This window comes from Burkholderia sp. AU19243 (assembly GCF_018148075.1).
GTDB lineage: Bacteria > Pseudomonadota > Gammaproteobacteria > Burkholderiales > Burkholderiaceae > Burkholderia > Burkholderia latens_A.
Genome location: NZ_JAGSTV010000001.1, coordinates 226,662 through 283,285, shown reverse-complemented (window position 1 = coordinate 283,285; position 56,624 = coordinate 226,662). Strand labels below are relative to the sequence as shown.

Below are 56,624 nucleotides of genomic sequence, written 5' to 3'. Positions count from 1 at the left end.
ACGGATGGCTGCCGACGCGACGGGCCGCGGGCCGGCCGCGCGCGCAGGTTCCGGCGCTCGCCTATCCGGCCGCCAAGAAGCGGTACAGATTGCGCAACATGCCTGCAGTTGCGCCCCAGATGAAGTAATGGCCGGTCGATGCGTCATTCGGATAAGGCATCGCAAAAAAACGACGCTCGCCGCCTTCCCAGCGGAACACGCGCACCTGGTGGTTCGCGGGGCTCATCAGGAATGCGAGCGGCACCTCGAAAATCTCGGCGACTTCGAACGTGTCGGCCTGAACGGTAAACGGTGGATGCACGAGCGCCACCACGGGCGTTACGCAGAAGCCGGTGCCCGTCAGATAGTCGGGCAGCGCACCGAGGACCTCCACCGGCTCTGCGGGCAATCCGATCTCCTCCTTCGCTTCGCGCAACGCGGTCGCGGTCGCGTCGCGATCGAACGGCTCCCGCCGCCCGCCGGGGAAACTGATCTGACCGGCATGGTCGTTCAGATGGTCCGCGCGCTGCGTCAGCAGCACGGTGAGGCCGCTCTCGCGCACGACGAGCGGAACGAGGACGGCGGCGCTGCGCGGATCGACGCCGTCCTGCAACCGCACCTCGGCAGGTTCAACGCTCCATTCGAGCGTGCGCGCGAAACGTTCGCGCAACCCGGGCGGCGTCATCAGCCGGGGATCGATGGACGGCAGGCCGGCGCCGGTGCCTTCGACCGGCAGCACTTCGGGGTCAATGATGGGGCGGCGATTCAATGGGGCTCTCGGATTCGTGTCGTATCGAGCATATTGTCGCGCCAGAATGAAAAAAGCACCCGGGAGGGTGCTTTTTCCTTACAGCTCTTACTCTTGGGAAGCTGCTGCGGCGCGATCCTTCGACACCAGCTTTTCCTTGATTCGAGCCGACTTGCCCGAACGCTCGCGGAGGTAGTACAGCTTCGCACGGCGCACATCACCGCGACGCTTCACGACGATGCTCGCCAGCAGCGGCGAGTAGGTCTGGAACGTACGCTCGACGCCTTCGCCCGACGAGATCTTGCGGACGATGAAGTTCGAGTTCAGGCCACGGTTGCGCTTTGCGATCACAACGCCTTCGTACGCCTGAACGCGCTTGCGGTTACCTTCAACCACGTTCACGTTCACGATCACCGTGTCGCCCGGGGCGAATTCGGGGATCGTCTTGCCGGCGAGCGCGCGCTCGATCTCTTCCTGCTCAAGTTTTGCGATCAGATTCATCACTGACTCCTAAAGCCATCTTGTCGGCGTTTGCGCCCGCCTGCTTCCAGGCCTGGCCCCGATAGAGGATGGATTCACATCAGGCACCGCGCACGCATGCACGGCACCGCCATTTCCCGCCCGCGACGCCGCCTCAGGAGGCGTCCTTCGCTTCGCGTGCGAGGTTCGCAAGCCACGCCTCGTCGGCACGACTCAGCAACTTCTCGCGGCGCGCCCGGACGATCAGGTCCGGCCGCTTCCGCAACGTATTTCTCAATGCTTCCTGGCGCCGCCACTTCTCGATCTCGGCATGATGCCCGCCGAGCAGCACGTCCGGCACGCGCACCCCTTCGTACTCCTCGGGGCGCGTGTAATGCGGACAATCCAGCAGCCCGTCTGCGAAGCTGTCCTGCACCGCCGACTGCGCATCGTTCAGCACGCCAGGCAGCAGCCGCACGACGGCATCCATCATCGCCATCGCCGGCAACTCGCCGCCGGACAGAACAAAATCGCCGAGGCTGATCTCCTCGTCGACGCAACGATCGAGCAGTCGCTGATCGATCGCCTCGTATCGGCCGCACAGCACGATGACGCCCGGCTCCTGCGCCATTCGCATCGCCCGCTCGTGCGTGAACGGCGCACCCTGCGGCGACATCATTACCACGCGGGTGCTCGCGATGCCCTGCTCCGCCTGCGCCGCCTTCGCAGCACCGATCGCGGCCTCGAGCGGCCTAGCCAGCATCACCATGCCCGGACCGCCGCCGTACGGCCGATCATCGACCGTGCGGTAGTTGTCCGTCGTGAAATCACGCGGATTCCAGGTACGCAACCCAAAGCGCTCCTGCTTCACAGCCCGGCTGGTGATACCCCAGTCGGTCAGTGCGCGGAACATTTCGGGAAAGAGCGTGACGACGTCGAACTGCACCGCGCTCTCCGTAACCTGGTTCATTAGTAATCGGCTTCCCAGTCGACGACGATGCGACGCGCCGCCTGATCCACCGTCTTGACGTAGACGCCGACGAACGGGATCAGCCGTTCGCTGGTGGCCGGCCGGCCGTCCTTGCCGACTGCCGGATACTCGACGCGCATGATCGAATGCACGCCGTTGTCGATCATCCCGCTCACCGTCCCAAGCGCCACCGATTGCTCGTTGACGACGTCGAGACCGATCAGGTCGACCCAATAGAATTCGTCCGCGGCCAATGCCGGGAAATCTTCCCGGCGCACGAACACGCGAAAGCCGCGCAAAGCGAGTGCGGCATCGCGGTCGCCGACACCCGCGGGTTGCGCGACGACCGTGTCGCCGTGCGTCTTCGACTGCAGGATGCGGGCGGACAACCGCTCCCCAGCCTTTTCCAGCCACCAGCGGCGCGCGTTGAGCAGTGCATCGCCGCCGCGGCCTGCGTCGGCATGCGTCGCCACCTTGACCCAGCCTTTCAGGCCATAGGCGTCGACTACCGCCCCGACCTCGACAGCATCGTCGGGCCAGGCTTGCACCGCTTCGAGACTGCCCTGCTCGGCAGCCATACCGGCGCCCGCGACAACGTCGCGCCCGACCGGCTTGCGGACGAATGCGCCAAATGACGCTCGCCCGCGCTTTGCGTTACCGGAATCGTGACCGGACATCAATGCTCCTTGCAGCCGGCACGACCGGCACACCGCGCCATGTTAGGCAGCCGGTTGCGCCTTTTGCGCTTCCTTCACGAGACGCTGGACGGTCGGCGACAGTTGTGCGCCAACGCCTTGCCAGTACGTCAGGCGATCCTGAGCGATACGCAGCGATTCGCCCTTCGTGGCGACCGGGTTGTAGAAGCCGACGCGCTCGATGAAGCGGCCGTCACGACGGTTACGCGAATCGGTAGCGACGATGTTGTAGAACGGGCGCTTCTTCGAGCCGCCGCGAGCCAGACGGATGATAACCATATGAAATCCTTCGGGAAAACCGGGTTCGAAACTACTGAAACGTGCGATTATAGCCGGAATCCAAAGCCACAACAAACACTTACGCGCAAAAATTCGGCGGACGTGCCATCCGCCGGACATACAATCGTCGTGTTCCCCAATGCTTCCCGCCGCCATGCCGCTATTTTGCGCCCCCCGCGCACGTCATGCGCAGCACCGCCTCGCGGGCGTGCTGGCGGCCATTGTCGCCTGCGGTGCGTCGGCTGCCGCTTGCGCCGCGCCACCGGTGGACGAGCTCGTCGTGCCGCCCGGTTTCCACGTCGACGTACTGACCGACGCCGTGCCGGCGGCCCGGGAGATGGCATGGTCGCCGCGCGGAATCTTGTATGTCGGCTCGCGCGAAGGCCGCGTCCACGCCCTTGCGATGCACGAGGGCCGGATCACAGCCCGCTACGTGATCGCAGCCGGGCTCGACATGCCGGTCGGCGTCGCCTATCGCGACGGCGCGCTTTATATTTCCGCCGTGTCGCGCATTCTGCGCATCGACCATGTCGACGACCGGCTCGCGAAACCGCCCGCCCCGGTAGTCGTGACGGACGCGCTTCCGACCGATCACCACCACGGCTGGAAATTCATCGCGTTCGGCCCCGACGGCAAGCTTTACGTGCCAGTCGGCGCGCCCTGCAACGTGTGCCTGCGCGACCGCGACCGCTACGCGATCATCGCCCGCATGAACGCCGATGGCAGCGGACGCGAGGTGTTCGCCCGCGGTGTGCGCAATACCGTCGGCTTCGCATGGCACCCCGACTCGGGAGAACTGTGGTTCACCGACAACGGCCGCGACCTGATGGGCGACGACGCGCCCGACGACAAGCTGAACCGCGCTCCGCGCGCGGGCCTGGACTTCGGCTTTCCCTACTGCCATGGCGGCGACCGGCCCGACCCGGAATTCGGGAGCCCCGACGTGTGCCGCCGCTATGTGCCGCCGGTGCTGAAACTCGGCGCACACGTTGCGGCACTGGGCATGCGGTTCTATACGGGGCCGATGTTTCCGGCGTCGTATCGGAACAACGTCTTCATTGCCGAGCACGGTTCGTGGAACCGCAGCACGAAGGTCGGCTACCGCGTGATGCGCGCGGCCGTGTCCGCGGACGGCAGTCACGCACGCGAGACGCCGTTCATCACGGGCTGGCTGCGCGCTGACGGCACTGTATGGGGACGGCCGGCCGACGTTCTGCCACTGCCGGACGGCTCGCTGCTCGTCAGCGACGACTACGCCGGGGCGATCTACCGCGTCACTTATGCGGCACCTTGACGCAGGCGACGGGTGACCCACGTGGACCGGGCATCGTAGAATGCGTGCCGGGCCAAGCGCCCGCGCCGGCCCGCCGCCGCCCATGCCAACGATAATCCGCCGCCACTCATGTCCAGCAGCACCGCATCGTCCCGCCGTTTCCGCTCCAAGACGCTCACCGCCGCGCTCGCGTTTCTGTTCGGTTCGCTCGGCGCGCATCGCTTCTACCTGTACGGCTTTCGCGACGTGTACGGCTGGGCGCACCTGCTCGCAACGATCGTCGGAATTCCCGGCTTTCTGCTGCTCGCGGCAACCCAGCGCACGGCCACGCTCGGCTGGTGGCTGGCTGTGCCCGGCGCGATCTCGCTGCTGGCCGCATTCCTCGCTGCGCTCGTCTACGGGCTGCGTCCCGACGAAAAATGGGATGCGCAATTCAATGCCGACACGGGCAAGCAGAGCCGCTCTGGCTGGACGGTGATCTTCATCGTAATCTTCTCGCTGTTGATCGGCGCGTTCTTGCTGATGACCGCGCTCGCGCTGTCGTTCCAGACGTACTTCGAATCGCAAGTCGAAGCGGCGAAGCAGATTTCGCAGTAAGCGCAGCCGCGCCGATCAGAACAGACTCAACTGCATGTCGTCGCGCGACTTCGCACCCGTTGAGCCCGCTACCGTGCGCCGTGCTGCCTCAGGGACCGCCGGCGCGCTGCGAAACCGCGACATATCCAGAATGCCGTTCCTGCGCTCGTTCAACCCGAGCCGCTTGACGGCCTGACGGAAACGCTGCCGCAACAGGTCGGCCCAGATCCCCTCGCCCTTCATCCGTTTCGAGAAATCCGAGTCGTAATCCTTCCCGCCGCGCATGTCGCGCACACGATTCATCACGCGCTCCGCGCGATCGGGAAAATGCGCGGCGAGCCAGTTCTTGAACAGCGGCGCGACTTCCCACGGCAGTCGCAGGACGATATAGCTCGCGTGCGTCGCACCGGCTTCCGCGCACGCCTCCAGCACACGCTCCATGTCCGGCTCGGTGACGAACGGGATCATCGGCGCAATGCTGACGCCGACCGGCACGCCCGCGTCGCGCAGCGCGCGGATCGTCCGCAGCCGGCGTGCGGGCGTCGCCGCACGCGGCTCGAGCGTGCGCGCGAGATCGGCGTCGAGTGTGGTGATCGTGACGGCCGCCATCACCTGCCCGCGCTCGGCCATCGGCGCAAGCAAATCGAGATCGCGCTCGATCAGCGAAGATTTGGTGATGGCGGCAAACGGCAGTTCGTGATCGTGCATGACCTGGATCACGCTGCGCGTGATGCGCAGATCGCGCTCGACCGGCTGGTATGCGTCGGTGTTGACGCCGAGCGCGATCGGCTCCGGCACGTAACGCTTGCGCGAAATCTCCCGCTCGAGCAGCTCGGCCGCGTTGACCTTCGCATAGATCCGGCTCTCGAAATCCAGACCGGGAGACAGGCCGAGATAGCTGTGCGTCGGACGCGCAAAGCAGTAGATGCAGCCGTGCTCGCAACCGCGATACGGATTCAGCGACACGCTGAACGGAATGTCGGGCGACTGGTTGTGCGTGAGGATGCTTTTCGCGCGCTCCTCGAATACCTGCGTACGCAGCGGGGCGGGCAGATCGGTATCGTCCGATTCGTGCGTCCAGCCGTCGTCCACCGCTTCGCGCAGCGCCGTTTCATAGCGCCCCTGCAGATTGTCGACCGCACCGCGCCCCTTGCGGGGCACGGGCGGCGCTATCGGAAATTCGTTGTCGGACAGATCGTCCATGCGCTCACCCGTTCGCCTGCACCCAATACTGTACATTTATACAGTATTGGGTGCAGTGTGCCAAGGGCGAGATAAAGGGTTCGACACGCGGCCAGGCAACGGGCCGAGGCAGTGGTCATTCGCCGACCGAAATCGTCAGCGTCTCCTTGATTTCCTCCATCACGACGTAGCTCTTGGACTGCACCGCACCGGGCAGTTGCAGCAGGATGTCGCCGAGCAGCTTGCGATAGTCTGCCATTTCGCCGATCCGCGCCTTGATCAGGTAGTCGAAATCGCCGGAGACGAGATGGCATTCGAGCACCTCGTCGATCTTCATCACTTCACGGCGGAACTGCTCGAACATGTTGCCGCCCTTGTGGCCGAGCGTGATCTCGACGAATACCAGCAGCGCCGCGCCGAGCTGCGCCGGATCCACGCGCGCGTGGTAGCCGGTGATGACGCCGTCGCGCTCCATGCGCCGCACCCGCTCGATGCACGGTGTAACGGTAAGCCCCACCTGTTCCGCGAGGTCCTTCATCGCCATCCGGCCGTCGTCCTGCAGCAGTTTGAGGATGCGCCGGTCGAGCTTGTCGAGCGAGCGTACTGGCTGGCGTTGCGTTCTCATTTCTTTATGCTGAAAACCTGAAAAATACGATAACAAAACCTGCACATTCGACAATAACATAGCGCAAAAAACTAGATCAGCTAGAGGTTACACGGAGCCGCAGGTGCGCCCGGCCTCGACCTGATTTCTTCGATCTGGAGCAGCTATGCGAGTCGTCATTCTGGGCAGCGGTGTGGTGGGCGTGGCAAGCGCGTATTACCTCGCGCGGGCCGGTCATGAAGTCACGGTGATCGACCGGGAAGCCGGCCCGGCGCTCGAGACGAGCTTTGCGAACGCGGGCCAGATCTCGCCGGGCTATGCTGCGCCGTGGGCCGCGCCCGGCGTGCCGTTGAAGGCCGTCAAGTGGATGTTCGAAAAGCACGCGCCGCTCGCGATCCGGCTCGACGGCACGCGCTTCCAGCTCCAGTGGATGTGGCAAATGCTGCGCAACTGCACGGCCGAGCGCTATGCGGTCAACAAGGGCCGCATGGTGCGCCTCGCCGAATACAGCCGCGACTGCCTGCAGGCGCTGCGCGCCGACACCGGCATCCAGTACGAAGGCCGTACGGGCGGCACGCTGCAGCTGTTCCGCACGCAGCAGCAGCTCGACGGTGCGGCAAAAGACATCGCCGTGCTGCAGGAAGCGAACGTGCCGTTCGAACTGCTGTCGCCGGCAGAGCTCAAGAATGCCGAACCGGCGCTCGCCGCCGTATCGCACAAGCTGACGGGCGGCCTGCGCCTGCCGGGCGATGAAACCGGCGACTGCCAGCTCTTCACGACGCGCCTTGCGGCGCTTGCCGAATCGCTCGGCGTGAAGTTCCGCTACAACACGCCGATCGATGCGCTCGCGATCGCCGGCGGCAAGATCGCCGGCGTGCAGTGCGGCAGCGAGACGGTGCGCGCGGATGCGTACGTCGTCGCGCTGGGTTCGTACTCGACGAACTTCATCGCGAACCTGATGAAGATCCCCGTGTATCCGCTGAAGGGGTATTCGATCACTGCGCCGATCGTGAACGAGGCGGCCGCACCCGTGTCGACGGTGCTCGACGAAACGTACAAGATCGCGATCACGCGTTTCGACCAGCGCATCCGTGTCGGCGGGATGGCCGAAATCGTCGGCTTCGACAAGAACCTGCGCGCGGCGCGGCGCGAAACGCTCGAAATGTGCGTGAACGACCTGTTCCCGGGCGGCGGCGACACGTCGAAGGCGACGTTCTGGACGGGCCTGCGCCCGATGACCCCGGATGGCACGCCGATCGTCGGCCGCACGCCGGTGTCGAACCTGTTCCTGAACACCGGCCACGGCACGCTCGGCTGGACGATGTCGTGCGGGTCGGGGCAGTTGCTCGCCGACCTGATCTCGGGCAAGAAGCCGGCGATCCAGGCCGATGACCTGTCGGTCCATCGCTATCTGAAGGACGTGGCCGGCCAGGCGCGCCCGGCATACGCGTAAATCGGAGCGAGCCGCTGCATCGACGACAAAGGCGCCGGACGGCGCCTTTGTTGTTTCGGAGAGCGCGGCTGCGAGTGTCGATTCGGCCCGAGACTGGCTTCCACGTGCGCTCGTCGCCCGCCGCGCGAATCGACGTCGTCGGCTCCCGTCCTGCCGCTGCGATGCGAGCCGCGCGACACGGTGCGATCGCAGACCTTCAGTGACGAAGGTCATCCGCCCCGCTTCGGCGACGACCCAACAAAAAAGGGGCGCTCATCGCGCCCCTTGTCGTGCCGTACGCCTAGCGCGTCGACGTCGCGCGATATCAGCCGAGTTCGTTCACGAGTTCCGGCACGAGCGAGAACAGATCGCCGACGAGACCGTAATCGGCCACGCTGAAGATCGGCGCTTCCGGATCCTTGTTGATCGCGACGATCACCTTCGAATCCTTCATCCCGGCCAGGTGCTGGATCGCCCCCGAAATGCCGACGGCGATGTACAGCTGCGGCGCGACGATCTTCCCGGTCTGGCCGACCTGGTAGTCGTTCGGCACGTAACCGGCATCCACTGCCGCACGGGATGCGCCGAGCGCTGCCGACAGCTTGTCCGCCAGCGGCTCCAGCACCTTCGTGTAGTTCTCGCCGCTACCCAGACCGCGGCCGCCCGACACGATGATGCTCGCGCTGGTCAGCTCCGGACGGTCGAGCTTCGTCACTTCACGGCTGACGAACTGCGACTTGCCTGCGTCGGCCGCCGCTTCGATCTTCTCGACCGACGCGCTGCCGCCTTCCGCCGCAACCGGATCGAAGCCCGTTGCGCGCACCGTGATGACCTTGATCGGGTCGCTGGACTGCACCGTCGCGATCGCGTTGCCCGCGTAGATCGGGCGCTCGAACGTATCGGCACTGTCGACCGCCGTGATATCCGAGATCTGCGCGACGTCCAGCTTCGCCGCGATGCGCGGCGCGACGTTCTTGCCGTAGGCCGTTGCCGGCGCGAGGATGTGCGAGTAGTCCTTCGCGATGTTCAGCGCGGTCGCCTCGACGTTTTCCGCGAGGCCTTCGGCCAGTTGCGGCGCGTCGGCCAGCAGCACCTTCGACACGCCTGCGATCTTCGCTGCCGCATCGGCCGCTGCTTGCGCGTTGTGGCCAGCGACCAGCACGTGGATGTCACCACCGATCTTCGTTGCCGCTGCGACCGTGTTCAGCGTCGCGGCCTTGATCGACGCGTTGTCGTGTTCTGCAATCACCAGAATCGTCATTTCTTTCCGCTCCCTCTTACAGCACCTTGGCTTCGGTCTTCAGCTTCTCGACCAGCGTCTTCACGTCCGGCACCTTCACTCCGGCCGCGCGCTTCGGCGGCTCAACCACCTTCAGCGTCGTCAGACGCGGCGCGACGTCCACGCCGAGGTCTTCCGGCTTCACCGTTTCCAGCGGCTTCTTCTTCGCCTTCATGATGTTCGGCAGCGTCACGTAGCGCGGCTCGTTCAGGCGCAGGTCGGTCGTCACGACTGCCGGCAGCGTCAGCGACAGCGTTTCCGCGCCACCGTCGACTTCGCGTGCAACCGTGGCCTTGCCGTCGGCGATCGTGACCTTCGACGCGAACGTCGCCTGCGGCAGGCCCGCCAGCGCGGCCAGCATCTGGCCGGTCTGGTTCGAATCGTCGTCGATCGCCTGCTTGCCGAGGATCACGAGCTGCGGCTGCTCCTTGTCGACGAGCGCCTTCAGGATCTTCGCGACGGCCAGCGGCTCGACGCCGTCGTTCGACTCGACGAGGATCGCACGATCCGCACCGATCGCGAGCGCCGTGCGCAGCGTTTCCTGCGCCTGGGCCACACCGACCGACACCGCAACCACTTCGGTCGCGACGCCGGCTTCCTTCAGGCGCACGGCTTCTTCAACGGCGATTTCGTCGAACGGGTTCATCGACATCTTCACGTTCGCGATGTCGACGCCCGTGTTGTCCGACTTCACGCGGACCTTCACGTTGTAATCGACCACTCTTTTCACTGGCACCAGGATTTTCATGCACACGCTCCAAAGTTACGAATACGACCAGAGGCCATTCTATAGCGAGGCCTTGTGACTGCGCGGCCAAGCGGACCCATCCCTCATGGCTACCGAGGATAGCGCTCCTCGATGGCGCGCCGGCAATAGCGAACGGTCGTTCTATTTTAAAAGAGAAAAAACCCGGACGCAAAGCCCGGGTTTTCGATCATCGACTCTAATCGCCGCCGGGCGCGCCCTGTACGTTGCGCTGCTTACCACGCGGCGATGACCGCGCCGCCGAATTTCTGTTCGATGAACTGCTTCACTTGCGCGGAATGGTAGGCCGCGATCAGTTTCGCGACCCACGGCTTGCCGCGGTCCGCGTCGCGAATTGCGAGAATGTTCGCGTACGGGCCGCTCGGGCCCTCGATCGCAATCGCGTCCTGCGTCGGTTTCAACCCCGCTTCCATCGCGTAATTGGTATTGATCGCCGCCGCGTCGACGTCGCCGAGCGAACGCGGGATCTGCGCCGCATCGAGTTCGACGATCTTCAGCTTGCGCGGATTGTCGACGACGTCGAGCGGCGTCGCCTTGAGGCCCGCGTCCGCACGCAGCTTCAGCAGCCCCTGCTTCTGCAGCAACAACAGCGCGCGGCCGCCATTGGTCGGATCGTTCGGCACGGCGACGCGCGCGCCCGGCTTCAACTCCGCGAGCGACCTCACGCGCTTCGAATAAATGCCCATCGGGAACGTGACGGTGTCGGCCACCTTGATCAGCTTGTAGCCGCGATCCTTTACCTGCGCCTGCAGATACGGATCGTGCTGGTAGCTGTTCGCGTCGAGATCGCCCGACGCGAGCGCAGCGTTTGGCTGCACGTAATCCGAGAATTCGACGACGCGAATGTCGAGGCCGCTCTGCGCCGCGACCTTCTTCACCACGTCCATGATCTGCGCGTGCGGGCCGCCCGTCACACCCACCTTGATGGTTTCGGCGTGCGCGTGCGCGCTCGCGAACAGTGCGGCTGCGCCCAGTGCGGCCGCGAATTTCAACATGAAACGTCGTTGCATCGTCTTCCCCGAACCGAATGAAGGCCGTTCTTACTTGTGGCTGAGCCGGCGCACCAGCCAGTCGCCGAACGATTGCACGATCTGCACGAACACGATCAGGATCGCGACGACCGTCCACATCACTTCAGGCAGATAGCGCTGGTACCCGTAGCGGATCCCGAGATCGCCGAGCCCGCCGCCGCCGATCGCACCGGCCATCGCCGAATAGCCGACGAGCGACACGAACGTGATCGTCAGGCCGGCGACGATGCCGGGCAGCGACTCGGGCAGCAGCACCTTGAATACGATCTGCGACGTCGTCGCGCCCATCGACTGCGCGGCTTCGATCAGCCCGCGGTCTACCTCGCGCAGCGCCGTCTCGACCAGGCGCGCGATGAACGGCGCGGCCGCGAGCGTGAGCGGCACGACCGCCGCGGCCGTGCCGATCGACGAGCCGGTAACGAGCCGCGTAAACGGAATGACCGCGACCAGCAGGATGATGAACGGCGTCGAACGCACCGCGTTCACGATGCCGCCGAGCACACGATTCACGCCGAGGTTCTGCAGCACGCCCTGGCGGTCGGTCAGATACAGCAGCACGCCGAGCGGCAGCCCGACGAGCGCACCGACCGCCCCCGAGATGCCGACCATGATCAGCGTCTCCCAGAACGACTGCACGAACATATCGAACATCTCACTCAACATACGAAAGCTCCTCCACCACCACGCCTTGCTCGCGCAGGAACGCGAGCGCCTGCCCGACCTTGCCCGGTTCGCCGCCCGCGAGCACCGCCAGCGAGCCGAACGCCTGCCCCTGGATCTCGTCGATCTGGCCGTGCAGGATGTTGAAATCGAGTTCGTACCGGCGGATCGTCTCCGACAGGATCGGCTGGTCGACGCCGGAGCCGGTGAACGCAAGCCGCAGCAGATGGCCGCTGCCGGCCTTCAATCGCTCGGCCACGCGCGCCTTCAGCGCCGGCGGCAACTCCTGCGCGATCACGTCGCCGATCAGCGCGCGCGTTACCTCGTGATGCGGCTGCAGGAACACGTCGATCACGCGGCCTTCCTCGACTACGCGGCCCGCGTCGAGCACCGCCACGCGGTCGCACACCTGCTTGATCACTTCCATCTGGTGCGTGATCAGCACGATCGTCAGGCCGAGTTCGCGGTTGATGCGCTTCAGCAAGTCCAGAATCGAGCGGGTCGTTTCGGGATCGAGCGCCGACGTCGCTTCGTCCGACAGCAGCACCTTCGGCTTGCTGGCGAGCGCGCGGGCGATGCCGACGCGCTGCTTTTGGCCGCCGCTGATCTGCGCCGGATAGCGATCCTTCTGCGCGGACAGCCCGACGAGTTCGAGCAGCGGCAGCACGGCCGCCTCGATGTCGGCCCGGCTTGCGCCGGCCAGTTCGAGCGGCAGCGCGACGTTGTCGAACACCGTGCGCGACGACAGCAGGTTGAAGTGCTGGAAGATCATGCCGATCTCGCGGCGGGCTTCGCGCAGCGCGCCGGCGGGCAGCAGCGTGAGATCGCGCCCGCCGACGACGACATTGCCTTCCGTCGGCCGCGTGAGCAGATTGATGGTGCGCACGAGCGTGCTCTTGCCGGCGCCGCTTCGGCCGATGATGCCGAACACTTCGCCTTGGGGAATCGTCAGGTTGACGTTGTGCAATGCGTCGACCCAGCCTGTCGGCCCGGGAAAACGCTGCGACAGATTGCGTAATTCGATCATGTAAACAAAACGGCGGCCGGCTGGCGAGCAGGCCCGCCAATCGGCCGCCGATGCATCGGGAATAGCCGGCGATTTTACCGCAAACCCCTCATTCCCCTTAATAATCGATTTCGATCTTTTCATAACCGGACGAAATTAGAGCGCTGCCGCTGCCCGCCGCCGGACGGCCGCGTCTATGATCCGGATCACGATATGAACGAAAAGGGGACACGCCCGATGACCGCGACGACCACGCAGCCTCCCAACACCGCGACCACCACGGGCGCATCGCCGCCGCCCGCGCCGCGAATGGGCCGCCTGCGCACCGCAGACGGACTCGAACTCGCGTCGTACCGCTGGCCGGCCGGCGACGGCACGCTGCCGCCCCGCGCGACGATCGCGCTGGTGCACGGCCTGGCCGAGCATGCGGGCCGTTATGCGGCGCTTGCAGCGAGACTGAACGCGGCCGGCATCGACGTGCTCGCGATCGATCTGCGCGGGCACGGCCAGTCGCCGGGCAAGCGCGCGTGGGTCGAGCGGTTCGACGATTACCTGAACGATGCCGATGCGCTCGTCGCCGAAGCCGCCCGCGGCAATACGCCGCTCTTCCTGATGGGGCACAGCATGGGCGGAGCCATTGCGGCGCTGTATGCGATCGAACGCGTGCCGGCCCGCGGCCATGCGCTGTCCGGTCTCGTGCTATCGAGCCCGGCGCTCGCGCCCGGGCACGACGTGCCGCGCTGGATGCTTGCGATGAGCCGCTTCATCAGCCGCGTGTGGCCGACCTTTCCCGCGATCAGGATCGACGCGGCGCTGCTTTCGCGCGATCCGGCCGTCGTCGCGGCCAATCGCGCCGATCCGCTCGTGCACCATGGCGCTGTACCAGCGCGCACCGGCGCCGAAATCCTGGATGCGATGGCGCGTATCGAGCGCGAGCGCGGCACGCTGCGCGTGCCGGTGCTCGTCTATCACGGCACCGACGACAAGCTGACCGAACCTGACGGCAGCCGCGCATTCGGCGCGCACGTCGGCTCGCCCGATCGCACGCTGACGCTATTCGAAGGTGGCTTCCACGAAACGATGAACGATCTCGAGCGCGATCGCGTGATCGACGCGTTGATCGCGTGGGTTCTCGCGCGCGTGCCGGCGCGCTGAGCGGGTGCCGCGCCGCGGCCGGTCAGATGCCGGCCAGCAAGCGCAGGTGCGCGACGACGCTGCGTCCGAGCGCGGACAGGTTGTAGCCGCCCTCGAGGCAGCTCACGATGCGGCCCTGCGCATGCCGGCGAGCGACGTCGACGATCTGCGCGGTCAACCATTCGAAATCGGCCTCCACGAGACCGAGGTTGCCGATGTCGTCCTCACGATGCGCGTCGAAGCCGGCCGACACGAACAGCATTTGCGGCTTGAACGCGTCGAGACGCGGCAGCCAGAACATGTCGACCGCCTCGCGGATCGCCATCCCGTTGCTGCGCGCGGGCATCGGCAGATTGACCATGTTCGGCGCCTGATGGTCGACGCCGGAAAATGGGTACAGCGGATGCTGGAAGAAGCTGCACATCAGCACGCGCTCGTCGTTCGCGAACGCCGCTTCGGTGCCGTTGCCGTGATGCACGTCGAAATCGACGATCGCGACGCGCTCGAGGCCGTGGACGTCGAGCGCATGCCGTGCCGCGATTGCAACGTTATTGAAGAAACAGAAGCCCATCGCCCGCGCCGGTTCCGCGTGATGGCCGGGCGGACGGACGCTGCAGAACGCATTCGCATAGCGGCCTTCGATCACCGCGTCGGTTGCCGCGATTGCGGCGCCGGACGCGCGCAGTGCAGCCCGCCACGTGTCGCGGTTCATCAGCGTATCGGGATCGATTTCGACGTAGCCGTCCACGGGCGTCATGCTGCGGATGTAGTCGATATGGGCCTGCGTATGCACGCGGCCTAGCGCGACCTCGCTCGCGAACGGCGCGGTTTCGTGCACGATCAGATCGTCGATGCGGCTCGCGATCAGCTGATCCTGGATCGCCGACAATCGGGCCGGACATTCCGGATGCCATTCCCCCATTTCGTGCAGCATGCAGTCGGGGTGCGTATAGAAGGCGGTTGCCATAAGCTGTCATCCGCGACGCAGCGTGCGCCGCAGGTCTCCATCAATGATGTCCATCGTCTGCCGCGAATTCCGCCGCTAACTTACCACATCGGTGCGCTGCCTCGCCCCGGCACGCAGGATGCGTCGGGTATACTGCGCCGAACCCCATCGCCCTGTCCGCCCGCTTCGACATGAATTCCAGCAAGCCCGCCGCCCTTCTCTCCATGCTGTTCCGCGTTCGTGTTCCGCTCGTTGCCGGTGCCGTCGCCGCGATGCTGGCCGCCGCACCGGCCGCCGCGCAGACGCCGTCTGCGAAGTCGTCCGGCACGCTCGTCGCGCAGGCGCAACCGCAGCAGCCGGCACCGCAAGGCCAGACCTTCGAAGAGGAAATCGTTCCGCAGCGTTACGCGAACAACGCGAAGGTCGATGCATTCATCGACGAGATGGCGAGCCGCAACGGCTTCGATTCCGCGAGCCTGCATGCGCTGTTCTCGCGCGTCAGCTACTCGGCCACAGCCGTGAAGCTCGTGAAGCCGGCGCCGACGCCTTCGGTGAAGAACTGGCGCGTCTATCGCTCGCGCTTCATCGAACCGATCCGCATCAACGCGGGCGTGAAATTCTGGAAGGAGAACCGGGCGACGCTGCAACGCGCATCTGCGCAATTCGGCGTGCCTCCGGAGGTAATCGTCGGCATCATCGGCGTCGAAACGATCTATGGCCGCTACATGGGCAACTTCCGCGTGCTGGATGCGCTGACGACGCTCACGTTCGACTACCCGGACACGCCGAATCGCGACAGCCGCCAGGCGACCTTCCGCAAGAACCTGGAGGATTTCCTGGTCTGGACCCGCGACAACCAGCTCGATCCGACCACCGTGCTTGGCTCATATACGGGCGCGATCGGCATCCCGCAGTTCCTGCCGAGCAGCATCCGCGAATATGCGGTCGACTACGACGGCGGCGGCCACGTCGATCTGCGCAGCAGTCCTGCCGATGCGATCGGCAGCGTCGCGAACTATCTGAAGCAACACGGCTGGGAAACCGATCGGCCGGTGGTGTGGCGCATCACGCCCGACACCGGCAGTCTCGGCATCGCGCAGGCCGCAGCCGACGGCCAGCCCGAGCCGCACTGGGCGCTGTCGCAATTGCTGCGCGCGGGCCTGACGCTCAACGAGCCGACAGTCAACATCACGACCGAAGCGAGTACGCCGGTCACCGTGGTCGACCTGCCGTCGCCGGCAAGCGCAACCGAGTACATGCTCGGCCTGAAGAACTTCTATGTGCTCACGCGCTACAACCGCAGCTTCTTCTACGCGCTCACGGTGTACCAACTCGGCGAAGCCGTGAAGGCCGAAATGGAAGCGCGCGGCGCGCTGCCGCTGCCTGCGGCCGACACGGAAGCGCCGGCGCAGTAAGCCCGGCCCCAAGCAAAGAAAAAGCGCTGCTGATGCAGCGCTTTTTTTATCGCGCCGCCCGGCCGACGCCGACCGGGCACCGCCTCGCGTTCATGCGGGGAACACGCCGGTCGACAGGTAGCGGTCGCCGCGATCGCAGATGATGAACACGATCGTTGCATTCTCGACCTGGCGCGCGATGCGCATCGCGACTTCGCACGCGCCGCCCGACGAGATGCCGGCGAAAATGCCTTCGACGGCCGCGAGCCGGCGCGCCATCGTTTCCGCCGCGGCCTGACTCACACCCTCGACGCGATCGACGCGGCTGCGATCGAAAATCGTCGGCATATAGGCTTCCGGCCACTTGCGAATGCCCGGAATACGGGAGCCTTCTTCCGGTTGCGCACCGACGATCTCGATCGCCGGGTTCTGCTCCTTCAGGTAGCGCGACGTGCCCATGATCGTGCCCGTCGTGCCCATCGCCGACACGAAGTGCGTGATGCGCCCTTCGGTATCGCGCCAGATCTCCGGCCCCGTCGTTTCGTAGTGCGCGATCGGGTTGTCGGGATTCCCGAACTGATCGAGGATCACTCCCTTGCCTTCGCGCTGCATCTGCTCCGCGAGGTCGCGCGCCAGTTCCATCCCGCCCTTCACCGGCGTCAGGATGATTTCGGCGCCGTAGGCCGCCATGCTCTGGCGGCGCTCGACCGACAAGTCCTCCGGCATGATCAGCACCATCTTGTAGCCGCGGATGGCCGCAGCCATCGCGAGCGCAATGCCCGTGTTGCCGCTCGTCGCTTCGATCAGCGTATCGCCCGGCTTGATGCGGCCGCGTGCCTCGGCCTTGCTGATCATCGACAGCGCCGGACGATCCTTCACGGAACCGGCCGGGTTGTTGCCCTCGAGCTTGGCGAGCAGCACGTTATTGCGTGCGCGAATCTCATCGTCCGGCAGGCGGACCAGTTGCACGAGCGGCGTGTTGCCGATCGTGTCTTCGATAGTTTTGTAAGCCATGGGGATACCGTGAGTGCGAGGGCGATCAATCGATTGATTGTAAACCAGCGCAGGCGCGCACGCGGGCAACCCCCATCGACACGATGGAATACCGGTGCCGCGCGATTCAAGATCGTGCCGGCGCAGCTTGCACGCAAAAAACCCGCGGCGTGCCGCGGGAAGCCGTCGCAACGACGGCGACTGAAGGAGCCTTTGCTGGAACCGTTGCGGGGCGGGCGTTACTTGTGCGCAGTGCGTGCCGGCGCCGGCGCGGATTTCGCGGCAGCGGACTTGCCGGCAGCAGGCACGGCGGCACCAGGAGCGGTAGACGAGATGGTCAAGCCCTCCTGCTGAAGGCGCTCGACCGTGTGGCCGCCCATGCCTTTCACGCGCGACGCGAGATCTTCTGCATTCCTGAACGGGCCGCGCGCGGAGCGCTCGTCGAGAATCGCCTTGGCCCGCGCGGGGCCGATGCCCTTGATGCCGACGAGCGCATCCTCGTTCGCGGTGTTGACGTCGACGGCCGCCCAGGCCGAAGCGATCGCGCCGAACATCGCGGCGGCCGCAAGCCATTTCCTGATCATGTGCTGGATCTCCGATGAAAACGGCCGGCGGCTGCCGACCGTGAGACCCAGTCTAGCGACGCAACGACTGCGTTTAAACCTGGCCGGACAGCCAACGCACGTAGCGATCGACCCCTTCCTGCACGGTCAGGAACGGCGCATCGTAGCCGGCGGCACGCAGCTTCGTCTGGTCGGCCTGCGTAAAGCATTGGTACTTGCCGCGCAGCGCATCGGGGAACGGCACGTATTCGATCAGCCCCTGTTCGACCTGCTGCGCGAGCGTCAGCGGCGGCTGGTTGTCGAGCGCGCGCAGCGTGTTCACGACCGTCGATGCGATGTCGTTGAACGGCTGCGCACGGCCGGTGCCGAGATTGAAGATGCCCGACTTCTCCGGATGATCGAAGAAGAACAGGTTCACCTTCGCGACGTCCTCGACCGAAACGAAATCGCGTGTCTGCTCGCCCGGCGCGTAGCCGTTGTATTCGCCGAACAGCTTGACCTTGCCTTCCGCGCGGAACTGGTTGAAGTTGTGGAACGCGACCGATGCCATGCGGCCCTTGTGCGTTTCACGCGGACCATACACGTTGAAGTAGCGGAACCCGGCGATCTGGCTCTTCGCGCTCGGCAGCACGCGGCGGACGACCTGGTCGAACAGGAACTTCGAATAGCCGTAGACGTTCAGCGGCGCCTCGACCTCGCGCTCCTCGACGAAGCGCGTCGAGCCGCCGTAGATCGCGGCCGACGACGCGTACAGGAACTGCGCGCCCTGCGCGAGGCACGCATCGAGCACCGCGCGGCTATAGCGGAAATTGTTGTCCATCATGTAGCGGCCGTCGGTTTCCATCGTGTCCGAACAGGCGCCTTCATGGAACACCGCACGTACCTTGCCGAAGTCGCCACGCGTAAAGCGCTCGACGAATTCGGTCTTGTCGAGATAGTCGTCGATCTCGCAATCGACAAGATTCCGGAACTTGTCTGCGCGCGTCAGATTATCGACCGCGATGATGCGCGACTCGCCGCGCTCGTTGAGCGCCTTGACGATGTTCGCGCCGATAAAACCGGCTGCGCCGGTGACGATAATGGTCATGGTCGTCCTGCCTGAAAAATTACAATACCCATGCGCGGCGCGCTCAGCGCGCCGCGCAACGCGCTTAGTGAAAGAGTTCGTCGTAGTCTACCGTGGCCGTGCCGAGCTTACCGACCACGATGCCCGCGGCACGGTTCGCGAGCACGACGGCGTCGACGAGCGGCACGCCGGCGCCGAGCATCGTCGCGACCGTCGCGATCACCGTATCGCCCGCACCCGACACGTCATATACCTCGCGCGCCAGCGCCGGCGCATGCAGTTCGCCGTTCGCGGAGAAGAGCGTCATCCCCTCTTCCGAGCGCGTGAGCAGCAGCGCATCGAGGTCGAGGTCCGCGCGCAGCTTCGCGACGCGCGCACGCAGGTCGTCTTCCGAATGCCAGTGGCCGATGACTTCGCGCAGCTCGGCGCGATTCGGGGTAATCAGCGACGCGCCGCGATAGCGCTCCCAGTCGCCGCCCTTCGGATCGACGAGCACGGCCTTGCCGACCGCGCGCGCCTTCTCGATCATCGTCGTCACGTGCGTGAGGCCGCCCTTCGCGTAGTCCGACATCAGCACGACGTCGTGCTCCGGCAACAGCACGTCGAAACGGGCGAGCCCGGCGAGCAGTACTTCGTGCGTGGGCATCGCCTCGAAGTCGACCCGCAGCAGCTGCTGCTGGCGCGCGAGCACGCGCAGCTTGATGGTGGTCGGCAGCGCCGCATCGCGTTCGAGATGAGGCGTCACGCCGCTACTGCCGAGCAGCTCGACGATCCGCTCGCCGGGTTCGTCGCAACCGACCACGCACAGCAAGCCGGCCTGGCCGCCGAGCGTCACCGCATTGCGCGCGACGTTGGCCGCGCCGCCGAGGCGCTCTTCCTGGCGCTGCACGTGAACGACCGGCACCGGCGCTTCCGGCGAAATACGGTCGACGTCGCCAAACCAGTAACGGTCGAGCATCACGTCACCGACGACGAGCACACGCGAGCGCGCAAGCTGCGCCCGCGGTACCGGCACCACTTCACGAAGCGTAGTCATCGTGCACTCACCGACGGGAAAGGGACTGGGGATCGACGTGCGGGCGGCCGATCGCGTAGTAGTCGATGCCGAGTTCCGCCATCGCGTCCGGCTCGTACAGGTTGCGCCCGTCGAAGATCACCGGCGCCTTCAGTTCCGCCTTCAGGCGCGTGAAATCCGGGCTGCGGAATTCCTTCCACTCGGTGACGATCACGAGCGCGTCCGCGGCTGTCACGGCTGCGTCCTGCGTATCGACGAAGTGCAGGCGCGCAAGCGCGTCGGAACCGTCGCCGAGATCGAGCGAAAACACGCGGCGTGCCTCGTCGATCGCGACCGGGTCGTATGCGCGTACGGTCGCGCCGCGCTCGAGCAGCGCGCCGATCAGCCGACGGCTCGGCGCCTCGCGCATGTCGTCCGTATTCGGCTTGAACGCGAGACCCCACACCGCGAATTCGCGACCGGTCAGGTCCGCACCGAACCGCTGCTCGATCTTGCCGATCAGCACGTCCTTCTGCGCGGAGTTGGCCGCTTCTACGGCCTCCAGGATGCGCAGCGGCTGGCCGTTCTCGCCGGCCGTGCGGATCAGCGCCTGCACGTCCTTCGGGAAACACGAGCCGCCATAACCGACGCCCGCGTACAGGAAGTGATAACCGATGCGCGGATCGGAGCCGATCCCGCGGCGCACGGCCTCGATGTCGGCGCCGACCTTGTCCGCCAGGTTCGACATTTCGTTCATGAACGAGATGCGCGTCGCCAGCATCGCATTCGCTGCGTATTTCGCGAATTCCGCCGACCGCACGTCCATGTAGATCGTGCGTTCGTGATTACGATTGAACGGCGCGTAGAGCTTCTTCATCTTCTCGCGGGCGATCGTTCCCGTCTCGTCATCGTCGACGCCGATGATGATGCGGTCCGGGCGCATGAAGTCCTCGACGGCCGCGCCTTCCTTCAGGAACTCGGGATTCGAAACGACCGAGAAGCGGTGCGCGACGCTGCCCGCGAGCCCGCGCGCGCCGAGCGCCTCGTCGACCACGCTGCGCACGCGCTGCGCGGTGCCGACCGGCACCGTCGACTTGTCGACGATCACCTTGAAGCCGGTCATGTGACGGCCGATGTTGCGCGCGGCCTCGAGCACATATTGCAGGTCGGCCGAGCCATCCTCGTCGGGCGGCGTGCCGACCGCGATGAACTGGATCTCGCCGTGCGCGACGCTCGCTTCGATGTCGGTCGAGAAACGCAGGCGGCCGGCCGCGCGGTTGCGCGCGATGATGTCCAGCAGCCCCGGTTCGTGAATCGGCATCCCGCCGTTGTTCAGGATGTCGATCTTGCGCGGATCGACGTCGAGACAGAAGACGTCGTGGCCGATCTCTGCAAGACAGGAGCCCGTGACGAGACCGACGTAGCCGGTGCCGATGATGGTGATTTTCATAGATGTTCCGGTACTTCCCGGTGATTGACTAACTTGGCCGCCAGGCCGGGCCCGGCGGCGACGCCGCGTGTCGCTGCCGCGCGCCGGGATCAGCCCGGCATCGCAGGTTCGACGCGGCGCGGCGCATAGGTTTCCCAGCCGCTGCAGCCGGGGCACTGCCAGTAGAAAAGCCGTGCCCGGAAACCGCAATTTTGGCACGTATACCGTGGCAGATTTTTGGTGCGCTGCTTGATCAGCGCACGCATCATTTCAAGCTCCTTACGGCGCGGCTCGTCGGCGGCCGCGATCTGCGCGTCGAGCAGATGCAGCATGCCCGACAGGTTCGGCGACTTCTCCATCTGCGTGCGCGCAAGCGTATGTGCAGCGTCCTGGCCGCGCAGCCCCGCGATGTGCTGGTATGCGATGTCGAGCAGGTCGTTCGACGGATAACGATCGATATAGCCCATCAGCAGCTCGGCGCCCTCGACCGGCTTGCCTAGCGCAACGTGGGCCTTCATCAGCTTGTCGGCAACGAGCGGCAGATATGCGGGATTCTGCGCTTCGACGCGCTTCCAGTGCTCGATTGCATCTGCATGATCGCCCGCGGCCTGCGCGGCGTCGCCGGACAGGATCGTCGCCCGCACGTTCTGCGGGTTCGCCGCGAGCGCGAGCTTCAGCTGGTCGGCCGCGACCGCAGCGTTCTTGCGCTGCAACGCGTCCTGCGCGAGTTCGCAGTGGAACTGCGCAATTTCGATGCCGAGCGGCTTGTCGCTCATCGACTCGATGCGCTTCGCCGTATCGATCGACTTGTTCCAGTCCTTCTCGATCTCGTAGATCGTCAGCAGCGCCCGCTGCGCTCCGAGCGCGTAGTCGCCGTCGGCGAGCCGGTGGAATGCCTCCTCTGCCCGATCGAGCAGGCCGGCCTTCAAGAAGTCCTGGCCGAGCTCGTACAGCGCGTGATCGCGCTCGTTGACGGGCAGGTCCGTGCGGCTCAGCAGGTTCTGATGCACACGGATTGCGCGGTCCGTTTCGCCGCGACGACGAAACAGGTTGCCGAGCGCGAAGTGCAGTTCGACCGTCTCCGGGTCGAGCTTCGCGACTTCGATGAACGCATCGATCGCCTTGTCCGGCTGTTCGTTCAACAGAAAATTCAGGCCGCGGAAATACGATCGCGGCAGGTTGGCACTCTCCGACAGGAGGTTCTTCAGGTCATAGCGTGACGCCGCCCAGCCGAGCGCGAACGCCACCGGAATCGCGAGCAGCCACCAGAAATCCAGATCCATGCGAAATATCGATGCAGAGACGAAAACCGCGCGAAGATCGCGCGGCGTCCGAGTTAAATGACGGGCGGCATCGGCGGCTGGTCGACGATGGCCGGAGTTTCCCGGGCCGCGCGCAAATCGCGCTTCAGGCGCCCGTTCTCGACGCGCAGGCGGAAGATCGCCGGCAGCGCGGACAACAGGCCGGCAAGCAGCCCGACGACGAAGAACGCGAGGCCGATCAGGATCAGCGGCGCTTGCCATGCATAGCCGGCAACGAAATTCAGCGTCGCGGTTTGCGTATTGGCCAGCGCGAGCACCAGCAACAGCACGAACACCAATACCCGGATCAGCCAGACGATAAACTTCATGTAGCCCTCTCGTTGTTGAGGTTTGCCGTGGCGCGCGACTCCCCTTCGCGTCGCCGAATCGACCCGTATTGTAAAGGAAGCGTTTCCGCGTCACCGCACATCCTGCGGCCAGGCGCGGCCACGCAGCGGCCGAAAATGAAAAAAGCGCCCACTGGGGGCGCTTTTTTCTTCAGCTTTGCCGGCGTGATTCCGGGCATGCCGAACGACGTTCAACGCTCGTCGTCCGGATCGTCAGCTTTCAGCGGCTCGCCGGCGCGGCCGTCGACGCGTTCACGCAATTCCTTGCCAGGCTTGAAGTGCGGCACGAACTTCTCGGGCACCTGCACTTTCTCGCCGGACTTCGGGTTGCGTCCGACGCGCGCCGGGCGACGGTTGAGGCCGAAGCTGCCGAAACCGCGAATTTCAATGCGATGACCTTTGGACAGAGCATCGGACATCGCATCGAGCATCGTTTTCACTGCAAAATCCGCATCCTTGAGGACAAGTTGCGGAAATCGCAGTGCCAGCTGCGCGACCAACTCGGATTTGGTCATACTTCAGCAGACCTCGTGAGGCTTACTGGTTCTGGCCGTCGAGCTTCGCCTTCAGCAGCGCGCCGAGGTTGGTCGTACCGGTCGCAGCAGCGCTGGAGTCGGACTGCAGGCCGCGGATCGCTTCCTGTTGTTCAGCCGAATCCTTTGCCTTGATCGACAGGTTGATGCCACGCGACTTGCGATCGATGTTGATCACCATCGCGTTGACCTTGTCGCCTTCCTTGAGCACGTTGCGTGCGTCTTCGACGCGATCCTGCGAGATTTCCGATGCACGCAGGTAGCCTTCGACGTCGCCCGTCAGCGTAATGACAGCGCCCTTCGCATCGACCGACTTCACCACGCCGTCGACGATCGAGCCCTTGTCGTTCATTGCAACGTAGTTGCTGAACGGGTCGCCTTCGAGCTGCTTGATGCCGAGCGAAATGCGCTCCTTCTCGACGTCGATGCCGAGCACGATCGCTTCGACTTCGTCGCCCTTCTTGTACTTGCGAACAGCTTCTTCGCCGGCTTCGCTCCACGACAGGTCCGACAGGTGGACCAGGCCGTCGATGCCGCCCGGCAGACCGATGAACACGCCGAAGTCGGTGATCGACTTGATTGCGCCCGTGATCTTGTCGCCCTTCTTGAAGTTGCGGCTGAAGTCATCCCACGGATTCGGCTTGCACTGCTTCATGCCGAGGCTGATACGACGGCGGTCTTCGTCGATCTCGAGGACCATGACTTCGACTTCGTCGCCCAGTTGCACAACCTTCGACGGTGCAACGTTCTTGTTGGTCCAGTCCATTTCCGACACGTGGACGAGGCCTTCGATGCCCGATTCCACTTCGACGAATGCGCCGTAGTCGGTGATGTTCGTGACCTTGCCGAACAGGCGCGTGCCCGACGGGTAACGGCGCGAGATGCCTTCCCACGGATCGTCGCCCAGTTGCTTGATGCCGAGCGAGACGCGGTTCTTCTCTTGGTCGAACTTGAGGATCTTCGCGGTGACTTCCTGGCCAACCGACAGGACTTCGCTCGGGTGACGCACACGGCGCCATGCGATGTCGGTGATGTGCAGCAGGCCGTCGATGCCGCCGAGGTCGACGAACGCGCCGTAGTCGGTGATGTTCTTGACCACGCCGTTGACGATCGCGCCTTCCTTCAGCGTCTCGAGCAGCTTCGCGCGCTCTTCGCCTTGCGTTGCCTCGATCACTGCACGACGCGACAGCACGACGTTGTTACGCTTGCGATCGAGCTTGATCACGCGGAACTCGAGCGTCTTGCCTTCGTACGGGGTCGTGTCCTTGACCGGACGCGTGTCGACCAGCGAACCCGGCAGGAACGCGCGGATGCCGTTGACCATCACGGTCATGCCGCCCTTCACCTTGCCGGTGATCGTGCCGGTGACGAGTTCGTTGTTGTCGAGGGCCTTTTCCAGCGACAGCCACGATGCAAGGCGCTTTGCCTTGTCGCGCGACAGGATCGTGTCGCCGTAGCCGTTTTCGAGTGCGTCGATCGCGACGGACACGAAATCGCCCGCCTGCACCTCAACCTCGCCCTGATCGTTCAGGAATTCCTCGATCGGAATGTAAGCCTCGGACTTCAGGCCTGCATTGACGACCACGAAGTTGTGGTCGACGCGCACGACTTCGGCGGAGATCACTTCGCCGGCGCGCATGTCTTGGCGGGTCAGCGACTCTTCGAACAGAGCCGCAAAGGATTCGGTATTCGGGGTGGAGGTTTGCAGGTCGGACATAAAAATCTGATTGTGCATGGTTCGCTGTGCCACGCCGGCCGGAATGGCAGGCTGAAAGGGCCAGATCGAAGCCACACGGGGTTAAGGGTTCGAAACACGCTCCGCACTTACGCGCGGAGCACCTACTGACGCCCGCCTTGTCAGGCTGGCTGGCCGAGCGCCCGGTACCACTGCAGCACCTGGTCGACGGCTTCATCGACCGACAGCGCCGACGTATCGAGCAGCTTGGCATCTGCCGCGGGCTTCAGCGGCGCGGCCGCGCGATTGCTATCGCGCGCGTCCCGTTCGCGCAAATCCCGGAGCAAGTCATCTATATTAGCAGAAAAACCTTTTTGCATCAATTGCTTATGCCGTCTGGCCGCGCGCGCCTCCGCGCTGGCCGTGAGGAACACCTTCAGCACGGCATCCGGGAAGATTACGGTGCCCATGTCGCGCCCGTCCGCGACGAGGCCCGGCGTCTTGCGAAACGCCCGCTGGCGCGCGACCAGCGCGGCGCGCACCGGCCCGTGCACGGCAATCGCCGACGCGCGGTTGCCGACCGCTTCCGCACGAATGTCGTTCGACACGTCGACCCCGTCGAGCTGCGCGCAGCCCTCGCGAAACGTGATGTGAAGATCGTCGATCAGCTTCACGAGCGCGTCGATGTCCTCCGCTGCGATGCCGTAGCGCACGCTTGCAAGCGCGGCGAGCCGGTACAGCGCCCCGCTGTCGAGCAGGTGGAAGCCGAGGTGCGCGGCGACGAGCGCGGCGACAGTGCCCTTGCCGGAGGCGGTCGGGCCGTCGATCGTGATAACGGGGGTCGGGTGAAAGGGTCGTGTCGATTTCATCGGGTACGGTCGGGTCAGGCTTTGGCGAGCGCGGCGAAGCGGTCGAAATAGTCGGGGAACGTCTTGCCGACGCACTTCGGGTCGTTGATCCGCACGGGCACGCCGCCCAGGCTGACGAGCGAGAAGCACATCGCCATCCGGTGATCGTCGTACGTGTCGATCGCAGCGTTCGGCGTGAGCCGCTGCGGCGGCGTGACGACCAGATAGTCGGAGCCTTCCTCGACGATCGCACCGACCTTGCGCAGCTCGGTCGCCATCGCGGCGATACGGTCGGTTTCCTTCACGCGCCAGCTCGCGATGTTGCGCAGCGTGCTCGTGCCGCTCGCGAACAGCGCCGCAACCGCGATCGTCATCGCGGCATCGGGAATCAGGTTGAAGTCCATGTCGATCGGCTCGAGCTTGCCGTGGTCGTGGCCGATGCCGCGCACTTCGATCCAGTCGTCGCCCATCGTCACGTTCGCGCCCATTTGCATCAGCGCGTTCGCGAAGCCCACGTCACCCTGAATGCTCGCGCGTCCCACGCCCTCGACGCGCAGCGGGCCGCCGCCGAGCGCGCCGGCCGCGAGGAAGTACGACGCCGACGACGCATCGCCTTCGACCATGATGCGGCCCGGCGAACGGTAACGGACACCGGCCGGCACGACGAAGCGCTGCCAGCCGTCGCGCTCGACGGTCACGCCGAAGCGCTCCATCAGCCGGATCGTGATGTCGATGTACGGCTTCGAGATCAACTCGCCGTCGACTTCGACGACGATCTTTCCGTCCTTCGCCTTCACGAGCGGCAGCGTCATCAATAGCGCGGTGAGGAACTGGCTCGACACGTCGCCGCGCACGCGGATCGGCGCATCGACCGCAATCGCCGCGGGCTTGATCCGCAGCGGCGGGAAGCCTTCGTTCTGCTCGTAGTCGATTTGCGCGCCGATCTGCCGCAGGCCGTCGACGAGGTCGCCGATCGGCCGCTCGTGCATGCGCGGCACGCCGTGCACGCGATAGTCGCCACCGTTCACGGCGAGCGCGGCCGTCAGCGGGCGCACGGCGGTGCCCGCGTTGCCGAGGAACAGGTCGGCCGTCTTCGCGGTAAACGCGCCGCGCGTGCCGGTGACGACACAGGTGTCGCCGTCGCGCGCGAGTTTCACGCCGAGCTTGCCGAGCGCGTCGAGCATCACGCGCGTGTCGTCGGAATCGAGCAGGTTCGTGATCGTGGTGTCGCCTTCGGCAAGCGCGGCGAGCAGCAGCACGCGGTTCGAGATGCTCTTCGAGCCAGGCAGGCGCACGGTGCCCGATGCGCTGGAATACGGGCCGAGATCGAGATAGTCCATGGGGAATCGTCCTGTTATTTCTTGACCGGCTCGGCAGCGGGCTGCGCGCCGCGCTCCTGCCATGCCTTGCGTGCCGCGCGCGAGCGCGTGAACACGGTTTCGAGCGCCGCGCCGTCGCCCGCGTCGATCGCCGCACGCAGCCGTGCGAGCACGCGCGTGTAGCCGTCGAGTTCGTCGAGCAGCGCCGCGCGGTTCGCAACGCACACGTCGCGCCACATTTCCGGGCTCGACGCAGCAATGCGCGTGAAGTCGCGGAAGCCGCCCGCCGCGTACGAGAATTTCAGCTCGGCATCCGCCTCGCCGAGAATCTGCTCGACGAGCGCGAACGACAGCACGTGCGGCAGATGGCTGATCGACGCGAATACGCGGTCGTGCTGCGCCGTGCTCATCGTGCGCACGTCGGCGCCGGTTGCCCGCCACATCGCGTCGATCCGCTCGACCGTTTCGGGTGCGTTCTCCGGCAGCGGACACAACACGACGTTACGGCCGACGTACAGATCCGGCAGCGCGGCTTCGACGCCGCTCGACTCTCGTCCGGCGATCGGATGCCCCGGCACGAACTGCGCGATCCGTGCGCCGAGCGCCTCGCGCGCGGCCGCGACGACGTCGGACTTGGTGCTGCCCGCGTCGGTGACAATCGTCGCGGCGTCGAGCGACGGAGCGATGCGTGCGAGCAGCGGGTGCGTCTGTGCGACGGGCGCGGCCAACAGTACGAGGTCGGCGCCGGCCAGCGCGTCGCGCAGTTGCGCATCGTCGTCGAGCGACGCCGCGCGATCGATCACGCCGAGCGCGAGCGCACGCTCGACCGACGCCCGCGAACGGCCGACGCCGACGACTTCACCCGCGCCGCCCGGCTCACGCTCGCGCAGCGCGCGCGCCAGCGATCCGCCGATCAGGCCGACGCCGAAGATGACCAGTTTGTTGAATGCAAAGCCTGACACGACATGAGCCAAGTGACGCACGCGGAACGATGCCCCGCGCACGGAAGTCCAGATTCCGGGCAACAGGCGCGCACCCGGCGCTCCACGCGCCGGCTACCGCCCGAACCCGCCTTCGGCAGTGCCGCCAGGCCTGCCCTGCCCGCTGCGCCGCCGCGTTCGCACGGCACGCGACGGGCCGCCGCGCGTCAGCGCGCGCGCGGATACGATCCGAGTATCTTCAGGAACGCGGCCTTCTGGCCAAGCTCCGCGAGCGCGGCGGCCACGGCCGGCTCGTCCCGGTGCCCTTCGATGTCGATGTAGAAGTAATACTCCCACGTGCCGACCCGCGCCGGACGCGACTCGAAGCGCGTCATCGACACGCCGTGCCGCGCGAGCGGCTCGAGCAGCTTGAACACGGCGCCCGGCTCGTTCTTCACCGACACGATCAGCGACGTCTGGTCGTGACCGCTTTGCCCCGCCGGCTGCTTGCCGACGATGACGAAACGCGTGCGATTGTGCGGATCGTCCTGGATCAGCGAGAACGCGATCTGCAGCCCGTAGTGCGCGGCCGCGCGATCGCCGGCAATCGCCGCCACGCCCGGATCCGCCGCCGCGAGGCGCGCGGCCTCCGCATTGCTCGCGACCGCCTGCCTCTCGAGTTGCGGCGCGTTCGCGGCGAGCCACTGCTGGCATTGCGCGAGCGCCTGCGCATGCGCGCATACGCGCGTGACGCCGTCGAGCGTGCCGCTCTGCGTGAGCAGGTTGTGATGGATCGGTAGTGCGAGTTCGCCGCTGATCAGCAACTGCGTCTGCAGCAGCAGATCGAGCGTGCGCGACACCGCGCCTTCGGTCGAATTCTCGACCGGCGCGATGCCGAACGCGCACGCGCCAGCCTCGACCGAGCGGAACACCTCGTCGATCGACGGACACGGCAGCCCTTCGATCGACTGGCCGAAATACTCGAACATCGCCTGTTCGCTGTACGTGCCGACCGGCCCGAGGAATGCGACGTGGATCGTCTGCTCGAGCGCCCGGCTCGCGGCCATGATCTCGCGCCAGATCGCGCTGATGTGCTCGCCCGCGAGCGGCCCCGCGCTCATGTCCTGCAGGCGCGCGATCACCTGCAGCTCGCGCTCCGGCCGGAACACCGGCGCGTTGAAATGCTTCTTGACCTCGCCCACCTCGAGCGCCACCGCGGCGCGCTGGTTGAGGAGCGCAATCAGTTGCGCGTCGATCGCATCGATGCGGTCGCGCAGCGGTTTCAGGCGGGAATTCAGTTCGTCGTCCATGCGTTTTGCCGTGCTGTTTGAACAGCGCCGCCGTCAGGCGCCGCGCTGCTCGAAGTCCTTCATGTACTCGACGAGCGCTTGCACGCCCTCGAGCGGCACCGCGTTGTAGATCGACGCCCGCATGCCGCCGACGGACTTGTGGCCCTTCAGCTGCAGCAGCCCGCGCGCCTTTGCGCCGGCAAGGAAGTCTTCATTGCGCGTTTCGTCGGCCAGGAAAAACGGCACGTTCATGCGCGAACGCACCGCCGGCTCGACCTTGTTCAGATAGAAGCTGCTCGCATCGATCGTGTCGTAGAGCAGCTTCGCTTTCTCGATATTGCGCGCCTCGATCGCGGCGAGGCCGCCCTGCCGCTTCAGCCACTGGAACACGAGGCCGGCGATGTAGATCGCATATGTGGGCGGCGTGTTGTACAGCGAGTTGTTCTCGGCGACGGTTTTCCATTCGAATGCGGACGGACAGATCGACAGCGCGCGATCGAGCAGATCCTCGCGGACGATCACGACCGTCACGCCTGCCATCCCTATGTTTTTCTGCGCGCCGCCGAACAGCACGCCGTACTTTGCGACGTCCATCGGGCGCGACAGGATATGCGACGACACGTCCGCGACGAGCGGCACGTCGCCGAGATCGGGAATCTCGAACGTCTCGACGCCGTCGATCGTCTCGTTCGTGCACAGGTGCACGTAGGCCGGATCGTCCGACAGTTGCCATTCGTCGCGGGCCGGCGCGCGCGTGAAGCCGTCGGCCGTCTTGCCGGACGCGGCCAGATGCGGCGTACCGTACCGCTTCGCTTCGTTGAACGACTTCTGCGACCACGAACCCGTCACGACGAAGTCGGCGGTCTTGCGCGTGCCGAGCAGGTTCATCGGCACGATCGCGTTCTCGGCGATGCCCCCGCCCTGCAGGAACAGAATCCGGTGGCTGGCCGGCACGTCGAGCAGCTCGCGCAGGTCGGCCAGCGCCGCCTCGTGGATCGACATGAATTCCTTGCCGCGATGGCTCATCTCCATCACGCTCATGCCGCTGCCGTGCCAGTCGAGCATTTCGTCTGCGGCCTGCCGCAGCACTTCCTCGGGGAGCGCCGCCGGGCCGGCGGAGAAGTTAAAGACGCGCATCGTGAAAAACCTCGGGAGGGACGCGACCGGCTTGCCGCCGGCAGAAAGAACCGCGCCAGAAAAGGAATGGCCGCTTGCGCTCGCGCGCAAACGGCCATTATCGCACTGTCATCAGGCTCCCGCCAAACCCGGCCGAACGGCCGGGCGGCGTGCCCGGACGGCTTACTTGCCCGGCTTGACTGCCGCGACTTCCTTGTCAGCCTGCGCGCGGGTTGCCTGAATCGCTTGCGGCATGTACTTCTGCATCAGGCCGTTGACCACGTCGCGGCCGACTTGATCCTGGACCTGGATGAACTTGCGGCCCGTCGGGCTCTTGTAGAACGTCGTCAGATCCTTGATCTCCGACGTGCTGTAGTACTTCGCGTACGCGTCGTACTGAGCCGACATCGCGTCGTTCTGGAACTGCTGCGTGCCGAACACCTTGCCCGCACCGTCGACCAGCTTCGGCACAGCGTTCTTCTGCAGCGTCGGCACGGCAGCCTGCTTCTGCTTGTCGTTCAGCGTCTTGTTTTCCGACAGCGCGTCCGACAGGATTGCCGGCACGAGCTGCTTTGCCTGCATCTCGGCGCTGTTGCCGATAGCCGACACGAGCTTCGGCGCGTCGATCGCGTCGAGCAGATCCTTGATCGCCGCCTTCTTGTCGGCGTCGATCGGCGCAGCTGCTGCGGTTGCGGCCGGTGCGGAATTCGACAGCGCTTGCGCCATCGCGAACGTCGGCACCAGTGCAGCCAGCAGAACCAGTTGCTTGAATTGCTTTTGCATCATCACTCCCTCTTGGAAATATGAATGGTTGCTCGCCGACCGCGGCGCTTTACGCGCGCGGCGGCTCGAGTCTCATCCGTTCTCAGGCTTCGCCGTCCGACGCCTCGTCGGCGTCGCCGTCGCCCTCTTCGGCTTCCGCGATCTGCTGCAGGCCGGAGAGCTTGGTACCCTCATCGAGACTAATGAGTGTAACACCTTGCGTCGCGCGGCCCATCTCGCGAATCTCGGACACGCGCGTACGAATCAGCACGCCCGCTGTCGTGATCAGCATGATCTGATCCTCGGCGTCGACGAGCGTCGCGGCCACCACCTTGCCGTTGCGCTCGGACGTCTGAATCGCAATCATGCCCTTCGTGCCGCGGCCGTGGCGCGTGTACTCGGTGATCGGCGTGCGCTTGCCGTAGCCGTTCTCGGTCGCGGTGAGCACGGTTTGCTCCTCGCTGCCCGCGACCAGCAGCGCGATGACCTGCTGACCGTCCTCCAGCTGCATGCCGCGCACGCCGCGCGCTTCCCGGCCCATTGGGCGCACGTCGTTCTCGTCGAAGCGCACGGCCTTGCCGGCGTCGGAGAACAGCATCACGTCGTGCGCGCCATCGGTGATCGACGCGCCGATCAGGTAGTCGCCGTCGTCGAGGCCGACCGCGATGATGCCCTTCTTCATCGGACGGCTGAATGCCTCGAGCGGCGTCTTCTTCACGGTGCCGAGCGACGTCGCCATGAACACGAACTTGTCGGCCGAGAACTCCTTCACCGGCAGCACGACGTTGATCTTCTCGCCGTCCTGCAGCGGGAACATGTTGACGATCGGACGGCCACGCGAGTTGCGCGAGCCCTGCGGCACTTCATACACCTTGACCCAGTACACGCGGCCGCGGTTCGAGAAGCACAGAATGTAATCGTGCGTGTTCGCGATGAACAGCGTCTCGATCCAGTCGTCTTCCTTCATCTGCGTCGCCTGCTTGCCGCGGCCGCCGCGCTTCTGCGCGCGATACTCGGACAGCGGCTGCGACTTCACGTAGCCCGCATGCGACATCGTGACGACCATGTCCTGCGGCGTGATCAAGTCTTCGGTATTCAGCTCGGTCGCGTTCAGCTCGATCTTCGAGCGGCGCGCATCGCCGAACTCGGCCTTCACCGTCGTCAGCTCTTCGCCGATCATCGTCGTGATCCGCTCCGGGCGGGCGAGGATGTCGAGCAGGTCGGCGATCTGCGCCATCACCTCGCGGTACTCGCCGATGATCTTGTCCTGCTCGAGGCCGGTCAGGCGCTGCAGACGCATCTGCAGGATTTCCTGGGCCTGCGTGTCGGACAGCTTGTACAGCCCGTCACCCTGCATCCCGAATGCCGGATTCAAGCCTTCCGGACGGTAAGCGGAGCGGCCGCCCGCGGCGGCATTGTCGGTTTCCGCCCGCGTCAGCATCTCGCGCACGAGCGACGAATCCCACGGCTTCGCCATCAGTTCCTGCTTCGCGATCGGCGGCGTCGGCGCGGCCTTGATGATCGCGATGAACTCGTCGATGTTCGCGAGCGCGACCGCGAGACCTTCGAGCACGTGGCCGCGTTCGCGTGCCTTGCGCAGTTCGTAGATCGTGCGGCGCGTCAGCACTTCGCGCCGGTGCGACAGGAAGCACTGCAGGATTTCCTTCAGGTTCAGCAGCTTCGGCTGGCCGTCGACGAGCGCAACCATGTTCATGCCGAACGTGTCCTGCAACTGCGTCGCCTTGTACAGGTTGTTCAGCACGACCTCGGGCACTTCGCCGCGCTTCAGCTCGATCACGACGCGCATGCCGCTCTTGTCGGACTCGTCGCGAATGTCGGAGATGCCTTCGAGCTTCTTCTCGTTCACGAGTTCGGCGATGCGCTCGAGCAGCGAGCGTTTGTTCACCTGGTACGGCAGCTCGTCGACGATGATCGCCATCCGCTGGCCGCGATCGATCTCCTCGAAGTGCGTGGCGGCGCGCATGACGACGCGGCCGCGCCCCGTGCGGTAGCCGTCGCGCACGCCGGCGACGCCATAGATGATCCCGGCCGTCGGGAAGTCGGGCGCCGGGATGATTTCGATCAGCTCGTCGATCGTCGCTTCCGGATTGCTCAGCAGGTGCTGGCATGCGTCGACGACTTCATTCAGGTTATGCGGCGGGATGTTGGTCGCCATGCCGACCGCGATGCCCGACGAACCGTTGATCAGCAGGTTCGGGATGCGCGACGGCAGGACCGACGGCTGCGTTTCGTTGCCGTCGTAGTTCGGCTCGAAGTCGACCGTTTCCTTGTCGATGTCGGCGAGCAGTTCGTGACCGATTTTCGCCATGCGAATTTCGGTGTAACGCATCGCCGCGGCATTGTCGCCGTCGATCGAGCCGAAGTTGCCCTGCCCGTCGATCAGCATGTAGCGCAGGGAGAAGTCCTGCGCCATCCGCACGATCGTGTCGTACACCGCGGTATCGCCGTGCGGGTGATACTTACCGATCACGTCACCGACGATACGCGCCGATTTCTTGTACGCGCGGTTCCAGTCGTTGTTCAGTTCGTGCATCGCGAACAGTACGCGCCGGTGCACGGGCTTCAGGCCATCGCGGACATCCGGAAGGGCACGTCCGACGATCACGCTCATCGCGTAATCGAGATACGAACGGCGCATTTCCTCCTCGAGGGAGGTGGGCAGGGTCTCTTTGGCGAATTGATCCATGTATCCGTATCGTTTCGGAGCGAAGACGGCGAACGCCTTTCGCGTGGGCGCTGCATGCGCAACGCAACGCGAGATTCTAACATGCGCCCATCCGCAGCCAATTCGCCGCCCCCTCTATATGTAAACAGCAAAAACCGTGGCCGCCGCGATGGCGTCCGAACGATCGCGGTCCCACCCCGTTAAATGGCGCCGGCATCCGCGCCAACCGTTTTTGCGCGCGCAAGCAAACATTCAAGGCGCCCTCCGCAATTTCGCGGACACACTCTTGACAATTTCTTAAAGTTGCGGCAGGCCGGTGTTGCGCATGCACCACAAAGTTGAAGCGATCTTGGGGTGGGGAGGATTTTTTTTCGTAGGAAGGGAACGATATGGCAAAATGCCAACGCACTGAAAGTTAGACGCTGCTCGAAGTCTACACAGAGCGGTGCCGCGTTTTTTGTGCCGCACCAATGTTATACTTCGAGCAATGTATGACTTGTCACCGTCAACAGGCTCGCAGTAAACCTGCGGTAATCTCAATTTCGAGAGGAGAAATATGAATAAACTTTCAAAGCTCGCGTTCATTGCAGCTACCGCAGTTATGGCTGCATCCGCTTCGGCACAGTCGGTGCCGGCGTCGCGTCAAGCCGTCAATGACAACTGGGTGAACGGCACGGGCGAATGGGTTTGGATGAACGGCACGAACGAGCTCTGCTGGCGCGATGCGTTCTGGACGCCGGCCACCGCCAACGCGAAGTGCGATGGCGCACTGGTCGCCCAAGCACCGCAGCCGCCGGTCGCTCCGGTCGCTCCGGCCATCACCAGCCAGAAGATCACGTATCAGGCTGACGCGCTGTTCGACTTCGACAAGGCAACCCTCAAGCCGCTGGGCAAGCAGAAGCTCGACGAACTGGCTTCGAAGATCCAGGGCATGAACACGGAAGTGGTCGTCGCAACGGGCTACACGGACCGCATCGGTTCGGACAAGTACAACGACCGTCTGTCGCTGCGCCGTGCGCAAGCAGTCAAGTCGTACCTGGTCAGCAAGGGTGTCCCGGCCAACAAGATCTACACGGAAGGCAAGGGCAAGCGCAACCCGGTCACGACCGGCTGCAACCAGAAGAACCGCAAGCAACTGATCGCCTGCCTCGCACCGGATCGCCGCGTGGAAGTGGAAGTGGTCGGTACGCAAGAAGTGCAGAAGACGACCGTTCCGGCGCAGTAAGCCGCGGTTTTCGACTGCTTCAAAGCCCCGCTCCGGCGGGGCTTTTTCTTTGACGCCCGTCCGGGCGCTCGCTGGCCTCGTCGTCCGCCCGCTTATATACTCGGGGCTGACGTACCGATGCACCGCCCTCCTTCCGTAGCCCGTTTGCCGACATGACCAACGCCGACCCGCACGAACTCCAGAAATTCAGCGACCTCGCCCATCGGTGGTGGGATCCGAATGCCGAATTCAAACCGCTGCACGACCTGAATCCGGTCCGGCTCGGCTGGATCGACTCGCATGCGCATCTCGCCGGCAAGCGCGCACTCGACGTCGGCTGCGGCGGCGGCATCCTGTCCGAATCGATGGCCGGCCTCGGCGCGCAGGTAAAAGGCATCGACCTGTCGACCGAGGCGCTCGGCGTGGCCGATCTGCACAGCCTTGAAAGCGGCATCACCGTCGACTACGAGGCGATCGCGGCAGAAGCGATCGCCGAACGCGAGCCTGGCGCATACGATGTCGTCACGTGCATGGAGATGCTCGAGCACGTGCCGTCGCCGGCCGGCGTCGTGGCCGCGTGCGCGACGCTCGTGAAACCGGGCGGCTGGGTGTTCTTCTCGACGCTGAACCGCAACCTGAAGTCCTACCTGTTCGCCGTGATCGGCGCCGAGTACATCGCGCAGATGCTGCCGAAAGGCACGCACGACTACGCGCGCTTCATCCGTCCGTCGGAACTCGCGAGCTTCGTGCGTGGGACCGATCTGCACATCGTCGAGATCAAGGGCATCACGTATCACCCGATCGGCAAGCGCTTCGCGCTGTCGAACGACACCGACATCAACTATCTCGTCGCGTGCCGCCGCGGCGCGTGACCTTCCGACCGGCATGACGACTCCCCTTTCGACCGCGCGGGCCGCATTCGACGAGCCGCGCCTGGTGAACTGCGATGCAGTGCTGTTCGACCTCGACGGTACGCTCGCCGACACGGCGCCCGATCTTGCGGCCGCCGTCAACAAGATGCAGCGCGTGCGCGGCCTGCCCGAAACGCCGCTCGACGTGCTCCGGCCGCTCGCGTCGGCCGGCGCGCGCGGCCTGCTCGGCGGCGCGTTCGGCATCGATCCGCAATCGCCCGGCTACGATGCGATGCGCGACGAGTTCCTGATCAACTACGCGACCGACATCTGCGTGCACACGACGTTGTTCCCGGGCATCGACGACGTGCTCGGCGAACTCGAGGCGCGCGGCGTGCGCTGGGGCATCGTCACGAACAAGGCGATGCGGCTCACCGCGCCGCTTGTCGAACTGCTCGGCCTGTCGGCGCGCGCTGCCTGTATCGTCGGGGGCGACACAACGCCGCACTCGAAGCCGCATCCGGCACCGCTGCTGCATGCGGCCGCGCAGATGACGCTCGCGCCCCAACGGATCGTCTATGTCGGCGACGATCTGCGCGACATCCAAGCCGGCAGCGCCGCCGGGATGGCGACCGTCGCCGCCGCGTACGGCTACTGCGGCGACGGCGCCGCACCGGGCGACTGGCAGGCACAGCATCTCGTCGGCTCGACGCAGGAACTGCGCGAACTGTTGCGCGATGTTGGGCTATAATGGTCGATCTTATCCGCGGGGGCGACCTGGTTTCGACAGGGGTTGTGAAGCGGCTAGGGCATGTCGAGGACCCGTCACCTCGTTAATCAATGGGAAAATCGTAACTGCAAACGACGATACGTTCGCACTGGCAGCCTAAGGGCCGCCGTCCTCTGCCTAGTTCACTGACGGGCTAGTGTCGCAAGACCGGTAGCAATACCGCCAGAGGTCATTTACGTCAGTTAAGCCCTGTCGGCGTCGCGACGCCAGGGTCGAAAACCTAGCGAATCGCCGTAGTGCAGCGTGTTCGTCCGCGTCGCTACGGTTAAATCAAATGACTGAACTAAACATGTAGAACTAGTCGTGGAGCGCTTCTGGACGCGGGTTCGATTCCCGCCGCCTCCACCAAATTCCGCGCTTGACGCACGAACCCCGCACGACGCGAGTCTGCGGGGTTTTTGTTGTCGGCGAACCGCACGTGCCCCCCCCGCCGCGAAAGCGCCCAGCCCCGGACGGGCCAGGCGGAATGCCGCCGGTATTCCAGCGGCAGGAGGTGACGGATGGTCGGCGTCGCCCGCGCTGCGATTCCGCGCACTGAACGACACCCGCCCCGGCAACCGCGGCCGTGGCACGACGCATCGTCGGCTCGGGCCCGCGGCACCAGCGGATCATTGACGGCTTAGCTGCCGCGATACAGCGACTTCATTTCTTCTGCGCTGGCGGGACGCACGCCGATCGCACGGGAGCCCGACGCCGATGCGCCCTGCGCCTGCGCGCCGTAGCCGCTGGCGTCGGCGGCCTGCGCTTGTGCGAACGCTGCGCGCTGCTGCTCTGCGACGCGTGCGGTGGCTGCCTGGATCGCTTCCGGATAGTGCGGATCTTCGCCGCGGGCGGTGTTGTAGCCCGCCTGTTGCAACTGGACGAGTTCGGCGCGAACCTGCGCGCGAGTGAGTGCCGACGGCTGCGCGAACGACACGACCGGTGCGACGAGAGCGGCAGCAACGACAACGGCTTGAACGAGCGACTTCATGATGACCTACCTCCAGATTTGTCTGATTTCGCGGTGAACACCCGTTCATCGCTGACAAACCGAAGTTTATGTAGGTGAGTGCTTAAGAATAAGGCAGGTTTCTGGAAGACATTCTTCCTCAATCAAGGGTTAACCCTATACTCACGTTTGCCGCGTCCTCGCCACGCCGAACGCACCGCCTATAAAACACGAGCCCCGCGAAGCGGCAAGCTTCGGGGGGCTCGGCAATATCGCACGGGCGCGCCGGATTATCGGTCATGCCCTCGCCGGCGACTGTCGCGCGCGACGACGCGTGCTGTTACTGGGCGTCCATCGGGCACTTCAGGTTGCAGCCGTTAGGGTCGCCCATATCGCCCTTGCGCCGTAGCGCCGATTTCTTGCCGCTCTGGAATTTCTGCGACGGCGCCGACGCCGCGAACGGCATCTGCGGATGCTCGTTCAGGCGAAACTGGTCGCTCAGGATCCCGCCGGGCACGCCCGGCGAGTTCTGCGCCGACGCGAACGGCGACGCAGCGATCAGAAGCCCCGCAGTCAACGCGGCCGCGGAGAAGGGAACGGAAAGTTTCATGGCGGGATGACGCCTGAACGGCGTGCTTGTTGGAACGTTGATCAAGCGGCAAGCGTAGCGCAAATCCCCCGCTGCTGCAGTGCAGTTCGCACTTGCTCGCGTTACCGGGTGTTGACGTCCGGCGCCCCGGTCGCGCCGCTGCCGGCCAGCACTGCCGCGATGCCGGTCAGCGTCCCGCACGCGGCCGGATCGTAGCCGTCGAGATGCGCGACGCGTTCGATGAAGCGTGCGTCGCGCAACAATTCCAGCACGCCGGCGAGCGGTCGGGAATCGATCCGCGCGCGTTCGCACGCAAAGTAATAATCCTCGTCGACGACCGGGATGAAATCGAGCCCGAAGTGGCGGGCGGCCGGCTCGACGCCAAAGCCCAGATCAGCCATCCCGCTCGCGACGAACGCTGCAATCGCGGAGTGCGTGAGCTCCGCGGACGCATAACCGTCGATTCGCTCCGGGTCGATGCCGATCGCGCGCAACGCCAGATCGAGCAGCATTCGCGTGCCCGAGCCCGGCTGCCGGTTGACGAAGCGGATGTCGTTCCGCGCGAGATCGGCGAGCCCGCGAACCTGCTTCGGGTTGCCGCGGGGCACGAACAGCCCCTGTTGGCGACGCGTCAGATGAATCAGCACGTGGCGCGCGTCGTCGAGCCACGGCCGGTAGATCTGCGCGCACTGCTCGCGGAACGCGCCGCGCGGCAGGTGGAAACCTGCCAGTTCGCATTCGCCGCGCACGAGCGCCTGCACGGCTTCGACACTCTCGCGATACTTGATGTCGACCGCAGCCTGTGCCTCGACGAGCGCGGAAACGAGCGTCGCGACCGCATAGCCGTGCGACGCGTGGATTCGCACGGCGCCGTCGCGCTGCGCAAGCCGCCGATTCAGGTCGCTCGACACCTCGGCCGCGAGCGCGCGCAGGTTCTCGTCGAGCCGGCTGCGCGCGAGACGCTGCGCGTCCACGATCGCCTGGCCCAATTCGGACAGTGTCGAACCCTTGCCGCGCGCGGTGTCGATCAACGCGCCGCCGACGCACGCCTCCAGCGCGCGCAGCATGCCCCACGCATGCCGATATGACAGTCCCTTCGCCTGCGCGGCTTGCGCGATGCTGCCCGTATCGGCCACGAGTTCCAGCAACGGCGCCACGTCCGACAGGCTGGCCGCGCGCCCTTCGGTGTCGCGTACGGTCAGATACGCGTCGCATTCGATTCGAATCAATTATGTGCTCCGATTTCCTATTGCGACTGCGAAATCTTCCGCTTATCGTTGACCAAAATCAATCAGAACGAAGCCTCGTTGCGCACTATATGAACTCATAGCGCATATGAGACTTTGGAGGAGCATAACCGATGTCCCCGAATTCCTCTGCGCCCGACGCGCTCGTCGAGCGCCATGCGCGCGCCGGCCGCTCGCTGCTCGCGGTCCTGCACGCGATCCAGGACGACGCGGGCTACGTGCCGGCGGGCTGCGTCGCGCCGCTCGCGAAGGCGTTGAACCTGTCGCGCGCGGAAGTGCACGGCGTGCTCACCTACTATCACCACTTCCGCACCGCGCCGCCCGCGCGCGTGACGATCCAGATGTGCCGCGCCGAGGCGTGCCGCAGCATGGGCTGCGAGACGCTCGCCGCCCATGCGGAAGCGCGCACCGGTTGCCGGTTCGACGCGTCGCACGGCAACGGTGCCGACACGCACGCGTCGGGCGACGTCGCGCTCGAGTCCGTCTACTGCCTCGGGCTGTGCGCGCAATCGCCGTCGATGACGATCAATGGCGTACTGCACGCGAAGGTCACGCCGGAAAAGTTCGACGCGCTCCTCGCGCGAGCCGCCGCCCACACGCCGGAGGCCGCATGACGACCCGCATCTACGTTCCGCGCGATTCGTCCGCGCTGGCGCTCGGCGCCGATGCCCTCGCCGCCGCGATCGTCGCGGAAGCCGAGCGGCGCGGCGTCGCCGTCGAACTCGTGCGCAACGGCTCGCGCGGCCTGCTGTGGCTCGAACCGCTCGTCGAGGTCGGCACGGCCGCCGGCCGAGTCGGCTATGCGAACCTGTCGGCCGCCGACGTGCCCGCCCTCTTCGACGCGAATTGGCTGGACGGCGGTGCACATCCGAGCGGCGTCGGCCTCGTCGATGCGCTGCCGTATCTCGCGCGCCAGCAGCGCCTGACGTTCGCGCGGATCGGCCTGACCGACCCGCTGTCGATCGACGACTACCTGAAGCACGACGGCCTCGCGGGCCTGAAGAACGCCCTCGCGCTCGACGGCGACGCCGCGTGCGAGACGCTGATCGAATCGGGGCTGCGCGGGCGCGGGGGCGCGGCCTTCCCGGCCGGCATCAAATGGCGCACGGTCCGCCAGGCCAGCGCGACGCAGAAGTACATCGTCTGCAACGCCGACGAAGGCGACTCGGGCACGTTCTCCGATCGCCTGATCATGGAAAGCGACCCGTACTGCCTGATCGAAGGGATGATCATCGCCGGCATCGCAACGGGCGCGACGCTCGGCTACATCTACGTGCGCAGCGAATATCCGCATGCGATCGCGGCGCTCGAAACCGCAATCGAGCGCGCGCGCGACGCCGGCTGGCTCGGCGAGCACGTGCTCGGCTCCGCGCATGCGTTCGACCTGCAGGTCGCGAAAGGCGCCGGCTCGTACGTGTGCGGCGAGGAAACGGCACTGCTCGAATCGCTCGAAGGCAAACGCGGCGTCGTGCGCGCGAAGCCGCCGCTGCCCGCGCTGGCCGGCCTGTTCGGGCAGCCGACGGTCATCAACAACGTGATCACGCTCGCGACCGCGCCGATCATCTTCGCGCGCGGTGCCGCGTTCTATCGCGACTACGGGATGGGCCGCTCGCGCGGCACGCTGCCGTTCCAGCTCGCGGGCAACATTCGCCACGGCGGTCTCGTCGAACTCGCGTTCGGCGTCACGCTGCGCGAGCTGCTGTTCGACTTCGGCGGCGGCACGGCCAGCGGCCGGCCCGCACGCGCGGCCCAGGTTGGCGGCCCGCTCGGCACCTATCTGCCCGAGCACCAGTGGGACGTGCCGCTCGATTACGAGGCATACGCGGCCATCGGCGCGGTGGTCGGCCACGGCGGCATCGTGCTGCACGACGACACGTCGAACCTCGCCGAACTCGCCGAATACGCAATGAAGTTTTGCGCGATCGAATCGTGCGGCAAGTGCACGCCGTGCCGCATCGGCTCCACGCGCGGCGTCGAGACGATCACACGCATTCGCGAAGGCGATACGTCGGAGCGGCAGATCACGCTGCTGCGCGATCTGTGCGACACGATGCTCGCCGGCTCGCTGTGCGCGATGGGCGGGATGACGCCGTACCCGGTGCTGTCCGCGCTCGACCATTTCCCCGAAGATTTCGGGCTCGCCGCCGGCAAGCAAGCCGCGTCGGGTCCGGTCAAGGCTGCGGCCTGACCCAGAAGGAGCCCTGCATGTCCCTCGACACGAACAACGTCCGCCAAGGCGGCTGCGGCTCGGGCCAATGCGCTTGCAAGAGCGCCGCCCAGGCGCGCGTGCGCGATCCGTTCGACGATACCGACTACGGCACGCCCCTGCGGCACGCCGATACCGACGTCACGCTCGAAATCGACGGCCAGCCGGTGACGGTGCCGGCCGGCACGTCGGTGATGCGCGCCGCGATCGAGGCCGGCGTCAACGTGCCGAAGCTGTGCGCGACCGACTCGCTCGAACCGTTCGGTTCGTGCCGTCTGTGCCTCGTGGAAATCGAGGGCCGGCGCGGCTATCCGGCGTCGTGCACGACACCCGTAGAAACCGGGATGAAGGTGCGCACGCAATCGGACCGGCTGCAGTCGCTGCGCCGCAACGTGATGGAGTTGTACATCTCCGACCACCCGCTCGACTGCCTGACCTGCCCGGCCAACGGCGACTGCGAGCTGCAGGACATGGCGGGGGTCGTCGGACTGCGCGAGGTCCGCTACGGCTTCGACGGTGCGAATCACCTGCGCGACCGGAAGGACGAATCGAACCCCTACTTCACGTACGATCCGTCGAAGTGCATCGTCTGCAACCGCTGCGTGCGCGCATGCGAGGAAACGCAGGGAACGTTCGCGCTGACGATCGCTGCGCGCGGTTTCGAATCGCGCGTCGCCGCGAGCGAAAGCGAATCGTTCATGGCATCCGAATGCGTGTCGTGCGGCGCCTGCGTCGCCGCATGCCCGACCGCCACGTTGCAGGAAAAGACGGTCGTCCAGCTCGGCCAGGCCGAACATTCGGTCGTCACGACCTGCGCGTACTGCGGCGTCGGCTGTTCGTTCAAGGCCGAAATGAAGGGCACGCAGGTCGTGCGGATGACGCCGCACAAGAACGGCCTCGCGAACGAAGGCCACGCGTGCGTGAAGGGGCGCTTCGCGTGGGGCTATGCGACGCACAAGGACCGCATCACGAAGCCGATGATTCGCGAGAAGATCACCGATCCGTGGCGCGAAGTGAGCTGGGAAGAGGCGCTCACCTATGCGGCGACGCAGTTCCGCAAGCTGCAGCAGAAGTACGGCCGCGATTCGATCGGCGGCATCACGTCGTCGCGCTGCACGAACGAGGAAACCTACCTCGTGCAAAAGCTCGTACGCGCCGCGTTCGGCAACAACAACGTCGACACCTGCGCACGCGTGTGCCATTCGCCGACCGGCTACGGACTGAAGACGACACTCGGCGAATCGGCCGGCACGCAGACCTTCGCGTCGGTCAGCCAGGCCGACGTGATCATCGTGATGGGCGCGAACCCGACCGACGGGCACCCGGTGTTCGGCTCGCGCCTGAAGCGGCGCATCCGGGAAGGCGCGAAGCTGATCGTGATCGATCCGCGCCGCATCGACGTCGTCGACGGCCCGCACGTGAAGGCCACCCATCACCTGCAATTGCGTCCCGGCACCAACGTCGCGATGGTCAATGCGCTCGCGCACGTGATCGTCACCGAAGGGCTCGTCGCCGACGCGTTCGTCGCCGAGCGCTGCGAAACGCGCGCGTTCGAGCAATGGCGCGAATTCGTGTCGCGCGCCGAGAACTCGCCGGAGGCGACCGCCGACGTGACCGGCGTGCCGGCCGAACAGGTGCGGGAAGCGGCGCGCCTCTACGCGACGGGCGGCAACGCCGCGATCTACTACGGCCTCGGCGTGACGGAACACGCACAGGGCTCGACGACGGTGATGGGCATCGCGAACCTGGCGATGGCGACCGGCAACATCGGCCGCGAAGGCGTCGGCGTCAATCCGCTGCGCGGCCAGAACAACGTGCAGGGCTCGTGCGACATGGGCTCATTCCCGCACGAGCTGCCCGGCTACCGGCACATCGGCGACGCAACCGTACGCGCGCAGTTCGAGCAGGCATGGTCGGCGACGTTGCAGCCGGAACCTGGCCTGCGCATCCCGAACATGTTCGACGCGGCACTCGATGGCAGCTTCAAAGGGCTCTACTGCCAGGGCGAGGACATCGTCCAGTCGGATCCGAACACGCAGCACGTGGCGGCCGCGCTGTCGGCAATGGAATGCATCGTCGTGCAGGACATCTTCCTGAACGAGACGGCCAAATACGCACACGTGCTGCTGCCGGGCTCGACGTTCCTCGAGAAGGACGGCACGTTCACGAACGCTGAGCGCCGGATCTCCCGCGTGCGAAAGGTAATGCCGCCGGTCGCGGGCTACGCGGACTGGGAAGTGACGCTGCTGCTGTCGCAGGCGCTCGGCTACGACATGCACTACTCGCATCCGTCCGAAATCATGGACGAGATCGCGCGGCTCACGCCGACCTTTGCGGGCGTATCGTACGAGAAGCTGGACGCGCTCGGCAGCATCCAGTGGCCGTGCAACGCGCAGGCGCCGGACGGCACGCCGACGATGCACATCGACGCGTTCGTGCGCGGCAAAGGCCGGTTCGTGATCACGCAATTCATCCCGACGCCCGAGAAGGTCACGCAGCGCTATCCGCTGATCCTGACCACGGGCCGCATCCTGTCGCAATACAACGTCGGCGCGCAGACACGCCGGACCGAAAACGTGCAGTGGCACGAAGAGGACCGCCTCGAGATCCATCCGCACGACGCCGAGGATCGCGGGATCCGCACCGGCGACTGGGTCGGCATCGAATCGCGGGCCGGCCAGACGGTGTTGCGCGCGCTCGTGTCCGACCGCATGCAGCCCGGTGTCGTGTACACGACGTTCCATTTCCCGGAATCGGGCGCGAACGTGATCACGACGGACAGTTCCGACTGGGCGACCAATTGCCCCGAATACAAGGTCACGGCCGTGCAGGTGCTGCCGGTTGCGCAGCCGTCCGACTGGCAACGTGCGTATGCGCGCTTCAACTCGGAGCAACTCGACCTGCTCGAGCGTCGCGCCGCCGCGCCGGCCGCCGTGACCACGGGCAAGTGAGGAAGCAATGGACCACGGACACCTGATCGACATGGCGAACCAGATCGGCGCTTTCTTCGAATCGATGCCCGATCGCGACGAAGCGCTGACCGGGATCGCCGAGCATATCCGGCGCTTCTGGGAGCCGCGGATGCGCCGCGCGCTTCTCGCCGCGCTCGACGATCCGTCGAGCGAAGCCGGACAACGCGCGACGCCGATCTTGCGCGACGCGATCGCCGCGCATCGGGCGTCGCTCGTGCCGGCCGCGGCCCCGGCCTGAAGGCTCGCTACGCGGGCAGCGGCATGCCCGCGAACCAGTTTTCGCAATGGCGCAGCAGCGCGTTCGCGTCTGTGGCGGTGCGGCCGCGCGCCGCGATGTAGCCGTCCGGCCGCAGCAGGTAGAACGATGGTCTCGAGCGGCCATACGCGAGCGCCAATCCTTCCGCGCCGTTGCCTTCCGCATCGCAGACGCGCCATGTCCGCACGGCGCCCGGCATGATCCGCTCCACGCCTTGGACGAGCGCCTGCGCATCCGCGGACATCGGCGGCACGTCAGCGGCGTCGCCGCCATCGGCGCCCGCCGGCTCCTCCAGCAACAGCAGCGTGAAGCTCGCCGGGTCGTGCAGATCGTATAGCCTTGCGGTTCCCGGCGCCGGGCCGAGCGGCCCGTCGACGACGCGTACCAGCGCGTCGGGCGCGCGCTCGCCGGCGCGCGGGCCACCGTCAAGCACGCGCTCGAGCGTGAGCGGGCTTTTCCGGTACTGCACGCCGAGCTCGCTGAACGTGCGCCGCACCGCGTCGCGCACCGGGCCGAGCGACGACAGCAGCGGCACCACGTGATCGCGCAGCAGCTTGACCGCGCCGTGGTCCGCTTCGACGAACTGCGTGACGACACTCGTCTGCCGCAACACGTCGCGCTCGATCGGGTGGCGCTCCGCATGATACGTGTCGAGCAGCCGCTCGGACGTTCCCGCACCGAGCACGCGCGCGAGCTTCCAGCCGAGATTGAGCGCCTCCTGGATTCCCGTGTTCATGCCCTGCGCGCCGGCCGGACTGTGGATATGCGCGGCGTCGCCGGCGAAAAACACGCGCCCGTAGCGCAGCCGGTCGACCATCCGGCTGTTCAGATGGAAATACGACGACCACGCGAGATCGCTCGGCGCAATCGATGCGCCCATGCGGGCGCGCACCAGCGCGTCGCATTCGTCGAGCGATGGCGGCGGTGCATCGGGTGCCGGTGCGCCGCCGGGCGGCCGGTCGGCAACGAGCCGGTAGCGTCCGCTCCCCATCGGGAACAGCCCGGCGATGCCGTCGGGTGTCGTAAACAGATGGATTTCCTCGTCGGGCCAGGGCGGCAAGGCCTCGAAATCGGCAAGCAGAAACGTTTGTTCCAACGCGCGGCCCGCGAAGCCCACGCCGAGCAGATGCCGCACCGTACTGTGTGCGCCGTCGGCCGCGACCAGGTACGACGGCGCGCAGCGTTCGTCGCGGCCGTCGGCACCGCGCAGCGTCACGTCGAGCGACGGGCCGCCGGCGTCGCACGCGACCAGCGTGACACCGCGCTCGATCGTCACGCTGAGGCCGGCCAGATGTTCGGTCAGCAATCGCTCGGTGACGCTCTGATCGAGCAACAGCAGGTAGGGATAACGCGTTTGCAACGGATCGAAATCGAGCCGCGCGATCACGCGGCCGTCGGAATGCAGCGCCGCCTCGTGCACGCGATGGCCGAGTTCGAGAAACGGTTCGACCGCGCGATGCTGTTCGAGCAGTTCGAGCGTGCGCGCCTGGATGCCGATCGCGCGTGAATACGGCGCCGGCGTGGCGAGCCGGTCGACGATGCGCACCGGCACGCGGGCCCGCGCGAGACTCATCGCGGCAGCAAGACCGGTCGGACCGGCGCCGACGATCAGCACGGGCGGGATATCGAGCAATGTGTCAGCCATGAGCACCTCGATGACACGCGATGCCGCCAGTCTACGCCGCTCCGCGTGACGGGGCCATATGCCGGGCGGCCGATCCTCGGCGCGGGTGCGCAATGTGGGAAAATACGCGCTTTCCGTCAGTTTTCGCGTCATGGATTCCGCATTCGACCGAGCGTATGCCGCGCACCGCGCGGGCCGCCTCGCCGAGGCCGAGCACGGCTATCGCGCCGCAATCGCCACCAATCCCGCCGACGCCGACGCGCTGCATCTGTTCGGCGTGCTGCGCCATCAGCAGGGCCAGCATGCCGAGGCGGCAGATCTCGTCGGGCGCGCGGTCGAGTTGCGCCCGGACGATGCCGCGCTTCAGCTCAATCTCGGCAACGCGCTGAAGGCGCTCGGCCGGCTCGACGACGCGATCGACCGCTTTCGCAATGCGCTGTCGCTCGCGCCCGAATTTCCGCTCGCGCACTACAACCTCGGCAACGCGTATGCGGCGCTGCAGCGCCACGAGGATGCGGTGGATGCATTCGCCCGCGCGCTCCGGCTCACGCCCGACGATGCATCGATCCACAACAACCTCGGTAACGCGCTGAACGCGCTCGGCCGCCACGACGACGCACTCGCCGCGTTCCGCCGCGCGCTGGAGCTGCGCCCCGGCCATGCGGGCGCGCACAACAATCTGGCGATGGCGCTAAACGCGATGGGCCGCGCGGACGACGCAATCGCGCACTTCCAGGCCGCGATCGACGCGCAGCCGCGCTTCGTCGCCGCGCATTTCAATCTCGGCAACACGCTGGAAGCGCTCGGCCGTCATGCGCAAGCCGCCGCCGCGTTCGAAGCGGCGCTCGCGCTGCACCCGCCGTTTCCGCTCGCGCTGTTCGGGCTCGCGAACGCGCTGTGCGCACAGGCACGCCACCGCGAAGCACTGCCCTACTACGAACGCGCAGTCGGGCTCGACCCGTCGTTCGCCCTCGCGTGGCTGAACCTCGGCAACGCGCATCATGCGCTTGGCGCGCACGAGATGGCGCTGCGTGCGTTCGACCAGGCGCTCCGCGTCGCGCCGGACCTGAAGCTCGCGCAACTGCACCGCGCCGTCACGCTGCTCACGCTGCGCGACTTCACGCGCGGCCTGCCCGCCTATGAAGCCCGCCACGACACGCCGGGCGCAACGCCGCTCGGCACGCTGCCGCGCTGGCAGGGCGAACCGATTGCGGCGCGCACGCTGCTGATCCGCGCGGAACAAGGCTTCGGCGATACGCTGCAGTTCGTCCGCTTCGTGCCGCTCGCTCGCGCACGCTGCGCGCGTGTCGTACTAGAGGTGCAGCCGGAACTCGTCACGCTCCTCGCACCGGTTGCGGCACGCTGGCGCGTGACGCTCATCGCGCAGGGCGCCGCAAAGCCGCCGGCGGACGTCGGATGCACGCTGATGAGCCTGCCGTTCCTGCTGGGCCTGCAGCCGGACGACATCGTCGCGGACGCGCGCTATCTCGATGCGCCGGACAGTGCCCGCCGGCGCTTTCGCGGGTCGCTCGGCGGTCAGTCGAAACGCAAGTTCGGCCTGGCGTGGTCCGGGCGCCGACAGGCTCAGGAGAACCGCTCGATGCCGTTCGATGCGCTCGCGCCGCTGCTCGCGCTGCCCGACATCGACTGGCTCGTGCTGCAGCCGGCGCTCGACGACGACGAACGCGCGCGCATCGACGCGCACCCGCGCGTGCACCGGCTCGATGGCCGGCTGAACGACTTCGCCGATACGGCCGCGCTCATCGAGCGGCTCGACGGCGTCGTCACGATCGATACCGCCGTCGCGCACCTCGCGGGCGCGCTCGGCAAGCCGCTGTGGATCATGCTGCCGTTCGCAGCGGACTGGCGCTGGTTCACGGGCGACGACTGCCCGTGGTATCCGGCGGCGACGCTCGTGCGCCAGCCCGCACCGGGGCACTGGCTCGACGTGACGGCGAAGGTGGCCGCCGCGCTGCACGACGCCTGAGCGTCGGCAAAAAGGGAGCGCGCCGCGCGCCCCTTGTTTATCCGATGCAATGCAACACGGACGCCATCACGCCGACTTGTACTGGTTGCGCGCGCCGGGGGTCCGGTACAGCACGAGCGTCGCGATCAGCCCACAGATCGCAGCGACGCTCAGCCAGAGGCCCGGCGCCGCCTTGTTGCCCGTCTGGTGGATCAGCAGCGTCGCGATCGCGGGCGTGAAACCGCCGATCGTCGTCGCGAGGCTGTACGCGAGCGAGAAGCCGGCGGTGCGCACGTCGGCCGGCATCACTTCGGTCAGCGCAACGACCATCGCGCCGTTGTACGACCCGTACAGGAACGACAGCCAAAGCTCGACCGCGAGCAGCCTCACGAACGACGGCTGCGCAACGAGCCATAGCACGGCCGGATAGGCCGACAGCAACGTGAGCACCGTGAACGCGATCAGCACGGGGCGGCGGCCGACGCGGTCCGACAACGCACCGGACAGTGGCAGCCACACGAGGTTGGACAGACCGACGCAAACGGTCACGATCAGCGCGTCGAGCGACGACAGGTGCAGCACTTCCTTGCCGAACGTCGGCGTGTATGCGGTGATCATGTAGAACGACACCGTCGTCATGATCACCATCCCCATCCCGGCGATCACGACACCCCAGTTCGCGAGCATCGAGCGCATGATCTCGCCCATCGTCGGACGGTGGCGCTTCGCGAGGAATTCATCGGTTTCCTTCAGCGAACGACGGATCAGGAACAGGAACGGCACGATCAGACAGCCGATCAGGAACGGAATGCGCCACCCCCACGCGGTCATCTCGTCGGCCGGCAGCATACGGTTGAGCAGCACGCCGACAAATGCGGCAAACACGACCGCGACCTGCTGGCTGCCCGATTGCCACGACGTGTAGAAACCCTTGTTGCCCTTCGTCGCGATCTCCGACAGATAGACCGACACGCCGCCGAGTTCGACGCCCGCCGAAAAGCCCTGCAGCAGCCGGCCGAGCAGCACGAGCACCGGCGCGAGCACGCCGATCGTCGCGTAGCCCGGAATCGCGGCCACCGTAAGCGTGCCGAGCGCCATCAACCCCAGCGTCAGGATCAGTCCCTTGCGACGGCCATGATGATCGATGTACGCGCCGAGCACGATCGCGCCGACCGGGCGCATCAGGAAGCCCGCGCCGAACACCGACAGCGACAGCATCAGCGACGCGAACGCGTTGCCGCTGGGAAAGTAGGTTTTCGCGATGGCCGACGCGTAGTACCCGTAGACCATGAAGTCGTACATTTCGAGAAAGTTGCCGCTGACGACGCGGAACACGGTGCGAACTTTTGATTCCTGCGCGACAGCTTGCGTTGCTGTAGACATGTCGTTCTCTCGGCTCGGATGGCGCGAACGCCGCGCCGTGTGGGACCGACGATGCGTGCCGCGCCGCGGCGGCGCACACAGGCATCGCTGTGAGCCGGCGGCGCATCGCGCAACGACGTGCGCGCCGGCAAGATTTGCAAATGATGCCACGCGAAACCGACGATTGCCTTGGAGCGCCCCTGGGCGCGGCCGCCGGTCCGCGCGCCCGGTTTCCGCTCGTACCAATGAGCTCGAACCGGGCGCCAAAATCGGACTAATCCGATCGACCGATCGCGCTCGCGTGACCACAATGTCACGAATCGCAACGCTACTGCGCTGCAGCCGCACGATTGCCCGTGCCGCACCGCGCACCTTCTCATGACTTCATCGCCGCTTGTTCCCGTCGAAGGCGCGCTCGCCCGCCCTCGCGCCGCCCCGCTCGACGGCGTGCCGCCGTTCGGCCGCGAGTGGACGTTCCGCGGCGCGTCCGGTACGCGCGCGCTTGCGACGCTGACGACGTCATGCATCGACGTCGATGCACCGCACCGGTCGTGTCGCTGGCAACCGCAGCCCGTCGCGCCGCCGTCGTTGGCCGGCGCACCGGCGGTCGCGCCCGACATCCGCCGCCGCTCCATCGACGCAGCGGGCCGGGCGCCCGATCGACGCGCGCTGCATGCCGCGTGCTGGAGCATCGGTGCGTTCGTCATCATCGGCTGGCTCGTGGCCGCGCACGAACCGTTCCCGGTCTTCGCGCCAGCGTCCATGCAGGCGGCCGGCGCGACGCCGCGCCACGGCAATGAATCCAAGGGAACGGTGCGTACCGTCGCAGCCCTCGCGGCCAAGCCGGTCGACGCGCCGGCCCAGCAGGTCGCAGCGCATCCCGTCGCGACATCGGCCGGCCCCACTCGGCCTGCACGGGGCGCGACGCCGAAGGCCGCGCCGCAGCGCAGCGAAATGGCATCGCACGCCGCGCCCGTCTCCATCGTGTCGGCGGCGCCGCCACTATCGCGCCAAGGCCCGGCGGGCAAACGCGCAAAACGGGCGCGCGCTTCGGACGCCTCTGCGTCCCGGCTTGCCCCCCGCCCGCCCGTCACGCAGCACGCATCACGAGCGCCGTCGCACGATCATCGCCACCGGCGCTCGCATGCGCTCCCGCCGCAGCCCTCGCTCGACGATCCGCTCACGCTGATCGCGATTGCGCACGCGCTGAATGCCTCCCTTCCCGCGCCACCGGACAAAACGCCCGGCGCCGCCTTCGACTGGACCGCGCAACTGTCTCATCGGCGCCTGACCGACGTCTACCGCGCACTCCCCCGCTAACGCGCGCGCAATAAAAAACCCGGCGAAGCACGCTTCGCCGGGTTTCGTCCGTCCGTCGTTGCGTCGGACGTCCTGTCGTTACTTGTGCTGAGGCAATCCCGTTTCGGCCTGCCGCTCGAGTTGCCGCACCTGGTCCTGCAGTTCACGCAACTGCATCTGTGCTGCCCGCTTCTCGACCTGCAGCGCCTGCGTCTGCTCCTGTGCGGCCTTTTGCCGCTGCGCGACCTCGGCTTGCTGGCTGCGCGCGACGCCGAGATCGGCTTGCAACTGCTGCGCGCGATTCGCCTGCAGCGCGATCACGCGCTCGAGGAACGTCTTCTGCGCCTGCAGTTCGGTGCGGCGGATTTCGACGTCCGCAAGCTGCGCCGTCTGCTGGACGAAGTTCGCGTAGACCATCTCCGCCCGAGTCTTCTCCTGCGACTTGATCACGCGCCATAGATGCTTGTCCTGAAACAGCGCGACGTAGTACGTCATCTCGCGCGGATCGAACATGAGGCTCGCGCCGTAGCTGCCGTTGTAGGTCGTTCGCATCTCGACGATTCGCCCGTCGTGCAGCATCTGCGACAGTTCGGCGACGTTGCCTTGCGCACCGGCATCCGTCGCGCTCGCGGCCGATGTCGGTGCCGCTTCCGGCGACGCATCGCCGCTCAGGCTCGTCACCGCGGGGCGCGTGCCCGCGACAGGCGCGGTCGCATCGGCGGACCACGTTGCGCCTGCGTATGCGCAGGCAGCCATCGCAACGATCCACGTTGCGCATCGAGCAGGGGAAAAGTTTCGGAAGACCAACGTGAGACTCCGGCGAACGAATCGGAACTCGCGATTATCGTTCAAAACGAAACGGCCGCATCTCAAATTAAACGGGATGCGGCCGCCCTGCTTCGATGCGATGCAAATGCAGTCTACAGACGGGTCTCGCGTGCCGCGCGCAGGAATGCATCGAGCAGCGGCGTGCAGTCGAGCAACTCGGCGCCGCCCGCGCGATGAAACTCCGGATGCCACTGCACGCCGACGACGAACGGAGCGCGCCGGTAGCGGATGCCCTCGATGATCCCGTCGCCCGCCGACACGGCCTCGATGTTCAGATCGCGGCCGAGATCGCGGATCGCCTGATGGTGGATCGAGTTGACGATCGCTTCGCTGCGCCCGGGGAACATGCTCGCGAGCGTCGACGAATCGGGGAAGCGGATCGCGTGGCGATGCTGGTCGTAGTGCTCGCTTACGTGAGCATTCGCGGTCGGCACGTCGGTCGCGATGTCCTGGTACAGCGAACCGCCGAACGCGACGTTGATCAGCTGGCAACCGCGGCACACGCCGAGCACCGGCTTGCCGGACTCGACGAATTCGTGAAACAGCTCGAGCTCGTACATGTCGCGCACGCGGTCGCCCGGCCATTCGGGGCGCGCATCCGACGCCGCGTAGGTTTGCGGCGACACGTCGGCGCCGCCTTGGAGCAGCAGGCCGTCGAGATGCTTCGCGTAATCGCGCAGGCGGATGTTGCTTGGATGCAGCATGCCCTGGTGGCCGACCGTCGGGATCATGAACACGAGCACGTCGCGCGACATGACCCAATGCGCGATCGACTCTTCGAGGTACTGCAGCGTCTTGCCGCGCAACCCCTTCGCGCCGGGTTCCGGATGGAAGATCCGCGCCGACACGCCGATGCGCAGTGTGCGCTGCGTGATCCGCTGGCCGGCGCGATCGAACAGCCGGCGCGCACGCGCGGCGACGATCCGGCCGAATACCGACCACGGCGTGTCGCTCTGTTTCAGATAAGCCGGCGGCGCAGTCTGCGCGCTCGCAGGAGGCGGCCGCGGCGTGTCGAAATCGGGCTGCGCGCCGAAACCGGGCGGCGCCGCACCGGGCTTCGGCGTGGCTGCACCGGCTTCGCCGGTGGCGCCCGTTGCGCTCGCGCCCGTCGTGCCGGCGGCGCCCGGCTCGGATGCCGCCGTGACCGGCGATGCGCCATCGTCCGCAACGTCGTGCGCAGCGGCGGCCTGCGCGACAGCCGATGCGGGCGTTTTCGCCGGATCGGAACGGGGGAAATCGGAAGAAGGGGAAGAGGAACCGGTCAGACCGGCCGGGGAAGGCGTGGTTTCGCTCATGACGATGGTCTGGTGCGTCGCTCGCGCGTATTGGATTGACGAGGAATCATTATGCGTCAGTGCACGATCGCGCGGTAAACCAGCAACATCCTGTCGATAATTGTTGCAAGTCGTCGCATGCGACGCCGTCGCCGCTGTCCCGCCGACCCTCGCACCTCGCGCCCGTGCGCTGGACACCCGTGATATATCACAATAATATTCACGTATCGTCCAAATCGAACGCCGCTCGATGACCGCCTCCAGCCCGCCTGCCGCGCCCCAGCCCGCATGAACGCACTGACCGACGCACTGCCCGACCAGCCTGCCGCATCGGCGCGCAGCCTCGCGGAGCGCGCCTATGCGCTGATCCAGCGCGACATCATTACGATGCGCCTGAAGCCGGGCGCCGCCCTTAACGAGGCCGAGCTGGTCGCGCGTACCGGCATCGGCCGCACGCCGGTCCACCAGGCCGTGCACCGACTGGTGCTCGAAGGACTGCTGTCCGTGATGCCGCGCAAGGGACTCATGGTGCAGCCGCTGTCGCTCGACGACATCGTCGCGGTGATCGACGTGCGGCGCATCAACGAAGCCCATTGCGTCGAACTGGCCGCGCGCCATGCGACGCCCGACGATCTCGCGCGCCTCGCCGCGCTGCTCGACGCAGGGCAGGCGTGCGTCGGCACGCACGACGTCGAAGGGATGATGGAGCTCGACCGCGCATTTCATCAGGCGATCGCCGCAGCCGCGCGCAATCCGGTGCTCGCGGAAATCCTGCGCGGACTGCATGAGCGCTCGCTGCGGTTCTGGTTCGTCACGCTGTCCGAGCCGCACCACCTGTCCGACGTCCAGCATGAACACCGGGAATTGTTCGAACGGCTATCCGCACGCGACGCCGCCGGCGCGCGCGCAGCCGTCGAACGCCATATCGATTCGTTTCGCGCCACCCTCGTCCACCGTCTTCGTCCCTGAGCAGCCCATGACCACCACCTTCACGCCCTTCCCCCCGCTCGCCCAACTGGCCGCCGATCTCGCCGCCGGGCGGACCACGAGCCGTGCGCTCGTCGACGTCGCGCTCGACCGGATCGCCGATCCGTCGGGCCAGGGTGCGATCGTCTTCACCGAAGTCGACGCCGACAACGCGCGCGCGGCCGCCGACGCGCACGATCGCCTGCGTGCCGCGGGCACCGTGCTGTCGCCGCTCGCGGGCATCCCCGTGTCGGTGAAGGACCTGTTCGACGTCGCGGGCCAAGTGACGCGCGCCGGTTCACGCGTGCTCGACGGCGCGCCGCCCGCGCACGCCGACGCGGTCGCCGTCGCGCGCCTCAAGCGGGCGGGCGCGGTGCTGGTGGGCCGCACCAACATGAGCGAGTTCGCGTTCTCGGGGCTTGGCCTGAATCCGCACTTCGGCACGCCGCGTTCGCCGTACCGCCGCGACGTGCCGGGCGATGCGCGGATTGCCGGCGGCTCGTCGTCGGGCGCGGCCGCGTCCGTCGCCGACGGGATGGCGGCCGTCGCGCTCGGCACCGACACCGGCGGCTCGATCCGGATTCCGGCCGCGCTGTGCGGACTCACCGGCTTCAAGCCGACCGCGAGCCGGATCCCGACGCAAGGCGGCGTGCCGCTGTCGACGACGCTCGACTCGTCCGGCCCGATCGGCTTGACGGTCGCGTGCTGCGCGCTCGTCGACCGGATGCTCGCGGGCCTCGAGCCGCACGTGCCGGCCGCGCGGCCGCTCGAGGGCGTGCGTCTCGGCGTGCTGACCAACTACGTGACCGACGGCGTCGACGCGGATGTCGCCGCCGCGCTCGACGCATCGCTGAAGCATCTGGAAGCGGCCGGCGCGATCGTCACCGAAGTGCGCTTTTCGGCCCTCGACCGGTTGCCCGAGATCAACCGCTTCGGCTTCTCGCCGATCGAGGCGTATGCGTGGCATCGCCCGCTGCTCGCGCAGCACCGCGATCGATACGATCCGCGCGTGCTGTCGCGCATCCTGAAGGGCGAGCCGGCAAGCGCGGCCGACTATCTGGACTTGCTCGCCGCCCGCCGCGCGATGCTGGACGAAGCGGCGCACACGGTATGGGCGCGCTTCGACGCACTCGTCGCACCGACGGTGCCGGTCGTGCCGCCGCGCATCGCCGAACTCGAAGCGGACGACGCCACGTTCACGCGCACCAATGCGCTGATCCTGCGCAATCCGAGCGCATTCAACTTCCTCGACGCGTGCGCGCTGTCGCTGCCGTGCCATCCGCGCGACGCGGCACCCGTCGGCCTGATGCTCGCGGCCGCGCCGCATCGCGACGACGCGCTGCTCGCCATCGGCCAGGCGGTCGAAGCGGTGCTGAACACGATCCGGTAATCGCACCGCAATGACGGCGCCGCCGCACGGCCGCTAGCGGGTGCGGCGGGTTGCCGCACCGGCGCTGTCAGTTTCGTGCCAGATCGTTCGCGCTAAAATCGCGCGATTGTTTATCGGACCGACCAACGACAGGAATCCCGCCGACATGAACGACTCCACGCTCGCACTTCGCCGTGAACGCCGCCTGCTGATGCTGCTCGGCTGGGTGTGCATCGCCCTGCTGGCGGGCGCGCTATACCTTCAGTACGTGAAGAACGAGGATCCGTGCCCGCTGTGCATCATCCAGCGCTACTTCTTCGCGGCGATCGGCATCTTCGCGTTCCTCGCGGCCGGGATGCGCAACTGGCGCGGCATCTGGGTGCTCGAACTGCTGATCGCGATCGCCGCGGCCGGCGGCGTCGGCACCGCCGCGCGGCATCTGTCGATCCAGCTGAATCCGGGCTTCAGCTGCGGCTTCGACACGCTGCAGCCGATCGTCGACAGCCTGCCGCCCGCGCAATGGTTCCCCGGCATGTTCAAGGTCGCCGGCCTGTGCGAGACCGTCTACCCGCCGATCCTCGGCATCCTGCTGCCCGGCTGGGCGCTGATCGCGTTCGCCGTAATCCTCGTTGCCGTCGC

At 66.3% G+C, this 56,624-nt stretch carries 53 protein-coding genes and 1 other RNA gene (1 of these 54 only partly in view); 18 read left to right on the top strand and 36 right to left on the bottom strand.

The features are described from left to right. Positions 1 to 61: 61 nt before the first annotated feature. The 5 genes from KDW55_RS01360 to rpsP all read right to left on the bottom strand — a co-directional run bounded on the left by KDW55_RS01360 (position 62) and on the right by rpsP (position 3,130). Positions 62 to 748, bottom strand: a complete 687-nt coding sequence (locus tag KDW55_RS01360; RefSeq protein ID WP_069241119.1) for a CoA pyrophosphatase — start codon at positions 746 to 748, stop codon at positions 62 to 64. Between the two features lie 87 nt (positions 749 to 835). Beyond that, positions 836 to 1,228: a 50S ribosomal protein L19 gene (gene rplS, locus KDW55_RS01355; protein ID WP_040143714.1), complete on the bottom strand. Its 393-nt coding sequence runs from the start codon at positions 1,226 to 1,228 to the stop codon at positions 836 to 838. 133 nt (positions 1,229 to 1,361) lie between these two features. Beyond that, the gene (gene trmD, locus KDW55_RS01350) at positions 1,362 to 2,156 is read right to left on the bottom strand and encodes a tRNA (guanosine(37)-N1)-methyltransferase TrmD (RefSeq protein WP_040143713.1); all 795 of its coding nucleotides are present in this window, start codon (positions 2,154 to 2,156) and stop codon (positions 1,362 to 1,364) included. Then, complete coding sequence (gene rimM / locus KDW55_RS01345; protein WP_059543811.1) at positions 2,156 to 2,833, bottom strand: ribosome maturation factor RimM; 678 nt, start codon at positions 2,831 to 2,833, stop codon at positions 2,156 to 2,158. Before rimM ends, trmD begins: the two co-directional genes overlap by 1 nt. A gap of 42 nt (positions 2,834 to 2,875) precedes the next feature. Further along, entirely contained in the window at positions 2,876 to 3,130 is a 255-nt protein-coding gene (gene rpsP / locus KDW55_RS01340; RefSeq protein WP_006476550.1) for a 30S ribosomal protein S16, read from the bottom strand. A gap of 154 nt (positions 3,131 to 3,284) precedes the next feature. Here rpsP and KDW55_RS01335 point away from each other — a divergent pair, with 154 nt between their 5' ends. Both KDW55_RS01335 and KDW55_RS01330 read left to right on the top strand, forming a co-directional pair. After that, entirely contained in the window at positions 3,285 to 4,424 is a 1,140-nt protein-coding gene (locus KDW55_RS01335) for a PQQ-dependent sugar dehydrogenase (protein ID WP_212159843.1), read from the top strand. Between the two features lie 108 nt (positions 4,425 to 4,532). After that, a complete protein-coding gene (locus tag KDW55_RS01330) occupies positions 4,533 to 5,000 on the top strand; it encodes a TM2 domain-containing protein (RefSeq protein ID WP_040143710.1) in 468 nt (155 codons plus the stop codon). 15 nt (positions 5,001 to 5,015) lie between these two features. Here KDW55_RS01330 and KDW55_RS01325 read toward each other — a convergent pair whose 3' ends face one another. Together KDW55_RS01325 and KDW55_RS01320 are read right to left on the bottom strand one after the other, a co-directional pair. Beyond that, positions 5,016 to 6,182, bottom strand: coding sequence for a PA0069 family radical SAM protein (locus KDW55_RS01325; protein ID WP_059543814.1), 1,167 nt, complete (start codon positions 6,180 to 6,182; stop codon positions 5,016 to 5,018). A gap of 115 nt (positions 6,183 to 6,297) precedes the next feature. Continuing rightward, a complete protein-coding gene (locus KDW55_RS01320; protein WP_040143708.1) occupies positions 6,298 to 6,786 on the bottom strand; it encodes an Lrp/AsnC ligand binding domain-containing protein in 489 nt (162 codons plus the stop codon). A gap of 145 nt (positions 6,787 to 6,931) precedes the next feature. Between KDW55_RS01320 and KDW55_RS01315 the strand changes: the two genes are divergently transcribed. Next, positions 6,932 to 8,218 (top strand): D-amino acid dehydrogenase, encoded by a 1,287-nt coding sequence (locus KDW55_RS01315; RefSeq protein ID WP_212159842.1) that lies wholly within the window; start codon positions 6,932 to 6,934, stop codon positions 8,216 to 8,218. Between the two features lie 304 nt (positions 8,219 to 8,522). On the opposite strand, the gene KDW55_RS01310 is transcribed toward KDW55_RS01315, so the two are convergent. The 5 genes from KDW55_RS01310 to KDW55_RS01290 form a co-directional block, all read right to left on the bottom strand. Further along, positions 8,523 to 9,458, bottom strand: coding sequence for an electron transfer flavoprotein subunit alpha/FixB family protein (locus KDW55_RS01310; RefSeq protein ID WP_040143706.1), 936 nt, complete (start codon positions 9,456 to 9,458; stop codon positions 8,523 to 8,525). Positions 9,459 to 9,474: 16 nt separating this feature from the next. Beyond that, a complete protein-coding gene (locus tag KDW55_RS01305) occupies positions 9,475 to 10,224 on the bottom strand; it encodes an electron transfer flavoprotein subunit beta/FixA family protein (RefSeq protein ID WP_212159841.1) in 750 nt (249 codons plus the stop codon). A 233-nt stretch (positions 10,225 to 10,457) separates the two neighbouring features. Continuing rightward, complete coding sequence (locus KDW55_RS01300; protein ID WP_212159840.1) at positions 10,458 to 11,252, bottom strand: MetQ/NlpA family ABC transporter substrate-binding protein; 795 nt, start codon at positions 11,250 to 11,252, stop codon at positions 10,458 to 10,460. Between the two features lie 30 nt (positions 11,253 to 11,282). Next, entirely contained in the window at positions 11,283 to 11,936 is a 654-nt protein-coding gene (locus tag KDW55_RS01295) for a methionine ABC transporter permease (RefSeq protein ID WP_040144905.1), read from the bottom strand. Then, positions 11,926 to 12,960, bottom strand: a complete 1,035-nt coding sequence (locus tag KDW55_RS01290; RefSeq protein ID WP_040143704.1) for a methionine ABC transporter ATP-binding protein — start codon at positions 12,958 to 12,960, stop codon at positions 11,926 to 11,928. Before KDW55_RS01290 ends, KDW55_RS01295 begins: the two co-directional genes overlap by 11 nt. 216 nt (positions 12,961 to 13,176) lie before the next feature. Between KDW55_RS01290 and KDW55_RS01285 the strand changes: the two genes are divergently transcribed. Beyond that, on the top strand, positions 13,177 to 14,094 hold the full coding sequence (locus tag KDW55_RS01285) for an alpha/beta hydrolase (protein WP_212159839.1): 918 nt from the start codon (positions 13,177 to 13,179) through the stop codon (positions 14,092 to 14,094). 22 nt (positions 14,095 to 14,116) lie between these two features. Here the strand turns inward: KDW55_RS01285 and KDW55_RS01280 are convergent, their stop codons facing one another. Continuing rightward, on the bottom strand, positions 14,117 to 15,040 hold the full coding sequence (locus KDW55_RS01280; protein WP_212159838.1) for a histone deacetylase family protein: 924 nt from the start codon (positions 15,038 to 15,040) through the stop codon (positions 14,117 to 14,119). Positions 15,041 to 15,210: 170 nt separating this feature from the next. Between KDW55_RS01280 and mltB the strand changes: the two genes are divergently transcribed. Continuing rightward, positions 15,211 to 16,434, top strand: a complete 1,224-nt coding sequence (gene mltB / locus KDW55_RS01275; protein ID WP_209821520.1) for a lytic murein transglycosylase B — start codon at positions 15,211 to 15,213, stop codon at positions 16,432 to 16,434. A gap of 90 nt (positions 16,435 to 16,524) precedes the next feature. On the opposite strand, the gene cysM is transcribed toward mltB, so the two are convergent. From cysM to gyrA, 16 genes are all read right to left on the bottom strand, one after another. Next, positions 16,525 to 17,427 (bottom strand): cysteine synthase CysM, encoded by a 903-nt coding sequence (gene cysM / locus KDW55_RS01270; RefSeq protein ID WP_212159837.1) that lies wholly within the window; start codon positions 17,425 to 17,427, stop codon positions 16,525 to 16,527. Positions 17,428 to 17,645: 218 nt separating this feature from the next. Further along, complete coding sequence (locus KDW55_RS01265) at positions 17,646 to 17,990, bottom strand: helix-hairpin-helix domain-containing protein (protein WP_040143699.1); 345 nt, start codon at positions 17,988 to 17,990, stop codon at positions 17,646 to 17,648. Positions 17,991 to 18,063: 73 nt separating this feature from the next. Then, positions 18,064 to 19,056 (bottom strand): ADP-glyceromanno-heptose 6-epimerase, encoded by a 993-nt coding sequence (gene rfaD, locus KDW55_RS01260; protein ID WP_059543826.1) that lies wholly within the window; start codon positions 19,054 to 19,056, stop codon positions 18,064 to 18,066. Between the two features lie 64 nt (positions 19,057 to 19,120). Further along, positions 19,121 to 20,071: a D-glycero-beta-D-manno-heptose-7-phosphate kinase gene (gene rfaE1 / locus KDW55_RS01255; protein ID WP_212159836.1), complete on the bottom strand. Its 951-nt coding sequence runs from the start codon at positions 20,069 to 20,071 to the stop codon at positions 19,121 to 19,123. A 7-nt stretch (positions 20,072 to 20,078) separates the two neighbouring features. Continuing rightward, a complete protein-coding gene (locus tag KDW55_RS01250) occupies positions 20,079 to 21,479 on the bottom strand; it encodes a UDP-glucose/GDP-mannose dehydrogenase family protein (RefSeq protein WP_069241112.1) in 1,401 nt (466 codons plus the stop codon). A gap of 89 nt (positions 21,480 to 21,568) precedes the next feature. Further along, positions 21,569 to 22,741, bottom strand: coding sequence for a lipopolysaccharide assembly protein LapB (gene lapB, locus KDW55_RS01245; RefSeq protein WP_212159835.1), 1,173 nt, complete (start codon positions 22,739 to 22,741; stop codon positions 21,569 to 21,571). A 53-nt stretch (positions 22,742 to 22,794) separates the two neighbouring features. Next, entirely contained in the window at positions 22,795 to 23,088 is a 294-nt protein-coding gene (locus tag KDW55_RS01240; RefSeq protein WP_040143696.1) for a LapA family protein, read from the bottom strand. Between the two features lie 209 nt (positions 23,089 to 23,297). After that, a complete protein-coding gene (locus KDW55_RS01235; protein WP_006750752.1) occupies positions 23,298 to 23,621 on the bottom strand; it encodes an integration host factor subunit beta in 324 nt (107 codons plus the stop codon). 22 nt (positions 23,622 to 23,643) lie between these two features. Continuing rightward, entirely contained in the window at positions 23,644 to 25,374 is a 1,731-nt protein-coding gene (gene rpsA / locus KDW55_RS01230; RefSeq protein ID WP_315854891.1) for a 30S ribosomal protein S1, read from the bottom strand. 122 nt (positions 25,375 to 25,496) lie between these two features. Further along, a complete protein-coding gene (cmk, locus tag KDW55_RS01225; RefSeq protein WP_040143695.1) occupies positions 25,497 to 26,183 on the bottom strand; it encodes a (d)CMP kinase in 687 nt (228 codons plus the stop codon). 14 nt (positions 26,184 to 26,197) lie between these two features. Further along, the gene (gene aroA / locus KDW55_RS01220) at positions 26,198 to 27,502 is read right to left on the bottom strand and encodes a 3-phosphoshikimate 1-carboxyvinyltransferase (RefSeq protein ID WP_040143694.1); all 1,305 of its coding nucleotides are present in this window, start codon (positions 27,500 to 27,502) and stop codon (positions 26,198 to 26,200) included. Positions 27,503 to 27,516: 14 nt separating this feature from the next. After that, positions 27,517 to 28,443 (bottom strand): prephenate dehydrogenase/arogenate dehydrogenase family protein, encoded by a 927-nt coding sequence (locus KDW55_RS01215; RefSeq protein ID WP_040143693.1) that lies wholly within the window; start codon positions 28,441 to 28,443, stop codon positions 27,517 to 27,519. Positions 28,444 to 28,628: 185 nt separating this feature from the next. After that, complete coding sequence (pheA, locus tag KDW55_RS01210) at positions 28,629 to 29,711, bottom strand: prephenate dehydratase (protein ID WP_040143692.1); 1,083 nt, start codon at positions 29,709 to 29,711, stop codon at positions 28,629 to 28,631. Between the two features lie 33 nt (positions 29,712 to 29,744). Then, on the bottom strand, positions 29,745 to 30,827 hold the full coding sequence (serC, locus tag KDW55_RS01205; protein ID WP_040143691.1) for a 3-phosphoserine/phosphohydroxythreonine transaminase: 1,083 nt from the start codon (positions 30,825 to 30,827) through the stop codon (positions 29,745 to 29,747). 162 nt (positions 30,828 to 30,989) lie between these two features. Beyond that, positions 30,990 to 31,589, bottom strand: coding sequence for a DUF2059 domain-containing protein (locus KDW55_RS01200; RefSeq protein WP_040144902.1), 600 nt, complete (start codon positions 31,587 to 31,589; stop codon positions 30,990 to 30,992). A gap of 82 nt (positions 31,590 to 31,671) precedes the next feature. Continuing rightward, positions 31,672 to 34,275, bottom strand: a complete 2,604-nt coding sequence (gene gyrA, locus KDW55_RS01195; RefSeq protein ID WP_040143690.1) for a DNA gyrase subunit A — start codon at positions 34,273 to 34,275, stop codon at positions 31,672 to 31,674. Between the two features lie 535 nt (positions 34,276 to 34,810). Between gyrA and ompA the strand changes: the two genes are divergently transcribed. From ompA to ssrA, 4 genes are all read left to right on the top strand, one after another. Beyond that, a complete protein-coding gene (ompA, locus tag KDW55_RS01190) occupies positions 34,811 to 35,479 on the top strand; it encodes an outer membrane protein OmpA (RefSeq protein WP_006400736.1) in 669 nt (222 codons plus the stop codon). Positions 35,480 to 35,631: 152 nt separating this feature from the next. After that, positions 35,632 to 36,330: a bifunctional 2-polyprenyl-6-hydroxyphenol methylase/3-demethylubiquinol 3-O-methyltransferase UbiG gene (gene ubiG, locus KDW55_RS01185; protein ID WP_040143689.1), complete on the top strand. Its 699-nt coding sequence runs from the start codon at positions 35,632 to 35,634 to the stop codon at positions 36,328 to 36,330. A 13-nt stretch (positions 36,331 to 36,343) separates the two neighbouring features. Continuing rightward, a complete protein-coding gene (gene gph / locus KDW55_RS01180; RefSeq protein ID WP_059543831.1) occupies positions 36,344 to 37,060 on the top strand; it encodes a phosphoglycolate phosphatase in 717 nt (238 codons plus the stop codon). Between the two features lie 17 nt (positions 37,061 to 37,077). Continuing rightward, positions 37,078 to 37,447: a transfer-messenger RNA gene (ssrA, locus tag KDW55_RS01175) on the top strand. Between the two features lie 271 nt (positions 37,448 to 37,718). On the opposite strand, the gene KDW55_RS01170 is transcribed toward ssrA, so the two are convergent. The 3 genes from KDW55_RS01170 to KDW55_RS01160 all read right to left on the bottom strand — a co-directional run bounded on the left by KDW55_RS01170 (position 37,719) and on the right by KDW55_RS01160 (position 39,845). Beyond that, positions 37,719 to 38,069 carry a DUF4148 domain-containing protein gene (locus KDW55_RS01170; protein WP_040143687.1) on the bottom strand — a complete coding sequence of 117 codons (351 nt, stop codon included), beginning with the start codon at positions 38,067 to 38,069 and terminating at the stop codon, positions 37,719 to 37,721. A 298-nt stretch (positions 38,070 to 38,367) separates the two neighbouring features. After that, on the bottom strand, positions 38,368 to 38,637 hold the full coding sequence (locus KDW55_RS01165; protein ID WP_040143686.1) for a hypothetical protein: 270 nt from the start codon (positions 38,635 to 38,637) through the stop codon (positions 38,368 to 38,370). A 101-nt stretch (positions 38,638 to 38,738) separates the two neighbouring features. Beyond that, positions 38,739 to 39,845, bottom strand: coding sequence for a substrate-binding domain-containing protein (locus tag KDW55_RS01160; protein ID WP_212159834.1), 1,107 nt, complete (start codon positions 39,843 to 39,845; stop codon positions 38,739 to 38,741). Between the two features lie 131 nt (positions 39,846 to 39,976). Between KDW55_RS01160 and KDW55_RS01155 the strand changes: the two genes are divergently transcribed. Genes KDW55_RS01155 through KDW55_RS01140 form a run of 4 tightly spaced genes read left to right on the top strand, consistent with a single transcriptional unit; the run spans position 39,977 to position 45,279 of the window. Beyond that, positions 39,977 to 40,477, top strand: a complete 501-nt coding sequence (locus tag KDW55_RS01155) for an NAD(P)H-dependent oxidoreductase subunit E (protein ID WP_069241107.1) — start codon at positions 39,977 to 39,979, stop codon at positions 40,475 to 40,477. Beyond that, entirely contained in the window at positions 40,474 to 42,051 is a 1,578-nt protein-coding gene (locus KDW55_RS01150; RefSeq protein ID WP_212159833.1) for a formate dehydrogenase beta subunit, read from the top strand. Before KDW55_RS01155 ends, KDW55_RS01150 begins: the two co-directional genes overlap by 4 nt. Positions 42,052 to 42,068: 17 nt before the next feature. Further along, entirely contained in the window at positions 42,069 to 45,020 is a 2,952-nt protein-coding gene (gene fdhF, locus KDW55_RS01145) for a formate dehydrogenase subunit alpha (RefSeq protein WP_040143682.1), read from the top strand. 7 nt (positions 45,021 to 45,027) lie between these two features. Next, the gene (locus KDW55_RS01140) at positions 45,028 to 45,279 is read left to right on the top strand and encodes a formate dehydrogenase subunit delta (RefSeq protein ID WP_059543838.1); all 252 of its coding nucleotides are present in this window, start codon (positions 45,028 to 45,030) and stop codon (positions 45,277 to 45,279) included. A 7-nt stretch (positions 45,280 to 45,286) separates the two neighbouring features. Here KDW55_RS01140 and KDW55_RS01135 read toward each other — a convergent pair whose 3' ends face one another. Next, positions 45,287 to 46,942: an FAD-dependent monooxygenase gene (locus KDW55_RS01135; RefSeq protein WP_212197800.1), complete on the bottom strand. Its 1,656-nt coding sequence runs from the start codon at positions 46,940 to 46,942 to the stop codon at positions 45,287 to 45,289. A gap of 58 nt (positions 46,943 to 47,000) precedes the next feature. Here KDW55_RS01135 and KDW55_RS01130 point away from each other — a divergent pair, with 58 nt between their 5' ends. Continuing rightward, the gene (locus KDW55_RS01130) at positions 47,001 to 48,908 is read left to right on the top strand and encodes a tetratricopeptide repeat protein (RefSeq protein ID WP_212159831.1); all 1,908 of its coding nucleotides are present in this window, start codon (positions 47,001 to 47,003) and stop codon (positions 48,906 to 48,908) included. A gap of 66 nt (positions 48,909 to 48,974) precedes the next feature. Here KDW55_RS01130 and KDW55_RS01125 read toward each other — a convergent pair whose 3' ends face one another. Then, positions 48,975 to 50,270 (bottom strand): MFS transporter, encoded by a 1,296-nt coding sequence (locus tag KDW55_RS01125; protein ID WP_212159830.1) that lies wholly within the window; start codon positions 50,268 to 50,270, stop codon positions 48,975 to 48,977. Positions 50,271 to 50,696: 426 nt separating this feature from the next. On the opposite strand from KDW55_RS01125, the gene KDW55_RS01120 reads away from it, so the two are divergent. Continuing rightward, positions 50,697 to 51,569, top strand: coding sequence for a hypothetical protein (locus KDW55_RS01120; protein WP_226208918.1), 873 nt, complete (start codon positions 50,697 to 50,699; stop codon positions 51,567 to 51,569). 78 nt (positions 51,570 to 51,647) lie between these two features. Here KDW55_RS01120 and KDW55_RS01115 read toward each other — a convergent pair whose 3' ends face one another. Together KDW55_RS01115 and KDW55_RS01110 are read right to left on the bottom strand one after the other, a co-directional pair. Continuing rightward, the gene (locus KDW55_RS01115; protein WP_052111032.1) at positions 51,648 to 52,304 is read right to left on the bottom strand and encodes a DUF2968 domain-containing protein; all 657 of its coding nucleotides are present in this window, start codon (positions 52,302 to 52,304) and stop codon (positions 51,648 to 51,650) included. Between the two features lie 164 nt (positions 52,305 to 52,468). Beyond that, positions 52,469 to 53,671: a type 1 glutamine amidotransferase gene (locus KDW55_RS01110; RefSeq protein ID WP_040143675.1), complete on the bottom strand. Its 1,203-nt coding sequence runs from the start codon at positions 53,669 to 53,671 to the stop codon at positions 52,469 to 52,471. Between the two features lie 267 nt (positions 53,672 to 53,938). Here KDW55_RS01110 and KDW55_RS01105 point away from each other — a divergent pair, with 267 nt between their 5' ends. The 3 genes from KDW55_RS01105 to KDW55_RS01095 form a co-directional block, all read left to right on the top strand. After that, complete coding sequence (locus tag KDW55_RS01105; protein ID WP_069241101.1) at positions 53,939 to 54,619, top strand: GntR family transcriptional regulator; 681 nt, start codon at positions 53,939 to 53,941, stop codon at positions 54,617 to 54,619. 7 nt (positions 54,620 to 54,626) lie between these two features. Beyond that, complete coding sequence (locus tag KDW55_RS01100; RefSeq protein ID WP_212159829.1) at positions 54,627 to 56,006, top strand: amidase; 1,380 nt, start codon at positions 54,627 to 54,629, stop codon at positions 56,004 to 56,006. Between the two features lie 145 nt (positions 56,007 to 56,151). Continuing rightward, a protein-coding gene (locus KDW55_RS01095) for a disulfide bond formation protein B (protein ID WP_212159828.1) crosses the window boundary here: on the top strand, positions 56,152 to 56,624 show its 5' portion. It continues 40 nt past the right edge of the window; 473 of the gene's 513 nt are visible here — the first part of the coding sequence; it begins with the start codon at positions 56,152 to 56,154; the stop codon falls past the right edge of the window.

Coding starts and splice junctions, on each gene's coding strand:
- KDW55_RS01310 (WP_040143706.1), bottom strand. CDS start 9,458: ATGACGATTCTGGTGATTGCAGAACACGACAACGCGTCGATCAAGGCC.
- KDW55_RS01235 (WP_006750752.1), bottom strand. CDS start 23,621: ATGACCAAATCCGAGTTGGTCGCGCAGCTGGCACTGCGATTTCCGCAA.
- KDW55_RS01330 (WP_040143710.1), top strand. CDS start 4,533: ATGTCCAGCAGCACCGCATCGTCCCGCCGTTTCCGCTCCAAGACGCTC.
- KDW55_RS01135 (WP_212197800.1), bottom strand. CDS start 46,942: ATGGCTGACACATTGCTCGATATCCCGCCCGTGCTGATCGTCGGCGCC.
- KDW55_RS01335 (WP_212159843.1), top strand. CDS start 3,285: ATGCCGCTATTTTGCGCCCCCCGCGCACGTCATGCGCAGCACCGCCTC.
- KDW55_RS01200 (WP_040144902.1), bottom strand. CDS start 31,589: ATGCAAAAGCAATTCAAGCAACTGGTTCTGCTGGCTGCACTGGTGCCG.
- rpsA (WP_315854891.1), bottom strand. CDS start 25,374: ATGCACAATCAGATTTTTATGTCCGACCTGCAAACCTCCACCCCGAAT.
- gph (WP_059543831.1), top strand. CDS start 36,344: ATGACGACTCCCCTTTCGACCGCGCGGGCCGCATTCGACGAGCCGCGC.
- KDW55_RS01100 (WP_212159829.1), top strand. CDS start 54,627: ATGACCACCACCTTCACGCCCTTCCCCCCGCTCGCCCAACTGGCCGCC.
- ompA (WP_006400736.1), top strand. CDS start 34,811: ATGAATAAACTTTCAAAGCTCGCGTTCATTGCAGCTACCGCAGTTATG.
- mltB (WP_209821520.1), top strand. CDS start 15,211: ATGAATTCCAGCAAGCCCGCCGCCCTTCTCTCCATGCTGTTCCGCGTT.
- rfaE1 (WP_212159836.1), bottom strand. CDS start 20,071: ATGACTACGCTTCGTGAAGTGGTGCCGGTACCGCGGGCGCAGCTTGCG.
- KDW55_RS01115 (WP_052111032.1), bottom strand. CDS start 52,304: ATGGCTGCCTGCGCATACGCAGGCGCAACGTGGTCCGCCGATGCGACC.
- KDW55_RS01150 (WP_212159833.1), top strand. CDS start 40,474: ATGACGACCCGCATCTACGTTCCGCGCGATTCGTCCGCGCTGGCGCTC.
- fdhF (WP_040143682.1), top strand. CDS start 42,069: ATGTCCCTCGACACGAACAACGTCCGCCAAGGCGGCTGCGGCTCGGGC.
- cmk (WP_040143695.1), bottom strand. CDS start 26,183: ATGAAATCGACACGACCCTTTCACCCGACCCCCGTTATCACGATCGAC.
- lapB (WP_212159835.1), bottom strand. CDS start 22,741: ATGGATCTGGATTTCTGGTGGCTGCTCGCGATTCCGGTGGCGTTCGCG.
- KDW55_RS01290 (WP_040143704.1), bottom strand. CDS start 12,960: ATGATCGAATTACGCAATCTGTCGCAGCGTTTTCCCGGGCCGACAGGC.
- KDW55_RS01125 (WP_212159830.1), bottom strand. CDS start 50,270: ATGTCTACAGCAACGCAAGCTGTCGCGCAGGAATCAAAAGTTCGCACC.
- KDW55_RS01110 (WP_040143675.1), bottom strand. CDS start 53,671: ATGAGCGAAACCACGCCTTCCCCGGCCGGTCTGACCGGTTCCTCTTCC.
- serC (WP_040143691.1), bottom strand. CDS start 30,827: ATGCGCGTCTTTAACTTCTCCGCCGGCCCGGCGGCGCTCCCCGAGGAA.
- gyrA (WP_040143690.1), bottom strand. CDS start 34,275: ATGGATCAATTCGCCAAAGAGACCCTGCCCACCTCCCTCGAGGAGGAA.
- KDW55_RS01265 (WP_040143699.1), bottom strand. CDS start 17,990: ATGATCAGGAAATGGCTTGCGGCCGCCGCGATGTTCGGCGCGATCGCT.
- cysM (WP_212159837.1), bottom strand. CDS start 17,427: ATGGCTTACAAAACTATCGAAGACACGATCGGCAACACGCCGCTCGTG.
- KDW55_RS01155 (WP_069241107.1), top strand. CDS start 39,977: ATGTCCCCGAATTCCTCTGCGCCCGACGCGCTCGTCGAGCGCCATGCG.
- rimM (WP_059543811.1), bottom strand. CDS start 2,833: ATGTCCGGTCACGATTCCGGTAACGCAAAGCGCGGGCGAGCGTCATTT.
- KDW55_RS01140 (WP_059543838.1), top strand. CDS start 45,028: ATGGACCACGGACACCTGATCGACATGGCGAACCAGATCGGCGCTTTC.
- KDW55_RS01300 (WP_212159840.1), bottom strand. CDS start 11,252: ATGCAACGACGTTTCATGTTGAAATTCGCGGCCGCACTGGGCGCAGCC.
- KDW55_RS01325 (WP_059543814.1), bottom strand. CDS start 6,182: ATGGACGATCTGTCCGACAACGAATTTCCGATAGCGCCGCCCGTGCCC.
- KDW55_RS01305 (WP_212159841.1), bottom strand. CDS start 10,224: ATGAAAATCCTGGTGCCAGTGAAAAGAGTGGTCGATTACAACGTGAAG.
- ubiG (WP_040143689.1), top strand. CDS start 35,632: ATGACCAACGCCGACCCGCACGAACTCCAGAAATTCAGCGACCTCGCC.
- KDW55_RS01165 (WP_040143686.1), bottom strand. CDS start 38,637: ATGAAACTTTCCGTTCCCTTCTCCGCGGCCGCGTTGACTGCGGGGCTT.
- KDW55_RS01170 (WP_040143687.1), bottom strand. CDS start 38,069: ATGAAGTCGCTCGTTCAAGCCGTTGTCGTTGCTGCCGCTCTCGTCGCA.
- KDW55_RS01250 (WP_069241112.1), bottom strand. CDS start 21,479: ATGAAAATCACCATCATCGGCACCGGCTACGTCGGTCTCGTCACGGGC.
- rpsP (WP_006476550.1), bottom strand. CDS start 3,130: ATGGTTATCATCCGTCTGGCTCGCGGCGGCTCGAAGAAGCGCCCGTTC.
- KDW55_RS01285 (WP_212159839.1), top strand. CDS start 13,177: ATGACCGCGACGACCACGCAGCCTCCCAACACCGCGACCACCACGGGC.
- rfaD (WP_059543826.1), bottom strand. CDS start 19,056: ATGACCATTATCGTCACCGGCGCAGCCGGTTTTATCGGCGCGAACATC.
- KDW55_RS01105 (WP_069241101.1), top strand. CDS start 53,939: ATGAACGCACTGACCGACGCACTGCCCGACCAGCCTGCCGCATCGGCG.
- KDW55_RS01315 (WP_212159842.1), top strand. CDS start 6,932: ATGCGAGTCGTCATTCTGGGCAGCGGTGTGGTGGGCGTGGCAAGCGCG.
- KDW55_RS01280 (WP_212159838.1), bottom strand. CDS start 15,040: ATGGCAACCGCCTTCTATACGCACCCCGACTGCATGCTGCACGAAATG.
- KDW55_RS01130 (WP_212159831.1), top strand. CDS start 47,001: ATGCCGGGCGGCCGATCCTCGGCGCGGGTGCGCAATGTGGGAAAATAC.
- pheA (WP_040143692.1), bottom strand. CDS start 29,711: ATGGACGACGAACTGAATTCCCGCCTGAAACCGCTGCGCGACCGCATC.
- KDW55_RS01295 (WP_040144905.1), bottom strand. CDS start 11,936: ATGTTGAGTGAGATGTTCGATATGTTCGTGCAGTCGTTCTGGGAGACG.
- KDW55_RS01320 (WP_040143708.1), bottom strand. CDS start 6,786: ATGAGAACGCAACGCCAGCCAGTACGCTCGCTCGACAAGCTCGACCGG.
- rplS (WP_040143714.1), bottom strand. CDS start 1,228: ATGAATCTGATCGCAAAACTTGAGCAGGAAGAGATCGAGCGCGCGCTC.
- trmD (WP_040143713.1), bottom strand. CDS start 2,156: ATGAACCAGGTTACGGAGAGCGCGGTGCAGTTCGACGTCGTCACGCTC.
- aroA (WP_040143694.1), bottom strand. CDS start 27,502: ATGGACTATCTCGATCTCGGCCCGTATTCCAGCGCATCGGGCACCGTG.
- KDW55_RS01240 (WP_040143696.1), bottom strand. CDS start 23,088: ATGAAGTTTATCGTCTGGCTGATCCGGGTATTGGTGTTCGTGCTGTTG.